The sequence below is a fragment of the Bradyrhizobium sp. GW821-FHT13H05 genome, from assembly GCF_058804065.1.
Window position 1 is genome coordinate 55,111 of record NZ_JBXAPO010000007.1, and the last position, 53,127, is coordinate 108,237.

The 53,127-nt window shown below is 64.7% G+C and carries 56 protein-coding genes, 1 tRNA gene and 2 pseudogenes (2 of these 59 cut by a window edge); 35 read left to right on the forward strand and 24 right to left on the reverse strand.

What is annotated here, in order from left to right:
- On the reverse strand, positions 1-388 hold the 5' portion of the coding sequence (locus AC1RR3_RS21915; RefSeq protein ID WP_492825194.1) for a hypothetical protein. 59 nt of this gene lie to the left of the window's left edge; 388 of the gene's 447 nt are visible here — the first part of the coding sequence; it begins with the start codon at positions 386-388; the stop codon falls past the left edge of the window.
- A gap of 75 nt (positions 389-463) precedes the next feature.
- Between AC1RR3_RS21915 and AC1RR3_RS21920 the strand changes: the two genes are divergently transcribed.
- The 5 genes from AC1RR3_RS21920 (at position 464) to AC1RR3_RS21940 (ending at position 4,814) form a co-directional block, all read left to right on the forward strand.
- Positions 464-1,258: an ATP12 family chaperone protein gene (locus tag AC1RR3_RS21920; RefSeq protein ID WP_492825195.1), complete on the forward strand. Its 795-nt coding sequence runs from the start codon at positions 464-466 to the stop codon at positions 1,256-1,258.
- A gap of 59 nt (positions 1,259-1,317) precedes the next feature.
- The gene (gene fliK, locus AC1RR3_RS21925) at positions 1,318-2,943 is read left to right on the forward strand and encodes a flagellar hook-length control protein FliK (RefSeq protein ID WP_492825196.1); all 1,626 of its coding nucleotides are present in this window, start codon (positions 1,318-1,320) and stop codon (positions 2,941-2,943) included.
- Complete coding sequence (locus AC1RR3_RS21930; protein ID WP_279662161.1) at positions 2,940-3,203, forward strand: EscU/YscU/HrcU family type III secretion system export apparatus switch protein; 264 nt, start codon at positions 2,940-2,942, stop codon at positions 3,201-3,203. Before fliK ends, AC1RR3_RS21930 begins: the two co-directional genes overlap by 4 nt.
- A gap of 34 nt (positions 3,204-3,237) precedes the next feature.
- Complete coding sequence (blaOXA, locus tag AC1RR3_RS21935) at positions 3,238-4,089, forward strand: class D beta-lactamase (protein ID WP_492825197.1); 852 nt, start codon at positions 3,238-3,240, stop codon at positions 4,087-4,089.
- 68 nt (positions 4,090-4,157) lie between these two features.
- On the forward strand, positions 4,158-4,814 hold the full coding sequence (locus AC1RR3_RS21940; RefSeq protein WP_492825198.1) for a carboxymuconolactone decarboxylase family protein: 657 nt from the start codon (positions 4,158-4,160) through the stop codon (positions 4,812-4,814).
- Between the two features lie 244 nt (positions 4,815-5,058).
- On the opposite strand, the gene AC1RR3_RS21945 is transcribed toward AC1RR3_RS21940, so the two are convergent.
- Complete coding sequence (locus AC1RR3_RS21945) at positions 5,059-5,655, reverse strand: hypothetical protein (protein WP_492825199.1); 597 nt, start codon at positions 5,653-5,655, stop codon at positions 5,059-5,061.
- A 207-nt stretch (positions 5,656-5,862) separates the two neighbouring features.
- The gene (locus AC1RR3_RS21950; RefSeq protein ID WP_492825200.1) at positions 5,863-6,267 is read right to left on the reverse strand and encodes a DUF4260 domain-containing protein; all 405 of its coding nucleotides are present in this window, start codon (positions 6,265-6,267) and stop codon (positions 5,863-5,865) included.
- A 149-nt stretch (positions 6,268-6,416) separates the two neighbouring features.
- On the opposite strand from AC1RR3_RS21950, the gene AC1RR3_RS21955 reads away from it, so the two are divergent.
- Together AC1RR3_RS21955 and AC1RR3_RS21960 are read left to right on the forward strand one after the other, a co-directional pair.
- Positions 6,417-7,949: an acyl-CoA carboxylase subunit beta gene (locus AC1RR3_RS21955; protein WP_211386629.1), complete on the forward strand. Its 1,533-nt coding sequence runs from the start codon at positions 6,417-6,419 to the stop codon at positions 7,947-7,949.
- Between the two features lie 118 nt (positions 7,950-8,067).
- On the forward strand, positions 8,068-8,415 hold the full coding sequence (locus tag AC1RR3_RS21960; RefSeq protein WP_492825201.1) for a hypothetical protein: 348 nt from the start codon (positions 8,068-8,070) through the stop codon (positions 8,413-8,415).
- A 111-nt stretch (positions 8,416-8,526) separates the two neighbouring features.
- On the opposite strand, the gene AC1RR3_RS21965 is transcribed toward AC1RR3_RS21960, so the two are convergent.
- Both AC1RR3_RS21965 and AC1RR3_RS21970 read right to left on the reverse strand, forming a co-directional pair.
- Positions 8,527-9,174, reverse strand: a complete 648-nt coding sequence (locus AC1RR3_RS21965; protein ID WP_492825202.1) for a glutathione S-transferase family protein — start codon at positions 9,172-9,174, stop codon at positions 8,527-8,529.
- A gap of 94 nt (positions 9,175-9,268) precedes the next feature.
- On the reverse strand, positions 9,269-9,736 hold the full coding sequence (locus AC1RR3_RS21970) for a hypothetical protein (RefSeq protein ID WP_492825203.1): 468 nt from the start codon (positions 9,734-9,736) through the stop codon (positions 9,269-9,271).
- Between the two features lie 425 nt (positions 9,737-10,161).
- Between AC1RR3_RS21970 and AC1RR3_RS21975 the strand changes: the two genes are divergently transcribed.
- Positions 10,162-10,434 (forward strand): twin-arginine translocation signal domain-containing protein, encoded by a 273-nt coding sequence (locus tag AC1RR3_RS21975; protein WP_492825204.1) that lies wholly within the window; start codon positions 10,162-10,164, stop codon positions 10,432-10,434.
- Positions 10,435-10,585: 151 nt separating this feature from the next.
- Here the strand turns inward: AC1RR3_RS21975 and AC1RR3_RS21980 are convergent, their stop codons facing one another.
- The 3 genes from AC1RR3_RS21980 to AC1RR3_RS21990 all read right to left on the reverse strand — a co-directional run bounded on the left by AC1RR3_RS21980 (position 10,586) and on the right by AC1RR3_RS21990 (position 12,871).
- Entirely contained in the window at positions 10,586-10,828 is a 243-nt protein-coding gene (locus tag AC1RR3_RS21980) for a GCG_CRPN prefix-to-repeats domain-containing protein (RefSeq protein ID WP_220010698.1), read from the reverse strand.
- Positions 10,829-11,025: 197 nt separating this feature from the next.
- A complete protein-coding gene (locus AC1RR3_RS21985; protein WP_492825205.1) occupies positions 11,026-12,033 on the reverse strand; it encodes an alpha/beta fold hydrolase in 1,008 nt (335 codons plus the stop codon).
- Between the two features lie 139 nt (positions 12,034-12,172).
- Positions 12,173-12,871, reverse strand: coding sequence for a metalloregulator ArsR/SmtB family transcription factor (locus AC1RR3_RS21990; protein ID WP_492825206.1), 699 nt, complete (start codon positions 12,869-12,871; stop codon positions 12,173-12,175).
- A 164-nt stretch (positions 12,872-13,035) separates the two neighbouring features.
- Here AC1RR3_RS21990 and AC1RR3_RS21995 point away from each other — a divergent pair, with 164 nt between their 5' ends.
- The 3 genes from AC1RR3_RS21995 to AC1RR3_RS22005 are packed head-to-tail and all read left to right on the forward strand — an operon-like array spanning position 13,036 to position 14,580.
- Positions 13,036-13,344: an NIPSNAP family protein gene (locus AC1RR3_RS21995; RefSeq protein WP_018647290.1), complete on the forward strand. Its 309-nt coding sequence runs from the start codon at positions 13,036-13,038 to the stop codon at positions 13,342-13,344.
- 24 nt (positions 13,345-13,368) lie between these two features.
- Positions 13,369-13,719: an antibiotic biosynthesis monooxygenase family protein gene (locus AC1RR3_RS22000; protein ID WP_492825207.1), complete on the forward strand. Its 351-nt coding sequence runs from the start codon at positions 13,369-13,371 to the stop codon at positions 13,717-13,719.
- 51 nt (positions 13,720-13,770) lie between these two features.
- Positions 13,771-14,580 (forward strand): isocitrate lyase/PEP mutase family protein, encoded by an 810-nt coding sequence (locus AC1RR3_RS22005; RefSeq protein WP_492825208.1) that lies wholly within the window; start codon positions 13,771-13,773, stop codon positions 14,578-14,580.
- Between the two features lie 56 nt (positions 14,581-14,636).
- Here AC1RR3_RS22005 and AC1RR3_RS22010 read toward each other — a convergent pair whose 3' ends face one another.
- Positions 14,637-15,029 carry a hypothetical protein gene (locus AC1RR3_RS22010; RefSeq protein WP_492825443.1) on the reverse strand — a complete coding sequence of 131 codons (393 nt, stop codon included), beginning with the start codon at positions 15,027-15,029 and terminating at the stop codon, positions 14,637-14,639.
- 188 nt (positions 15,030-15,217) lie between these two features.
- Here AC1RR3_RS22010 and AC1RR3_RS22015 point away from each other — a divergent pair, with 188 nt between their 5' ends.
- Positions 15,218-15,862, forward strand: coding sequence for a trimeric intracellular cation channel family protein (locus tag AC1RR3_RS22015; protein ID WP_492825209.1), 645 nt, complete (start codon positions 15,218-15,220; stop codon positions 15,860-15,862).
- A 112-nt stretch (positions 15,863-15,974) separates the two neighbouring features.
- On the opposite strand, the gene AC1RR3_RS22020 is transcribed toward AC1RR3_RS22015, so the two are convergent.
- Positions 15,975-17,183 (reverse strand): c-type cytochrome, encoded by a 1,209-nt coding sequence (locus AC1RR3_RS22020; RefSeq protein WP_492825210.1) that lies wholly within the window; start codon positions 17,181-17,183, stop codon positions 15,975-15,977.
- Between the two features lie 279 nt (positions 17,184-17,462).
- On the opposite strand from AC1RR3_RS22020, the gene AC1RR3_RS22025 reads away from it, so the two are divergent.
- The 9 genes from AC1RR3_RS22025 to AC1RR3_RS22065 all read left to right on the forward strand — a co-directional run bounded on the left by AC1RR3_RS22025 (position 17,463) and on the right by AC1RR3_RS22065 (position 31,500).
- Positions 17,463-20,954, forward strand: coding sequence for an indolepyruvate ferredoxin oxidoreductase family protein (locus AC1RR3_RS22025; protein ID WP_492825211.1), 3,492 nt, complete (start codon positions 17,463-17,465; stop codon positions 20,952-20,954).
- Between the two features lie 1,165 nt (positions 20,955-22,119).
- Entirely contained in the window at positions 22,120-23,277 is a 1,158-nt protein-coding gene (locus tag AC1RR3_RS22030; RefSeq protein WP_492825212.1) for a thiolase family protein, read from the forward strand.
- Entirely contained in the window at positions 23,277-23,666 is a 390-nt protein-coding gene (locus AC1RR3_RS22035; RefSeq protein WP_492825213.1) for a Zn-ribbon domain-containing OB-fold protein, read from the forward strand. The genes AC1RR3_RS22030 and AC1RR3_RS22035 overlap by 1 nt, the downstream gene beginning before the upstream one ends.
- A 205-nt stretch (positions 23,667-23,871) precedes the next feature.
- Complete coding sequence (locus AC1RR3_RS22040) at positions 23,872-24,732, forward strand: MaoC family dehydratase (RefSeq protein WP_492825214.1); 861 nt, start codon at positions 23,872-23,874, stop codon at positions 24,730-24,732.
- 194 nt (positions 24,733-24,926) lie between these two features.
- A complete protein-coding gene (locus AC1RR3_RS22045) occupies positions 24,927-25,805 on the forward strand; it encodes an SDR family oxidoreductase (RefSeq protein ID WP_492825215.1) in 879 nt (292 codons plus the stop codon).
- 109 nt (positions 25,806-25,914) lie between these two features.
- Positions 25,915-26,868 carry a dihydrodipicolinate synthase family protein gene (locus tag AC1RR3_RS22050; protein WP_492825216.1) on the forward strand — a complete coding sequence of 318 codons (954 nt, stop codon included), beginning with the start codon at positions 25,915-25,917 and terminating at the stop codon, positions 26,866-26,868.
- 4 nt (positions 26,869-26,872) lie between these two features.
- Positions 26,873-27,691: an NUDIX hydrolase gene (locus tag AC1RR3_RS22055; RefSeq protein WP_492825217.1), complete on the forward strand. Its 819-nt coding sequence runs from the start codon at positions 26,873-26,875 to the stop codon at positions 27,689-27,691.
- A 78-nt stretch (positions 27,692-27,769) separates the two neighbouring features.
- Entirely contained in the window at positions 27,770-28,684 is a 915-nt protein-coding gene (locus AC1RR3_RS22060; protein ID WP_492825218.1) for a DMT family transporter, read from the forward strand.
- Between the two features lie 125 nt (positions 28,685-28,809).
- Positions 28,810-31,500, forward strand: a complete 2,691-nt coding sequence (locus tag AC1RR3_RS22065) for a PAS domain S-box protein (RefSeq protein WP_492825219.1) — start codon at positions 28,810-28,812, stop codon at positions 31,498-31,500.
- A gap of 1 nt (position 31,501) precedes the next feature.
- Here the strand turns inward: AC1RR3_RS22065 and AC1RR3_RS22070 are convergent, their stop codons facing one another.
- Positions 31,502-31,855 (reverse strand): GrlR family regulatory protein, encoded by a 354-nt coding sequence (locus AC1RR3_RS22070; protein ID WP_008145034.1) that lies wholly within the window; start codon positions 31,853-31,855, stop codon positions 31,502-31,504.
- Positions 31,856-32,114: 259 nt separating this feature from the next.
- Between AC1RR3_RS22070 and AC1RR3_RS22075 the strand changes: the two genes are divergently transcribed.
- Complete coding sequence (locus AC1RR3_RS22075; protein WP_492825220.1) at positions 32,115-32,612, forward strand: hypothetical protein; 498 nt, start codon at positions 32,115-32,117, stop codon at positions 32,610-32,612.
- Positions 32,613-32,669: 57 nt separating this feature from the next.
- Here the strand turns inward: AC1RR3_RS22075 and AC1RR3_RS22080 are convergent, their stop codons facing one another.
- On the reverse strand, positions 32,670-33,056 hold the full coding sequence (locus AC1RR3_RS22080; RefSeq protein ID WP_492825221.1) for a VOC family protein: 387 nt from the start codon (positions 33,054-33,056) through the stop codon (positions 32,670-32,672).
- A gap of 181 nt (positions 33,057-33,237) precedes the next feature.
- On the opposite strand from AC1RR3_RS22080, the gene AC1RR3_RS22085 reads away from it, so the two are divergent.
- The 3 genes from AC1RR3_RS22085 (at position 33,238) to AC1RR3_RS22095 (ending at position 34,661) form a co-directional block, all read left to right on the forward strand.
- The gene (locus AC1RR3_RS22085; RefSeq protein ID WP_492825222.1) at positions 33,238-33,780 is read left to right on the forward strand and encodes a hypothetical protein; all 543 of its coding nucleotides are present in this window, start codon (positions 33,238-33,240) and stop codon (positions 33,778-33,780) included.
- Between the two features lie 160 nt (positions 33,781-33,940).
- Positions 33,941-34,432, forward strand: a complete 492-nt coding sequence (locus AC1RR3_RS22090) for a hypothetical protein (protein ID WP_492825223.1) — start codon at positions 33,941-33,943, stop codon at positions 34,430-34,432.
- Positions 34,433-34,584: 152 nt separating this feature from the next.
- A tRNA-Arg gene (locus AC1RR3_RS22095) sits at positions 34,585-34,661 on the forward strand.
- 51 nt (positions 34,662-34,712) lie between these two features.
- Here the strand turns inward: AC1RR3_RS22095 and AC1RR3_RS22100 are convergent.
- The 3 genes from AC1RR3_RS22100 to AC1RR3_RS22110 form a co-directional block, all read right to left on the reverse strand.
- Positions 34,713-34,865 carry a hypothetical protein gene (locus tag AC1RR3_RS22100; protein ID WP_492825224.1) on the reverse strand — a complete coding sequence of 51 codons (153 nt, stop codon included), beginning with the start codon at positions 34,863-34,865 and terminating at the stop codon, positions 34,713-34,715.
- A gap of 150 nt (positions 34,866-35,015) precedes the next feature.
- Positions 35,016-35,978: a helix-turn-helix domain-containing protein gene (locus AC1RR3_RS22105; RefSeq protein WP_492825225.1), complete on the reverse strand. Its 963-nt coding sequence runs from the start codon at positions 35,976-35,978 to the stop codon at positions 35,016-35,018.
- A 458-nt stretch (positions 35,979-36,436) separates the two neighbouring features.
- Positions 36,437-36,700, reverse strand: a complete 264-nt coding sequence (locus AC1RR3_RS22110; protein ID WP_492825226.1) for a hypothetical protein — start codon at positions 36,698-36,700, stop codon at positions 36,437-36,439.
- A 312-nt stretch (positions 36,701-37,012) separates the two neighbouring features.
- On the opposite strand from AC1RR3_RS22110, the gene AC1RR3_RS22115 reads away from it, so the two are divergent.
- A complete protein-coding gene (locus AC1RR3_RS22115) occupies positions 37,013-37,474 on the forward strand; it encodes a host attachment protein (protein ID WP_492825227.1) in 462 nt (153 codons plus the stop codon).
- 28 nt (positions 37,475-37,502) lie between these two features.
- Here AC1RR3_RS22115 and AC1RR3_RS22120 read toward each other — a convergent pair whose 3' ends face one another.
- On the reverse strand, positions 37,503-37,763 hold the full coding sequence (locus AC1RR3_RS22120) for a hypothetical protein (RefSeq protein WP_492825228.1): 261 nt from the start codon (positions 37,761-37,763) through the stop codon (positions 37,503-37,505).
- A 288-nt stretch (positions 37,764-38,051) separates the two neighbouring features.
- On the opposite strand from AC1RR3_RS22120, the gene AC1RR3_RS22125 reads away from it, so the two are divergent.
- From AC1RR3_RS22125 to AC1RR3_RS22140, 4 genes and pseudogenes are all read left to right on the forward strand, one after another.
- A complete protein-coding gene (locus AC1RR3_RS22125) occupies positions 38,052-38,498 on the forward strand; it encodes a hypothetical protein (RefSeq protein WP_492825229.1) in 447 nt (148 codons plus the stop codon).
- Between the two features lie 85 nt (positions 38,499-38,583).
- Positions 38,584-38,835 (forward strand): annotated as a pseudogene (locus AC1RR3_RS22130) (EamA family transporter); the annotation flags it as partial.
- Positions 38,836-38,938: 103 nt separating this feature from the next.
- Positions 38,939-39,306 (forward strand): annotated as a pseudogene (locus AC1RR3_RS22135) (EamA family transporter); the annotation flags it as partial.
- Positions 39,307-39,403: 97 nt separating this feature from the next.
- On the forward strand, positions 39,404-40,147 hold the full coding sequence (locus AC1RR3_RS22140; protein WP_492825230.1) for a hypothetical protein: 744 nt from the start codon (positions 39,404-39,406) through the stop codon (positions 40,145-40,147).
- Between the two features lie 55 nt (positions 40,148-40,202).
- Here the strand turns inward: AC1RR3_RS22140 and AC1RR3_RS22145 are convergent, their stop codons facing one another.
- The 3 genes from AC1RR3_RS22145 to AC1RR3_RS22155 all read right to left on the reverse strand — a co-directional run bounded on the left by AC1RR3_RS22145 (position 40,203) and on the right by AC1RR3_RS22155 (position 42,819).
- Positions 40,203-40,517, reverse strand: a complete 315-nt coding sequence (locus AC1RR3_RS22145; RefSeq protein ID WP_492825231.1) for a histone — start codon at positions 40,515-40,517, stop codon at positions 40,203-40,205.
- A 66-nt stretch (positions 40,518-40,583) separates the two neighbouring features.
- Positions 40,584-42,023, reverse strand: coding sequence for a cryptochrome/photolyase family protein (locus AC1RR3_RS22150; RefSeq protein ID WP_492825232.1), 1,440 nt, complete (start codon positions 42,021-42,023; stop codon positions 40,584-40,586).
- A gap of 136 nt (positions 42,024-42,159) precedes the next feature.
- Positions 42,160-42,819: a peroxiredoxin gene (locus AC1RR3_RS22155; protein WP_492825233.1), complete on the reverse strand. Its 660-nt coding sequence runs from the start codon at positions 42,817-42,819 to the stop codon at positions 42,160-42,162.
- A 392-nt stretch (positions 42,820-43,211) separates the two neighbouring features.
- On the opposite strand from AC1RR3_RS22155, the gene AC1RR3_RS22160 reads away from it, so the two are divergent.
- Entirely contained in the window at positions 43,212-43,784 is a 573-nt protein-coding gene (locus AC1RR3_RS22160) for a hypothetical protein (RefSeq protein WP_492825234.1), read from the forward strand.
- A 66-nt stretch (positions 43,785-43,850) separates the two neighbouring features.
- Here the strand turns inward: AC1RR3_RS22160 and AC1RR3_RS22165 are convergent, their stop codons facing one another.
- From AC1RR3_RS22165 to AC1RR3_RS22185, 5 genes are all read right to left on the reverse strand, one after another.
- Complete coding sequence (locus AC1RR3_RS22165; RefSeq protein WP_492825235.1) at positions 43,851-45,707, reverse strand: alkaline phosphatase family protein; 1,857 nt, start codon at positions 45,705-45,707, stop codon at positions 43,851-43,853.
- A 1,106-nt stretch (positions 45,708-46,813) separates the two neighbouring features.
- A complete protein-coding gene (locus tag AC1RR3_RS22170) occupies positions 46,814-47,131 on the reverse strand; it encodes a response regulator transcription factor (RefSeq protein ID WP_492825236.1) in 318 nt (105 codons plus the stop codon).
- A gap of 51 nt (positions 47,132-47,182) precedes the next feature.
- Positions 47,183-48,406, reverse strand: coding sequence for an ABC transporter permease (locus AC1RR3_RS22175; protein ID WP_492825237.1), 1,224 nt, complete (start codon positions 48,404-48,406; stop codon positions 47,183-47,185).
- Positions 48,403-49,128, reverse strand: coding sequence for an ABC transporter ATP-binding protein (locus AC1RR3_RS22180; protein WP_492825238.1), 726 nt, complete (start codon positions 49,126-49,128; stop codon positions 48,403-48,405). The genes AC1RR3_RS22175 and AC1RR3_RS22180 overlap by 4 nt, the downstream gene beginning before the upstream one ends.
- Complete coding sequence (locus tag AC1RR3_RS22185; protein WP_492825239.1) at positions 49,125-50,555, reverse strand: efflux RND transporter periplasmic adaptor subunit; 1,431 nt, start codon at positions 50,553-50,555, stop codon at positions 49,125-49,127. Before AC1RR3_RS22185 ends, AC1RR3_RS22180 begins: the two co-directional genes overlap by 4 nt.
- A 598-nt stretch (positions 50,556-51,153) precedes the next feature.
- Between AC1RR3_RS22185 and AC1RR3_RS22190 the strand changes: the two genes are divergently transcribed.
- The 4 genes from AC1RR3_RS22190 to AC1RR3_RS22205 form a co-directional block, all read left to right on the forward strand.
- Positions 51,154-51,813: a response regulator transcription factor gene (locus tag AC1RR3_RS22190; protein WP_492825240.1), complete on the forward strand. Its 660-nt coding sequence runs from the start codon at positions 51,154-51,156 to the stop codon at positions 51,811-51,813.
- A 166-nt stretch (positions 51,814-51,979) separates the two neighbouring features.
- Complete coding sequence (locus AC1RR3_RS22195; RefSeq protein WP_492825241.1) at positions 51,980-52,381, forward strand: curlin subunit CsgB; 402 nt, start codon at positions 51,980-51,982, stop codon at positions 52,379-52,381.
- Positions 52,382-52,446: 65 nt separating this feature from the next.
- Positions 52,447-52,839, forward strand: a complete 393-nt coding sequence (locus tag AC1RR3_RS22200; RefSeq protein WP_492825242.1) for a curlin — start codon at positions 52,447-52,449, stop codon at positions 52,837-52,839.
- A 26-nt stretch (positions 52,840-52,865) separates the two neighbouring features.
- A protein-coding gene (locus AC1RR3_RS22205) for a curlin (protein WP_492825243.1) crosses the window boundary here: on the forward strand, positions 52,866-53,127 show its 5' portion. 149 nt of this gene lie beyond the right edge of the window; only the first 262 of its 411 coding nucleotides appear in the window; its start codon is at positions 52,866-52,868; its stop codon lies beyond the right edge, outside the window.

Below are 53,127 nucleotides of genomic sequence, written 5' to 3' on the forward strand. Positions count from 1 at the left end.
CGATCAGCCAGCCCTCGGGCCCGTTGACCAGCACGAAGTTCAGCGTCACCCGGCGGCCGTGATTGTCGAAATTCGCCGCGACATAGGTCTTGTCGTATTGCCTGCGGACGACCGCGATCGCGACCGGGCCGAGCTTCCAGTTCGGGCTTTGCACCAGGAAGTCGTAGGGCTCCGCCCTTGGCGCGGACCACACCTTGCGCAGGCTGGAGTCGAAGAATTGCCGGGCGGTCACGGCATCGCGCGGCAGGCCTTTTGACAGTTCCGGCGCGCCCGTTCCGTAATAGGCGTAGACGTTGCGCACCAGCGATTCCGGGGTACGGAAGCCAGCCTCTGCCGCGGCCAGCCAAAGTCCCGCAAACAGGGCCACAATGCCCGCAAGTTCCCTCATGCCTGCCGCTCGCTTTATCGGGCGCCGGTCTTATCGTACAAGCCTAGCACCGAGCGAGTAGGGCCGAAAACTGACATGCGCGAATTGTTCGACGAGGCTGCGGGGCAACCCCCGCGCGATCCACGGGAATCGATCCGCCAGGCCGCGCGCGCACCGCTGCGCAAGCGCTTCTACAAGGAGGCGGGCGTCACCGAGGCCGAGGGCGGCTTTGCCATCACGCTCGACGGCAAGGCGATCCGTACGCCCTCCGGCCGCCAGGTGGTGATCCCTTCGCGCGCGCTGGCCGAAGCGGTCGCCGCCGAATGGGCGGCCCAGGGCGAGACCATCGATCCCGTGACCATGTCGCTGACGCGGATCGCCAACAGCGTGGTGGAGGGCGTCGTCGACCGTGTCGAGCTCGTAGTCGAGGATCTCGCAAAATACTTCGAGTCCGACCTGCTGTTCTATCGCGCCGGTCATCCCGAGGGGCTGGTCGCCCGCGAAGCCGCACATTGGGACCCCGTGCTGTTCTGGGCCGCGGAGACGCTGGGGGCGCATTTCATCCTGTCCGAAGGCGTCATGCATGTGAAGCAGCCGGACGAGGCGCTCCAGGCCGCCCGCGCTGCACTGCCCGGGGATGCCTGGTCGGTCGCGGCGCTCCATGTGGTGACGACCCTGACCGGCTCGGCGCTGCTGGCGCTGGCGCTGGCCCACGGCGTGCGTGATGCCGGCCAGGTCTGGGACGCCGCTCATGTCGACGAGGACTGGAACATCGAGAAATGGGGCGTGGACGAGGAGGCGGCCGCCCGCCGCGCCGCCCGCTTGAAGGATTTTCAGGCCGCCGTGGCGGTTTTAGCCGCGGTGAAGCCACAAGCGGCCAAAGGTCCTTAACGAGAGGTTTACGAGGGCGGCCTTAGGGTGGGGACCAGCGTTCCCAGGGCCCCCTTGAGATGCCGACGCCGATAAGCTCGATCGTTCCCGTCAGTGCTGCCAGCCCCGTGGCTGATGCGGTGACGCCCGATCTCGTGCTTCAGGCAGGCAGCGTCGTCGACGCCAGGGTCGTCAGCGTCCTCGCCGACAATCTGGTGCGGATCGCGATCGCCAATTTGTCGATGGACGTGATGTCTGAAGTGTCGCTGACGCCGGGGCAGAACCTCCAGCTCGCGGTGTCGCAGAACGACGGCACCATCCGCCTCGCGGTCATGAACGGGGCAGGCGAGGCATCGGCGGATCAGATCACGCTGACGCCGGCCGCAGCCTCGCTGGTGGATAGTCCATCACTTGCGCCGTCCGCGACCGCGGCACGTAACACGCTGACGCCTTTGGAGCAGGTCGCCGTCACCGTCGCCTCGGCCGAAGCCGTGACCAAGCAGGGCAGCCAGGCGCCGCTGTTCGCCAATCTGGCGTCCGTCGTCACCGGCAGCGATCTGCCGGCGGGACTGAAGCAGGCGGTGCTGGACGTGCTGGCGCAGCAGACGCCGCTCAACCCCGGGCTTGATGGTGGCGATATCGAGTCCGCCTTCCAGAAGTCCGGCCTGTTTCTCGAAGCCTCTTTGGCCGCGGGTGCTACGCCATCCTCTGGCACGACGCCCGATCTGAAGGCGGCGCTGTTGGTGTTGCGCCAGACATTGACCACGCTCGAGACCGGCTTGCCGCAGGCGCCGGCGCAAGGCGTCGCGCAGCCGGCAAGCGCCGCGGCGACCCCGCAGACCGCAGCTTCCGCACTTCAGGCAGCGGGCGAGGCCGCTCAGGCGGCGCTGCCGTCGCCCGATACGGAGCTCGCCCAACAGGCGCAACTGCCGCGCGGCGCTGCGCTCGCAGCCGCCGTGCTGGCAGAGATGGCGGGTGGCGCTCCGCAGACCGCGGTGCCGCGCACCATGTCCGCCGGCCTTGCCGCGAGCCTTTTGCAAGAGGTCACGCAAAACCTGCCGCGCATGATCGGCAATGTACCGGGCTCCAACAAGGCCGTGCCGGATGGCCACCTCCTCGAGGCCGCCGCGCGCACGACGCCACCGCCGTTCCGCGGCGCGCTGCCGTCGCCGCAGTCGATCGCCTCGCCGTCGCTCGCGCCGGATACGCCGCTGGCTGCGACGGTGCACCGTCTGCTCGACGACACTGATGCCGCGATTGCGCGGCAGACGCTGCTCCAGGTCGCTTCGCTCCCCGATCGCACCGATGCCTCCGGCCATCGCATCGACTCCACCGTGCCGCAGTGGAATTTCGAGATTCCGTTCGCGACGCCGCAGGGCACCGCGATGGCGCAGTTCGAGATCTCGCGCGACGGCGGCAATGAGTCCTCCGATCCCGCCAAGCGCGCCTGGCGCGCGCGCTTCACGCTCAATGTCGAGCCGGCCGGCCCCGTCCATGCGCTGATCACGCTCAACGGCGACAAGACCTTTGTCCGGATGTGGGCGGAGCGGCCGGCGACCGCGCAGCAGCTGCGCGCCGGCATCGGCGAGCTCAGCCAGGCGATGACCAGGGCCGAACTCAAGCCCGGCGATATCGTCGTACGCGACGGCACACCGCCGCAACCGGCACCGGCCCGCGCCGGCCATTTTCTGGATCGCGCCACATGAGCGATCCCTCCAAGCTCGCTATCGCGCTGCACTACGAGAAGGGCAGCAACGCGCCTGTCGTCGTCGCCAAGGGCCGCGGCACGATTGGCGAAAAGATCGTCGAGATCGCCAAGGCCAACGACATCCCGATCGAGGAGAACGAGATTTTGGCCGGCGCGCTCTCCAAGGTCGAGCTTGGCGAGGAGATCCCGCCGGATCTCTACAAGGCCGTGGCCGAGGTGCTGGTGTTCGTGCTGCGGCTGTCGGGTCGGGGGCGCTGACGCGCTGTCATCGTTTCACCACGATGGCGGCTGCATGGTCGGCGCCAATTCCATCGCTCAACGGACATCGCCCGTGCTGACCCGCCGTTCCACTCTCGGCCTTCTCGCCGCAGCCACGATCCTGCCGCAGCGCGCGCTCGCCCACGTCGCGCCGCCGCGTAACGAGATCCGCGGCAGCCTGGCAAAACGCTTCACCGACCTCGGCACGTCAGGCACCTTCGTCGGCTACAAGGTCGAGGACTATCTGATTGTCGCCAGCGACAAGGAACGCTCCGGCGAAGCGAAGCTGCCGGCCTCGACCTTCAAGATCCCGAACTCGCTGATCGCGCTCGAGACCGGCGTCGTCTCTGACCCTGACAAGGACGTGTTTCCCTGGGACGGCGTGAAGCGCCCGATCGAGGCCTGGAACAAGGATCACACGCTGCGCAGCGCGATCGCGGTGAGTGCGGTGCCGGTCTATCAGGAGATCGCGCGTCGCATCGGCCAGGAGCGCATGCAGAAATATGTCGACCTGCTCGACTACGGCAATCGCGACATCGGCGGCGGCATCGACCAGTTCTGGCTCACCGGTGCCTTGCGCATCGATCCGGTCGAGCAGATCGATTTCGTCGACCGGCTGCGCCGCCGGGCGCTGCCGATTTCCAAACGCAGCCAGGATCTCGTGGCTGACATTTTGCCGGTGACCAAGGTCGGCGACAGCGTCATTCGCGCCAAGTCGGGCTTGACCGGACGGGAGCAGGGCTCGCTCGGCTGGATGGTCGGCTGGGCCGAGAAGGGCGAGGCGCACACCGTGTTCGCGCTCAACATGGATTGCCCCGAGCAGCGCCACATCGAGGCCCGCATGACGCTGACGCAAGCCTGCCTTGCCGAGATCGGCGCGGTCTAGCTGGCGCGCGCGAACCCGCTCGATTAGCATCCTCCCGACCAAGCAAAGAAAAAGGTCGGGAGGACATAATGAACTCAACGCCGCTCTGGCTGTCGTCGCTTACGCTCGCCGCCGCGGGCGGCTGGCTTGCCGCCACGATGTTTGCTGCGCCCGCCACCAGCAAGGAGCCGCGCTTTCCGCAGCTCACCATGGATCAGCTAGATGCCAAGCAGAAGCCGCTCGGCGAGCAGATCATGAAGGTGTCGAGCGTCGGCATCGGCGGGCCCTACAATCCGATGATCCGCAGCCCCGTGCTCGGCCAGCGCCTGTTCGACCTGTTCTACTATCTGCGCTGGGAAACCTCGGTCCCGACAAAACTCAACGAGTTTGCGATCCTGATCATCGGCCGGCAGTGGCGCTCGCAGGTGGAATGGTTCGCCCACGCGCCGCTCGCGGCCAAGGCGGGCCTGTCCGCCGACATCATCGCGGAGCTGAAGGCCAACAAGCGGCCGTCGAAGATGGCCGAGGATGAAGCGCTGGTCTACGACTTCGTCACCGAGATCACCACGACCAAAAAGGTCACCGACGAGACTTACGCGCGGGCCAAGAAGGTCTTCAACGACCAGCAGATCGTCGACCTCACCGCGGTATCAGGCAATTACGTGATGGTCGCGATGCTGCTCGCCATGGCCGAGGAGACGGTGCCGCCGGACAAGCAGGAGCCGTTCAAGGCGGGTGAGCCGTAGGGTTTGTCCTCGTTGTTGGGAGCGCAACTCTCACCACGTCATTGCGAGCGCAGCGAAGCAATCCAGAGTCCCTCCGCGGAACGATTCTGGGTTGCTTCGCTGCGCTCGCAATGACGGAGTATGTGGAGCTGGCATCGACTCTCATGTGCTCCTCATGGTGAGCAGCTCGCGAAGCGGGCGTCTCGAACCATGAAAGTCGAGCAGGTTCACAGCTTCAATAATGTCAAATGGGACTACCCTGGCCTCAGGGCCTGTCGGCCGTCTTCTTCACCGTCAGCGCCTGGTCAATGGCAAAGCCGCCGATCTCGCTCATCGCCTGCGAGATCACGTCGCCCTTGCGGGCAAAACCTTCGGAAAGGACATCGAACTGGGTGCGCGCCAGCCGCAGCACCTCGATCGGCACGGAGACCACGGTCTCGTTGAAGCTGTCCACGGAGGCGCGCAAGCTGTCCAGCTCGGAGGTGAGCTTGCCGATATGGCTTTCGGCATCCTGCATCAGGCAGAGCAGCTTGCCGCGCTCGGCATTGAACGCAGCGCGCTCGGCGGCAGCGGCCGCAGTGACGTCGGCCAGCTGTGCCCGCAGCGCCTCGATCTGGCTGACCATCGCGTCGGAGGCGAGCTCTGCGGCCTCGCGCAGCTCGGTGCTGCGCGTGCTCTCTTCCTGCTGCTGGTGATAGAGCCGCTCGGCCGTCATCGCGCGCTGTGCCAGCGACTCGATCAGGCTCGCCGCGCGCAACAGCATCTCGCCGTTCCGCCCTGACACCATGCTGGCCATGCGCCGCAGGAAATCGACGGTTTCGGACGATGAGTTCGGCGGCAGTGGGACGACCGTCGCGGACATGAGGGTGATGCTTGCAGTCAGAAGAGATGGACCGCCGCCGTACCGACTGGGCTCACGCAACATTCGGCGCCTGATCGTAAGCCCCGAGCAAGCCTGAATCGGCTGGCCCGGTCAACTGGCTGGCGCGGTAAATGCGGCTTCGTAGCTCGGATGGAGCGGAGCGAAATCCGGGCTACGCGGTCAGCCGCAGCGGGGCTAAATTTGAGGTCAGGCGTCCTTCTGCCGCCCGATCCGGCCTAGATGGGTGAAGCCGAACCCGGCCGAATATTTCAGGCCATAGCCGAGCGCCCGGTCGATGCCGATATGGGCGAGCCAGATCAAGGCGATGGACAAGGTGAGCGGCGAAGTGAGGCCGAAACCCAGCGTCAGCAGCGCCACGGGAGCCATGTAGCTGTGGGCGGCATTGTAGGCCAGCGCGCCGAATTTGGCGCCTGACAGGTAGGCCAGGAAGCTTAGATCGGGGACGAAGAAGAGCAGGGCAAACACTGCCCAAGAGCCGTCCCAGGCCCAGTAGAGCATCACCATGCCCAAGAACAGGGTCAGGCCCTCCAGCCGCAGCAGGATGTTGACACCGCCGGTCACAGAGCCGGTTTCCGCCGTTCCTTGGTCCATCGTCGCCTCCCGGGCAAAACTTTGTAATTCCTTGCGCTTTGGCGCTGCTTCAAGGCAGCCCTGCGGCGCCGAAAGCGGCTTCCCGGCCCGCAAAATGCCGTGTTAGAACCCCCGCCAATCGCATTTAGGCTAAGAACTGGCGGGAGCAAATGAAGAATATTCTGGACGCCCTTGAAGATCGTCGTGCCGGCGCAAAGCTCGGCGGCGGGGAGAAGCGCATTGAGGCGCAGCACGCCCGCGGCAAGCTGACCGCCCGCGAGCGCATCGAGCTGCTGCTCGACAAGGGATCGTTCGAGGAGTTCGACATGTTCGTCGAGCACCGCTCCACCGAGTTCGGCATGGAGAAGAACAAGATCCCCGGCGACGGCGTCGTCACCGGCTGGGGCACCGTCAACGGCCGCAAGACGTTCGTCTTTGCCAAGGACTTCACCGTGTTCGGCGGCTCGCTGTCGGAAACGCACGCGCTGAAGATCACAAAACTCCAGGACATGGCGATGAAGGCGCGGGCGCCCATCATCGGCCTCTATGACGCGGGCGGCGCCCGCATCCAGGAAGGCGTCGCCGCGCTCGCCGGCTATTCCTACGTGTTCCGCCGCAACGTGCTCGCCTCCGGCGTGATCCCGCAGATCTCCGTCATCATGGGTCCCTGCGCCGGCGGCGACGTCTATTCGCCGGCCATGACCGACTTCATCTTCATGGTGAAGAACACCAGCTACATGTTCGTCACCGGCCCCGACGTGGTGAAGACCGTCACCAACGAGGTCGTGACCGCCGAAGAGCTCGGCGGCGCCTCGGTGCACGCCACGCGCTCCTCCATCGCGGACGGTGCCTTCGAGAACGACGTCGAGACGCTGCTGCAGATGCGTCGCCTGATCGACTTCCTGCCGTCCAACAACACCGACGGCGTGCCGGAATGGCCGAGCTTTGACGACATCGGCCGGGTCGACATGTCCCTGGACACGCTGATCCCCGACAATCCGAACAAGCCCTACGACATGAAGGAGCTGATCCTCAAGGTCGTGGACGAGGGCGACTTCTTCGAGATCGCGGACCTGTTCGCGAAAAACATCGTCACCGGCTTCGGCCGCATCGCCGGCCGCACCGTCGGCTTCGTCGCCAACCAGCCGATGGTGTTGGCCGGCGTGCTCGACTCTGACGCCTCCCGCAAGGCCGCGCGCTTCGTCCGCTTCTGCGATGCCTTCAACATTCCGATCGTCACCTTCGTCGACGTCCCGGGCTTCCTGCCGGGCACCGCGCAGGAATATGGCGGCCTGATCAAGCACGGCGCAAAACTGCTGTTCGCCTATTCGCAGTGCACCGTGCCGCTGGTCACGATCATCACCCGCAAGGCCTATGGCGGCGCCTTCGACGTCATGGCGTCGAAGGAAATCGGCGCCGACATGAACTACGCCTGGCCGACCGCCCAGATCGCGGTGATGGGCGCCAAGGGCGCGGTCGAGATCATCTTCCGCAGTGACATCGGCGACCCCGACAAGATCGCAGCAAGAACCAAGGAATACGAAGACCGCTTCCTGTCGCCGTTCATCGCAGCGGAGCGCGGCTACATCGACGACGTCATCATGCCGCACTCGACGCGCAAGCGGATCGCAAGGGCGCTGTCGATGCTGAAGGACAAGAAGGTGGAAACGCCGGCGAAGAAGCACGACAATTTGCCGTTGTGAGGACACGCAGCCCGGATGGAGCGTAGCGAAATCCGGGTTTCGCCTTGGTCCCGCATGTCGCTTCGCTCATGCGGGCTACTGGCTCCGTTTCTGATTTGGCATCCTCGACCTAACTCGAATGACCGAAGACGATTCCAGCGACGAGATTTCCGACATCGAAGCCCGGATCGAGGCACTGGCCGCGATCGCCGAACGGTGCCGGAAGTACATTCTGGCGTCCAAGATCGCCGTTGGCAGTGGAGTCGCGCTACTGCTGATCACGATCCTCGGCCTGTTAGGGACGGGGCAGACCGCCGCACTCGGATCGATCGCCCTGGTGCTCGGCGGAATTGTTTCGCTCGGCTCGAATGTCAGCACGTTGCGTCAGACGGACGAGGCTATCCAAGCCGCGGAGGCGCTTCGTGCACAATTGATCGGCAGGATCAACCTTCGGGTGGTTGAGGACACGCCGATGAAATTGGTGTGATGCACTGTATCGCGCAGTGTACGGTGCGTAGGGTGGATTAGCGAAGCGTAACCCACCATCTGTGTTGAGACATGCATTGGCGGATTACGCTTCGCTAATCCACCCTACGAGCTACGAGCGCGCCACATCCGCCGCTGCGAAATGCGCCATCTGGTCGGCATGCGCCTTGACGAATGCCGGCCGCCCGGTGGCGCGCGCGACGTAGGCGCGGCAGGCGGGGCTGTCCGCCAGTCCGCCCTGACTATCGACGACGCGCAGCACGTCCGACATCAGGATGTCTGCGACGGAGAAGGAGCCCGCGAGCCATTCGCGCTCCGCCAACACCGGTTCGAGATGCTTGAGGCGAAGCTTGAGGAAATCGTCGACGAATTTCCAGGCCGCCGTGTCGGTCGGATGTCCCATGAACTTCGACATCGTCCAGGGCAGGCTCGCCATCTCCACCGAATTGAGCGCCGCGAATACCCACTCCGTCGCATCGCTGCGGCCGCGCGGATCTGACGGCATCAGCTTGGTGCTGAGCTGTCCCAGATGCAGCAGGATCGCGCCGCTCTCGAAGATCGAGAGATCGCCGTCGGTCAGCCACGGCACCTGGCCGAACGGCTGGTGCGCGAGATGTGCGGGGCCCTTGTCGCCGGACACTCTCGCGACGCGATAGGGCAGGGCGGCTTCTTCGAGCGCCCAGCGGACGCGAAGGTCGCGGACGAAGCCGCGCGGGGGCGGGGGAACCCAGTCGAAGGTGGTGAGGGTGAGGTCGGGCATGCGGCGTCTCCTCGCTGTCTGGGCAGAGGACGGATGAGGAGCGGACGTTCCGACAGAGGGGAGATGTTTTTTGTGCGTAGCGTGCTCCGCCGGCTTACCGGCACGCCGGATAGCCGAAGCGCCTGACGATTTCGCTTCCCGAGATCGAATGGAAGGCGAAGGTGTCCATGAAATGGTTCTCGGTGACATATTGGCGCAATGCGGCGTTATATGTGCTGGCCATTTGTTGCGTGCGCGACGGGCTGATAATGCCCTTTTTCATGGATCCGCCCGCGTGAAACAACAAGGTGGCGCCCGGCATGACGCAGACATTGCGTATGGACAGGAACATCGTGCAGGCCGATTGACAATGGCCGTCGATGCGAAAGCGCTCACCCGACGCGTTGTACTGCTGGATCACTGCCAGGAAGTGATCAAATTCGGCTGGAGTGGCCGCGCCGTAGCCCATATGCAGGGACGACACGGAGCCGTCGGCGTAGGCCGATTGTCCGGCCAGACCGCAGAACACGAGAAGGTATCTGAGCGCTCGCAACGCCCGCGCCAATCGCTGCCATTTGTTCACGGTACTCTCCTGAATAGGTGGAGTGTTTGAAAGTGGTCATTCCAATGCGTCTTGCAGATAGGACTATACTGGTCTTTCATCGACGGAGGCGCGATCACTGCCGGGCTGGGTGATCTCTATCGTCACGGGATAGATGAGTTTTGCGGCGAGGTGACTGGCCCGACGTGAAACGCACGCGCGAGACGCTGGTGCTGGCGCAGGAGTTTGCGAAGTAGCCGCGGTCTTGTAGCCCGGATGGAGCACAGCGCAATCCGGGATTTTCGCGTGAGGCTTCGTCGGCCCCGGATTGCGCTTCGCTCCATCCGGGCTACGGACCCTTCCTGTCACCGTTGCAATGAATCTGAACGCGCGATTCAGCCGCAGTTCATGTCGCGAGCCCGACACTTCCTCCGCATCATGCAACGCTTGCCCGAGAGGAAGACATCATGGAACGCCGCAATTTTCTGAAGCTCGCATTCGGCGTCGCGGCCGGAGCCGCCGCGTTCACCGCCGCCGCACAGGCCGCGCCGCTGGCGCCGCAGCCGCTCGGCGATCCCCGCATGCCGCAAGGCAATCCGGATGCTCATCCGGCGGTCACCAGCAGCGAGGAAGCCGCCCAGCTCAAGCCGGAGCAGGTGCACTGGCATGGCCGTCACCGGGGCTGGGGCCGCAGGCACTGGGGCTGGCGCCGCCGGCGCTGGCATCGCCACCATTGGTAAGCTTCGCGCAAGCCAGGCTTTGAACGGGGACCGCGGGTCGCGGTCCCTGTTTTGATTCGGCGCTGTTGCAAGACGATGCGTTGCAGCCGCCCAAAGAAATGGCCGCGCAGGCTGATCCTGCGCGGCCATTTTGCAATGCGAAAAGAAGAGATCAGATCGGGCGGCAGCGGCCACCCCACCAGCGGAAGCCGTACGGGCACACGCGCGGGCGCACCACGACGACAGGCGCGGGAGCCGGCGCCACCACGACGACCGGCGGGCGTCCGGCCATCGGGCGGCAGCCACCATACGGGCCGCGATACCAGCCGGGGCCGCAGCCGCCAGCGGCGCTGGCCGCTTCGCTAAAACCGACGACCGCGCTCGCGAGCATCACGGCGGCGAAGAGATATTTCATTTGACCTTCCTTCTCGTCCTTGGGGCAGATTCTCAGGGGACAGCGCGCTTGCGGCGCACAATGAATCAAAAGACACGATTCGACACGTTAAATCTCGGAGATACGTGCCGACACGTCGCGATCCAAATCTGCCAATCATGACCTGAATGCGGCATGAACGTTCCCCGCATCCTGCCTTGGGGGACACGTACCTGTCGCTAGCGCCCGAGAAAACCCAGCACCAGCTCCCTGTACTTCTCCGGCGCTTCAAGGAAGACGAGATGGCCTGTGTTGGGGATCACCACGGCCCGCGCGTTCGGCATCTTCGCGGCGAGCGCCTTCGCGAGCTCGGCATTCTCGCCCATCTTGGCGCGCAGCGCCTCCGGCGCGAGGGGGCGGCCCGGCGCGTTGTGATCGTCGGCGCCCATGATGAACAGCGTCGGCTCGGTGATGAGTGCGACCTCGTGCGCCACAGGCTCGCGATAGATCATCTGGCCGGAGCTGACGAAGGCGCGCAGCCAGCGCGGGTAATCGGGGCTGCCCTTGATGTTGAAGCGGGCATCGATGAAGGGCGTGATCTGATCCGGCGGCAGCTTGATCGCGTAATTGGTCTGGAGCTGTTTTCGGTAGCCCTCGGCGGTGAGCTTGTCCTCGCTCTCGATGATCTTCTCGGTCGGCGTCGGCGGCACGTAGAGGCGGTAGTCCTCGAGCCCAATGGGGGCCGTCAGAACAAGGTGCGCGACACGGTCCGGATAGGCGCGGGCGATGCGTACGCCCAGCATGCCGCCGAGCGAATGCGCGACGACCTCCGCCTTGTCGATCTTGAGATGGTCGAGCAGCGCGATGGTGTTGCGCGCCAGCGTGTCGAAATGCAGTTCACCCAGGGGCTTGGAGGATTTGCCGAAACCGATCTGGTCCGGCACCACGACGCGGAAACCGGCCTCGCTCAGCATCTTGATCACGGGCGCCCAATAGCTCGACGGGAAATTGCGTCCGTGCAGCAGCACGACAGTACGGCCGTTCGGCTGCGCAGGCGCCACGTCCATATAGGCCATGCTGAGTTGCTCGCCGTCATTGACCACGGGGAGCAGTTGCACAGGGTAGGGATAGGCAAAGCCTTCGAGCGCGATGCCGTAGGGCTCGCGCGGGGCGGTGTCGGCGGCATGGGATGCAAACGAGCTAGCAAGGAGGGCGGCAGCGAGCGCGGCCGGGAGGAAGCGGTTCATGAAGGTCTCCGTCATGCCCGGGCCTGTCCCGGGCATCCACGTGCCAGCCGCAACAAAGGCGTGGATGGCCGGGTCAAGTCCGGCCATGACGACGGGGAGAGTTCACACGCAAATGTGCGGTCGCACGCATCTCGCGTGATCAGTCCTTCCCATTCCCGAACAGCGCGGCGAACTGCTTTTCGCCGGTGCGGGTGAAATTCACCACGCGGCTGCCGGGCGTGGCGTCGCGCGCGGCCCATTTCAGCTCGGCGAAGCGCTGCATCATGGCGGCCCCCAGCGTGCCGGCGAGATGGTGGCGCCGCTCGCTCCAGTCGAGGCAGGCCTTGCAGACAGGGCGGCGGGGATGGGCGAGCATCTCGGCCGAGATCTGCAGATGCTTTGCCAGGAAGCGCTCACCCTCGGCCGTCAGCTCGATGTCCTGCTTCTTCTGCCTGACCAGGTTTCGCTCGCGCATGGTGTCGAGCATCTGCACGCCGAGATCGCCGGCGAGATGGTCGTAGCAGATGCGCGCGCGCCGCAGCGCCGGATCCTTCGGCCCGGTGCGCACGCGCATATGGCCGGTGCGCGCGGCAAGGCCCGCAAGCCCCTCGAGCACGCCGGCGACGTCGTCGTCGGTGAGGCGGTAGTAGCGGTGGCGGCCCTGCTTCTCCGGCTCCACCAGCCCGCCGGCTTCGAGCTTGGCGAGATGCGAGCTCGCGGTCTGCGGCGTGATGCCGGCCTCCTGCGCCAGCTCGCTCGCGGTGAGCGCGCGTCCGTTCATCAGCGCCGTGAGCATGTTGGCGCGGGCGGGGTCGCCGACCAGCGCGGCGATCATGGCGATGTCGGGTCCTGATTTCATGCTTCGATGGTAGCCGAAGCATTGTGGTCGGGCAAGCCAGTAGTCTCTCAACACGTCGTCACTGCGAGGAGCGCAGCGACGAAGCAATCCAGACTGTCCCCGCGGGGGGATTCCTGGATTGCTTCGCTGCGCTCGCAATGACGGGAAAACCAGGAGAGCCCACCATGTCCGTCACCGTCTTCATCCGCTACCAGCTCGATCCCTTCAAGCGCGCGCAGTTCGAGGAGTATTCAAAACGCTGGCTCACCATCATCCCGAAATGCGGCGGCGACCTGATCGGCTATTTCATGCCGCACGAAGGCACCAACAACATCGCCTTCGCGCTGATCACCTTCGAAAGTCTGGCCGCCTATGAAGCCTATCGCGCCCGGCTGCGACAGGATGCGGAAGGCATGGCGAATTTCCATTTCGCCGAGGAGCACAAATTCATCCTCGCCGAAGAGCGCACGTTTTTGCGCAAGGTGGTATTGTAGGCCACCAACGATGAGGAGACGCCCATGATCGCCGTGATCTTCGAAGTCTGGCCCAAGCCGGAACACCGCCAGACCTATTTCGACCTCGCGGCCGATCTGAAGCCGATCCTGCAGACCATCGACGGCTTCATCTCGGTCGAGCGTTTCGAGAGCCTGACCGAGAAGGGCAAGATCCTGTCGGTGTCGTTCTGGCGGGACGAAGCAGCAGTCCAGGCCTGGCGCAATACGATGGAGCACCGCCGCACCCAGGCCAAGGGCAGGGCGCAGATCTTCGCCGATTATCACCTGCGCATCGCCAGCGTGGTCAGGGACTACAGCATGAACGATCGTGAGCAGGCCCCGAAGGACAGCCGCGCGGTGCACGACGTGCACTAGCGCGCTTCGAAGAGCGTGCCTATGTTCGCGCGGCCAACAAGGGAGAGAAACATGCATGTGACAACCGCTGACAAGCGCGCGGCGTTCAAGAAGATGCACGAGAGCGGCTGCTTCGTTCTGCCCAATCCGGTCGATGTCGGCAGCGCCAAGGCGTTGCAGCATCTCGGCTTCAAGGCGCTGGCGTCATCGAGCGCGGGCTTTGCCTGGACCATCGGCAAGGCCGACAATCGCGTCACCGTCGAGGACGTCTGTCAGCATCTGGCAGCATTGAGCACGGCTGTCGATATCCCCGTGAATGCGGATTTCGAAGGCGGTTTTGCGGTCGAGCCGGACAAGGTCGCCGACAATGTCGAGCGCTGCGTGCGCACCGGCGTTGCCGGTCTCTCGATCGAGGATTCCACCGGCGACAAGAACAACCCGATCTACGACCGCGCGCTGGCGGTCGAGCGCATCAAGGCCTCGCGCAAGGCGATCGGCGACAGCAACACGATGCTGGTCGGCCGCTGCGAGGCGTACCTCTGGGGCATCACCGACCTCAAGCTCGTCATCGACCGGCTCGCGGCTTACGCGGACGCGGGCGCCGATTGCCTCTACGCACCTGGCCTGAAGACCCGCGAGGACATCGCCGCGGTGGTGAAGGCGGTCGCACCAAAGCCGTTCAACCTGCTGATCGGCGGCTCCGGCCTGTCGCTCAAGGAGGCCGAGGATCTCGGCGTCCGGCGCATCAGCGTCGGCGGCTCGCTCGCCCGCGCCGCCTGGGGCGGTTTCATGCGCGCCGCGAAGGAGATGGCGGAGAAGGGCACGTTTACGGAGCTTGCCGGCGGCTATCCCGGCGGTGAGCTCAACAAGATGTTCAGTTAAACGAAAGGCGGCGGGACCTTTCGGGTCCCGCCGCCTTCACGCTTCATTGCAAATCGTTACTTCGCACCCTCGGACGGAGCGGCCGGATCAGGCGCCGCCGGCTTGCTCGGCGCAGCACCGGTGGTCACGCCCGGCGCGGTGTTGCCACGCGGCGTTACGTCACGCATGCCGGGAGGCGCGGCCGGATTGGCCGGCGTGGTCTGCGCGGTCTGCGACATCGGCGCGTTGCTGGCCTGGTTACCGGTGCTCGAATTGTTCAGGCCATAGAACACAGCGCCCAGCACCAGGGCGACGGCCACGGCGAACAACGCAACCTTGCCGCTGGAGGCGGGGCCTTCACCAAGCTCGGGATCGGCCTGGAGATCGGCATCCCGGCGCGCCGCACGAAGGTACTCATCGTCGGTGAAGTTGGGGCGATACGGATCGTTGGGAAAACGGTCGTCAGCCATCATGAGGTCTCCTCGTTTATTGCGGCCTGACAACCCGTAGATGCGAGATTCTGTTCCGCCCGCTCCAATGCTTTCGTCGCATGTTGCCCCCGCGCCGGGAATCGGGAACCTGTTCCACCGGATGAAACTCCCGATCATCCTGGGAACCCCCAGGGTAAGTTCCATCACAGGGAGGAGGGAACAAGGCGATGTGGAGCCTGCCACCGACCGATAGCGTGCTGCATTTCCTGTCGCTGATCGCCGTCGCCGCGCAAGGCATGTCCGCGGCGCTCGCGGCTGGCAGGCGCAGCATGGACTGGCTGGGCGTCTGCTTCCTCGGCTGCATCACCGCGCTCGGCGGCGGCACGCTGCGCGATCTCTTCCTCGGGCACTATCCGCTGGCCTGGGTGCAGAACCCGATCTATCTCGCGCTGGCCGGCGGCGCCGCCTTCCTCACCATCTTGATGGCGCGGCTCGTGCACAGGCTCAAGCTCGCCTTCATCGTGCTCGATGCGATCGGCCTCGTCGTCTTCACCATGACCGGCTGCGACATCGCCTGGCAGATGGATGCCACGCTGCCGATCGTGATCGTCTCGGGCATGGTGACGGGATGCGCCGGCGGCGTGTTGCGCGACGTGCTCTGCAACGACGTGCCGCTGCTGTTTCGCTCCGAGCTCTACGCCACCGTTTCGGTGGCGACCGGCCTGTTCTACGCCACCGCCTTCGGCCTCAATCTCAACGCCGAGCTCTGGACCATCTTGACCTTCATCCTCGGCATCAGCTTCCGCCTGCTCGCGGTGCGCTACAAATGGGAGATGCCGAAATTCGTGTTCACGGGGGACGAGGAAAAATAGCGCTTGTGTTGCCTCGCTCCATCCCCGTCGTCATTGCGAGCGGAGCGAAGCAATCCAGAGATGCATCCGCGGAGACAGTCTGGATTGCTTCGCTCCGCTCGCAATGACGGGACTATTGCCCCTTCCTTGCCTTCGCCACCTGCGCCGGCGTCACCAGCGGGCCGGCATTGCCCCAGGAATTGCGGATGTAGTTCGCAACTGCCGCGATCTCGTCGTCGGACAATTGCTTGGCATAGCCCGGCATCTCGCCGGTGTTCGGCGCGCGGGGCGTCGTCACGGTGTGGGCGCCGTCGAGGATGATGCGCAGGGTCGAGGACGGATTGACCGATTGCAACAGCGCATTGGCGGGCAGCGGCGGATAGATCCGCGGCGCGCCGGACCCATCGGCCTCATGGCAGGCGATGCAGAGCCTTGCGTAGACGGCCTGGCCCGTCTTCATCTCGGCCTCGTCAGGCGGTGTCACGATGGTCTCGCGCCGCGCCGGCGGCAGGCTCTTCAAGTAGATCGCGATCGCGCGCAAATCGGCATCGCTCATCTTCGCGGTCGAGTTGACGACGACCTCGGCCATCAGCCCGCCGGCATGGCTTTTGGCATTGCGCCCGCTTTGCAGATACTCGGTGATGTCCTCGGCGCTCCACGATTTCAGCCCGGTGCGGGGCGCGCCATCGAGTCTTGGCGCGTACCAGCCGCCGACCTCGTTGCCGGACAGCGCCTGCGCGGTCTTGTCGGCGCCAAAATAGTTCTTCGGCGTGTGGCAGGCGCCGCAATGGCCGAGCCCGGTGACGAGATAACCACCGCGATTCCACGCCGCGCTCTGGCTCTGGTCCGGCTCGAACAGGCCGGGCCTGAAGAACATGGCGTTCCAGACCCGCATCAGGCCGCGGTAGCCGAACGGCCAGCGCAGCTCCGGCGGCTTGTTGCGGCTCACGACGGGCGCGAGCGTGCCGAGATAGGCCCGGATCGCCAGCGTGTCGTCCTTCGTCATCCTGGTGAAGTAGGGGTAGGGGAACGCCGGATAATAGTAAGACCCGTCAGGCGCGATGCCGGTGCGCAGGGCGCGGGTGAAATCGGCATCCGCCCAGGCACCGATCCCGGTGCCGCGGTCCGGGGTCAGGTTCGGCGCATAGATCGCCCCGAACGGCGTGTCGATGCGCTTGCCGCCCGCGAATGGCTTGGCCGGATCGGCGGTGTGGCATCCTGCGCAATCGCCGGCCTCGACCAGCGTCTTGCCATAGGCGATCAGCTCCGGCGACGGATCGGCGGCGAGGGCGGTGCTTGCAACTGCACTGCACAAGAGCACAACAGCCAGAATCGTCCGCATCCCGAGGTCTCCTGCGACCAATCACCCCCGCCCTGCATGATACATGCGTCGATTCATTTCGCGACGGCGGGGGTAAGGTGACACAAATTGAAAATCGCCGATGCCTTGCAGCCACGAAATTGCGATTTTTACCCGACGCTCCCTTTGGTCCAGATTTGTGATGCGCCGCGTTAAATATCCGACATAGAGTGGCGGAGATGGTCGGCGCGCCCTAGCTAAAAACAACGGGCAGGCAACGGCTTAAGCAGCCAAACGCTCAAAAGGGCGGAAGAGGACATAATGGGTATCAACCAGGGTCCGATCAGTCTCGATCAAAAATACACGCAAGGCACCGGCCACATTTTTACGACCGGCATTCAGGCGCTGGTCCGTCTGCCCATGGCCCAGATCCGCCGCGACCGCGCCGCGGGCCTCAACACCGCCGGCTTCATCTCCGGTTATCGCGGCTCGCCGCTCGGCGGCTACGACCAGCAGCTGTTCGCGGCGCGAAAGCATCTTGAGCAGTACAACATCAAGTTCCAGCCCGGCGTGAACGAGGATCTGGCGGCCACCGCTGTCTGGGGCTCGCAGCAGCTCAACCTCTCGCCCGGCGCCAAGTACGATGGTGTGGTCGGCATCTGGTACGGCAAGGGCCCCGGCGTCGACCGCTGCGGCGACGTGTTCCGCCACGGCAATGCCGCAGGCTCGGCCAAGAACGGCGGCGTGCTGTGCCTTGCCGGCGACGATCATGGCGCAAAGTCCTCGACCGTCCCGCATCAGTCCGACCATGCGTTCATGTCGGCCTTGATGCCGTATCTCTACCCCTCGAGCATTCACGAGATGATCGAGATGGGCCTGCTCGGCATCGCGATGTCGCGCTATTCGGGCTGCTGGGTCGGCATGAAGGTGATCACCGAGACGGTGGAGACCACCGCCGAGATCGACCTCACCGACGAGATGAAGCCCTTCATCATCCCCACCGATTTCGAGCTGCCGCCCGGCGGCCTCAATCTGCGCTGGCCCGACGACCGCTTCGAGCAGGACCGCCGCCTCCAGGACTACAAGGGCTTTGCCGCGATCGCCTTTGCGCGCGCCAACAAGGTCAACCGCATCACCATGGATTCGCCGAACGCCCGCTTCGGCATCATGGCCTCGGGCAAGAGCTACGAGGACGTCCGCCAGGCGCTGCGCGAGCTCGGCATCACCGAGGAGGTCGCCGCCAAGATCGGCCTCAGGCTCTACAAGATCGGCATGCCCTGGCCGCTGGAGCCGGAAGGCGTGCGCCAGTTCGCGGTCGGGCTCGAAGAGATATTCATCATCGAGGAGCGGCGCGAGATCGTCGAGAACCAGGTCAAGCAGGAGCTGTTCAACTGGCGCGACGACGTCCGCCCCCGCATCGTCGGCAAGATGGACGAGCACGACAAGCGTTTTCTCACGTTCTCCGCCGAGCTCAGCGTTGCCTCGCTCGCGACCTCGCTCACCGAGCGGCTTCTCAAGCTCGATCTCAACCCCGAGATCAAGGAAATGCTCCGCGTCAAGGCCGACTGGTTCAACGGCCGCCAGGCCACGCAAATGCAGGCCGTCGCGCCTGTCTCCCGCACCCCGTATTTCTGTTCCGGCTGCCCCCACAACACCTCGACAAAGGTCCCCGAAGGCAGCCGCGCGCTTGCCGGCATCGGCTGCCACTTCATGGCGCTGTGGATGGACCGTTCGACCGAGACCTTCACGCATATGGGCGGCGAGGGCGTGCCGTGGGTCGGCATCGCGCCGTTCACCAACGAGAACCACATTTTCGCCAATCTCGGCGACGGCACTTACTTCCACTCCGGGCTTCTGGCGATCCGGCAGGCGGTCGCCTCCAAGACCAACATCACCTACAAGATCCTCTACAACGACGCGGTCGCCATGACCGGCGGCCAGCGTCATGACGGCGATCTCTCGCCGCAGCAGATCACCTTCCAGCTCCACGCCGAAGGCATCCGCGAGATTTACCTGGTTTCAGAAACCCCCGACGCCTATCCCGCCGACACCATCGCGCCTGGCGTGAAGCTGTATCACCGCGACGAGCTCGACAACGTCATGAAGATGTGCCGCGACACCAAGGGCACATCGGCGATCGTCTTCGTGCAGACCTGCGCCGCCGAGAAGCGCCGCCGCCGCAAGCGCGGCCTGATGGAGGATCCGGCGCGCCGCGTCATGATCAACCCGGCGGTCTGCGAAGGCTGCGGCGACTGCTCGGTGCAGTCGAACTGCATCTCGGTCGAGCCGCTGGAGACCGCGTTCGGCCGCAAGCGCGCCATCAACCAGTCGTCCTGCAACAAGGACTATTCCTGCGTGAAGGGTTTTTGCCCGTCCTTCGTCACCGTCGACGGCGGCAAGCCGCGCCATCGCGCACCGGCCGATCTCGGTGACATCGGCGCGCTGCCGGAGCCGGCTTCCCGCCCGACGCTCGACAAGCCCTACAACATCGCCGTCGGCGGTGTCGGCGGCACCGGCGTGCTCACCATCGGTGCGCTGCTCGGCATGGCCGCCCACATCGAGGGCAAGGCCTCGATGATCCTCGACATGTCCGGCCTCGCGCAGAAAGGTGGCGCGGTGCTCAGCCACGTTCGCCTGTCGGATCATCCGGCGGAAGTGACCTGCTCGCGCATCGTCACCGGCACGGCCGATCTCGTGCTCGCCGCCGACGAGGTGGTCGCCGTCGCGAAGGACACCATCTCGCTCTGCGACACCAGCCGCACCCGCGGCATCATCAACAGCCACGTCATTCCCACCGCCGACTTCGTCCTCAACCGCGACTTCAACTTCCAGACCCGCAAGCTGAACGGATTGCTGGAGACCGCGCTGCACAAGGACTCCGTCTTCTTCGATTTCACCAAGCCGGCCGAGCAGCTGCTGGGCGACAGCATCGCCACCAACATGATGATGATGGGCTACGCCTATCAGAAGGGGCTGTTCCCGCTGTCGGCGGAAGCGATCGAGCAGGCCATCGAGGTCAACGGCGTCTCGATCAAGATGAACAAGGAAGCCTTCCGCCTCGGCCGCCTCGCGGTCGCGGATCCCAAGCGGCTTGCCGACATGCTGAAGGGCACGGACGAGGTCGTTGTGCCCAAGACCCTCGATGCAATGACGCTGGACGAGGTGATCGCGCACCGCAGCAAGCATCTCACTGCCTATCAGAATGGGCGCCTCGCCAAGCGTTATCGCAAGCTGGTCGATCAGGTCAGCGATGCCGCCAGGCAGGGCGGCTACGATGAGGCGCTGCCGCGCGCGGTGGCGATCAACTACGCCAAGCTGCTCGCCTACAAGGACGAATACGAGGTCGCGCGCCTGTTCAGCGACGGCGCCTTCGAGCAGCAGCTCCGCGACCAGTTCGAGGGCGACTTCAAGTTCAACTTCAACCTGGCCCCGCCGATCCTCAGCCGCGGCGTTGACGCGCTCGGCCGCCCGAAGAAGCGCGCCTTCGGCCCGTGGATGCTGAAGGTGTTCGGCGTGCTGGCAAAGTTCAAGTTCCTGCGTGGCACCCCGTTCGACATCTTCGGCCGCAGCGCCGACCGCAAGCTCGAACGCGATCTGATCACCGGCTACGAGAAAGACGTCTCCACCGTGCTCGGCCTGTTGTCGCCGCTCACGATCGACACCGCAGTCGAGCTGCTCTCGCTCCCCGACCGCATCCGCGGCTACGGTCCGGTGAAGGAGAAGGCGGTCGCCGACGCCAAGGCCCGCTACGCCCAGCTCGCCGCGGACCTGGCGAGCCCGCCGCCGGCGCCGAGGCAGATCGCGGCGGAGTAGGACTCCCTGATGAGCGAGTGGCTGGCTCTCCACTGGATCGAATTGTCGTTCGGTTTCGTGTGAGGAGTCATCTGCTCGCCGACTCGGCTCTTTTGGGAAAGAGTCTTGTTCGCCGGCGGGCTTGCCCTGGTGGCCTACTTCCTTGTGGTTCGCGCGGTTGCCCATGCCGGATTCAGGTGGGACAACGAAATTGCCGCCTTTTGCCTGCTGGGTGCGTTTCCCGGGTGCTTTGTGCGCCCCGTGCTGGGTTTACTCCATCGGCGAATGCAGTCCCGTAGCCCGGATGGAGCAAAGCGCAATCCGGGATGAACGCATGTGCTGTGACGTCACAGCTGGCTCGCGGACCGACGGCACCATCCGTTGTGCTGCCTGTCGGGCAAAACACCCAATTGACGGGTCAATCCCCCGGCGCAAAAACATTCCGCTTTACCGAAATTCGGAATTGTCGTATCTGTCCGTCACCTCATCCCTCTCAGAGGGGCGTATCGCGATCGTCACGAAACGCGGGGTGAGCGGCGGTGGACGCGGGCTGCGTCGCACGAGCGCTTGTCGCGCGTGCACGACGGGCGCGGTCTCGCGTACGGCAAAATCGTGTGGTCCTGACGCCCGGGGTCTGTGCGTCAAGTCTTGCGGGTAGCTCGCAAGGCGACGGGGGCAATAGTGCAACGCTCCCCGGGGAGAGCACGACATAAGCCGTAAAGCCACTGCGCAGGGAAGGCCGGATGTCTGGCCACACCTGTATGCCGCTGTGCAGCCTCTTGTAGCGCAACTTTCGCACAGTGGACCGTGGGTGCCCGGCCGGCACCCGGTCTTCCCTGCGCCCTCTGTTCCGACAGGGGAGCAAGACGGAAGCAAGGCTCGGGCAGGATGCGCCGCGAGGATGCGGCGCTGTGTCTGCAAGGTAAGGTCTCGTGCCCCGGACGCTGCGCAGCACGAAGTGGTGCGCTGCTGAGCCGGGGCCCATCTCGCACCGAGTCCGCGGCCTCATGGGTCCCGGCTCTGCGCAGCAGCGTTGCACGCTGCAGCGCGTCCGGGACACGAGAGCATCCCTATTTGCGCCAACCCGCTGCCCTCTCGCAGGGCGGAATATTTCCGCGCTTGCCAATCAGCCCACTGCGGTTCAGAAAAAAGAGCCAAGAAGAAACGCGAGCGGAGACCTGAAGTTTTGACCATCAAGGGCAAGGCCTACATTGCCGGGATCTACGAACACCCGACCCGGCATGCGCCGGACAAATCCACCGCCCAGCTCCACGCCGAGGTCGCCAAGGGCGCGATCGAGGATGCCGGGATCAGCAAGGACGATGTCGACGGCTATTTCTGCGCGGGCGACGCACCCGGCGGCGCCTGGCCGATGGTCGACTATCTCGGGCTGAACACCAAAAAGCTCCGCCACGTCGATTCCACCGAGACTGGCGGCTGTTCCTACATCATCCATCTCGGCCATGCCGCTGAAGCCATCGCGGCGGGCAAATGCTCGATCGCGCTGATCACGCTCGCCGGCAAGCCGCGCACCGGCGTGATGCCGCCGCGCGCGGCCGGCGCGGAAGCCGATTTCGAGTCCGCTTACGGCGCGACCACGCACAATGCCTATGGCATGTGTGCCATGCGCCACATGCACGACTACGGCACCACCAGCGAGCAGCTCGCCTGGATCAAGGTCGCCGCCTCGCATCATGCGCAATACAATCCGCATGCGATGCTCAAGGATGTCGTCACCGTCGAGGACGTCCTGAACTCGCCGATGATTTCCGATCCGCTGCATCGGATGGATTGCTGCGTTGTCTCCGACGGCGGCGGCGCGCTGATCGTGACCACGCCCGAGATCGCCAGGAGCCTGAAGAAGCCGCTGGTCAAGCTGATCGGCCATGGCGAGGCGATGAAGGGCCCGCGCGGCGGCAAGGACCTCGACCTCACATACTCCGCCGGCATCTGGTCCGGTCCGCGCGCGTTCGAGGAAGCCGGCATCACACCGAAGGATATCAAGTACGCCTCGATCTATGACAGCTTCACCATCACCGTGCTGATGCAGCTCGAGGATCTCGGCTTCTGTAGGAAGGGCGAGGGCGGCAAGTTCGTCGCCGACGGCAATTTGATCTCGGGCGTCGGCAAGCTGCCGTTCAACACCGATGGCGGTGGGCTCTGCAGCAACCATCCCGTCAACCGCGGCGGCATGACCAAGATCATCGAGGCCGTGCGGCAGCTGCGCGGCGAGGCGCATCCGAAGGTGCAGGTTCCGAATTGCGATCTCGCCATCGCCCACGGCACCGGCGGCCTCCTGGGCGTTCGCCACGCCGCCTCGACCGCCATTCTGGAGCGCGTGTGATGAGCGAAGCGAAAAAATATCCGGCCCCGGTCACGAGCCCCGAGACCGCGGCGTTCTGGGACGCGGCCAAGCAGGGCAAGTTCATGATCAAGCGCTGCACCGCCTGCGGCGAAGCGCATTACTTCCCGCGCTCGATCTGTCCGTTCTGCTACTCCGACAAGACGGTGTGGGAGGAGAGCTCGGGCGAGGGCACGATCTACACCTGGAGCCTGATGCGGAAGTCGCCGACCGGCCCCTATGCGATCGCCTATGTCACGCTGAAAGAAGGTCCGTCGGTGCAGACCAACATCGTCGACTGCGATCTCGAGAAGTTGAAGATCGGCCAGAAGGTGAAGGTGGTGTTCAAGCCGACGGATGGCGCGCCGCTGCCGTTCTTCACGGTGGCCTGATTTTTTTCTTCCCCCCTTGTGGGGGAAGGTGGCGCGAAGCGCCGGATGAGGGGTATCGCTCCACGCAGAGACTTTCGATGCGGAGCCAACCCCTCACCCAAATGAGTTTGCCGCACGGCTCTCGCAGCCCTCTCCCACAAGGGAGAGGGCACATTGACGGGCGCCGGTGCTCGCTGAGACGAATACCGGGAGGAAAACAAACAAAATGTCCGCCAGATACGAAGAACTCAAAGGCCTGAAAAACCTCGGCCAGAAATACGCCTACAGCGATCGTGAAGTCATGCTCTACGCCTATGGCATCGGGCTCGGCGCCGATCCCATGGACGAGAACGAGCTCGCCTTCGTCAACGAGGGCACGTTCACGCCGCGGCCGCTCAAGGTGGTGCCGACGTTTGCCTCCGTCGCGGCGTGGGGCTCGGGGCCCGGCGAGATGAACCTCAACCGCGTGATGGTGGTCGACGGCGAGCGCGACATCACCTTCCATCAGCCGCTGCCGGTGGCCGCGCACATCACCGCCGACTCCTCCGTGGTCGAGGTCTACGACAAGGGCAAGGACAAGGGCGTCGTCATCGCGCATCAGACCGTGCTGAAGAACGAAAAGGGCGAGAAGCTCGCAACGCTGGTCGCCTCGCGTTTCGCCCGCGGCGATGGCGGCTTCGGCGGGCCGAACCTGACCCAGCCCGATCCGCACAAGATCCCGTCGCGTTCGCCTGACAAGACCATCGACATCGTCACGCGCCCCGACCAGGCGCTGGTCTATCGCCTCTGCGGCGACCGCAATCCGCTGCACAGCGATCCCGAGTTTGCCAAGAAGGCGGGCTTCCCGCGCCCGATCCTGCACGGCATGTGCACCTACGGCATCACCTGCCGCGGCGTGCTGCAGACCTATGCCGACTACGACGCCTCCGCCTTCCGCCAGCACGTCGCGCGGTTTTCCTCGCCGGTCTATCCCGGCGAAACCGTGACCATGGACCTCTGGAAGGACGGCAACACGATCTCGTTCGAAGCCAAGGTGAACGCGCGCGGGGTCACGGTGATCAAGAACGGGAAGACGGTGCTGGGTTAGGCGGGCACGGTGTTTCACTCCCTCGCCCCGCTTGCGGGGAGAGGGTGGGGTGAGGGGGAGTCTCCGCAGGGACGGTGACAGTCGAGTTCGCGGAGGCTCCCCCTCACCCTGAAATCAAGCTGCGCTTGATTTCAGGCCTCTCCCCGCACGCGGGGAGAGGCGAAGCAAGAAAACAAAACCAGGGAGAAGCCACCATGGGACTACTCGACGGCAAGGTCGCGCTGATCACCGGCGCGGGCGGCGGGCTCGGTGAGGCCTACGCAAAGCTGTTCGCGCGGGAAGGGGCCTCAATCGTCGTCAACGATCTCGGCGGGCCCCGCGATGGCTCCGGCGCCGACAAGTCTATGGCGCAGCTGGTGGTGGATGCGATCAAGGCCGAGGGCGGCAAGGCGGTCGCCAACGGCGCCGACATCTCCACCATGGAAGGCGGCCAGTCGGTGTTCGACGACGCCATCAAGCATTTCGGCCGCGCCGACATCCTCGTCAACAATGCAGGCATTTTGCGCGACCAGACCTTCGCCAAGGCCACCGAATCCGACTGGGACAAGGTCATCAAGGTGCATCTGAAGGGTACCTTTTGTTGCACCATGCCGGTGTTTCGCTGGATGCGGGAAAACGGCGGCGGCGTCATCGTCAATACGTCCTCGACCTCGGGCCTGATCGGCAATTTCGGCCAGACCAATTACGGCGCGGCCAAAGGCGGCATCTGGGGCCTGTCCAACGTGCTGGCGATCGAGGGCCGCAAGTACAACATCCGGATCTGGACGCTGGCCCCGGGCGCGCTGACCCGCATGACCGCAGACCTGCCCCGCTATAAGGAGAACCCGGGGGCGGCGCTGGGGCCGGACGGCATCGCGCCGGCCGTGCTATACATGGTCAGCGACTTGTCGGGCGATCAGACCGGCAAGGTGCTGGGCGTGTCCGGGCCCCGCGGCGTGCGCGAAATGCGGATGATGGAAATGGAAGGCTGGAAACCGCCGCACTCGGGCTGGAAGGCCCAGGACATCGCCGATCATGCCAGGGAGATCTTCTTCTCCGAGGAGCAGATCAAGATGGGGGCGCGGAGGTTTTAGTCTTTTCCGTCATTCCGGGGCGTGCGAAGCACGAACCCGGAATCTCGAGATTCCGGGTTCGGCTCTGCGAGCCGCCCCGGAATGACGAACAATGAGATAGGGAAAGACGATGAAACTGACCGCCGACGCCAAGGGCACCTTCGCAATCGCGCCGACGCCGTTCCACGATGACGGCCGGATCGACGAGCGCTCGATCGACCGCCTGACCGATTTCTACGAGGAGGTCGGCTGCGACGGCGTCACGGTGCTGGGCATCCTCGGCGAAGCGCCCAAGCTCGACGCCGCCGAGGCCGAGCAGGTCGCGGTGCGCTACGTCAAGCGAGCCAAGAAGATGCAGGTGATCGTCGGCGTCTCCGCGCCGGGCTTTGCCACCATGCGCTCGCTGGCCAGGGCTTCGATGGACGCAGGCGCGGCCGGCGTGATGATCGCGCCGCCGCCCTCGCTCCGGACTGACGACCAGATCGTCGGCTATTTCAAGCAGGCGGCCGAGGCGATCGGGCCCGACGTGCCCTGGGTGCTCCAGGACTATCCGCTGACGCTCACGGTGGTGTTCACCCCCGTCGTGATCCGCAAGATCGTCATGGACAATCCGAACTGCGTCATGCTCAAGCACGAGGACTGGCCGGGTCTGGAGAAGATTTCGACCTTGCGCGGCTTCCAGAAGGACGGCTCGCTTCGTCCGCTCTCGATCCTCTGCGGCAATGGCGGCACGTTCCTCGATTTCGAGATGGAGCGCGGCGCCGACGGCGCCATGACCGGCTATGCCTTCCCCGAGCTTCTGATCGACGTCGTGAACCTCTCCAAGGCCGGCAAGCGCGATGCCGCGCATGATCTGTTCGACGCGCATCTGCCGCTGATCCGTTACGAGCAGCAGCCGGGTGCGGGCCTTGCCGTGCGCAAATACGTGCTGCAGAAGCGCGGCATCATCGCCTCCAGCGCGCAGCGCAAGCCCGGCGCGACGATCACGCCGGCGGCGAAGGCCGAGGTCGAGTACCTGTTGTCGCGCGTCGCTCGGTTCGACAAGCGCGCCAATCTCGGCCCGCAATCCAGCGCCGCTGGTTAGTTGAATGGCCGAGACATCAGCATCACGCCCGGCGTCGACCATCCTCCTGCTGCGCGATGGCGCAGCGAAGGTCGACGGCAAGAGCCGCGACGAAGTCGAGGTCTTCATGATGGTCCGCCATCATCAGATCGAGTTCAACTCGGGCGCGCTGGTGTTTCCCGGTGGCAGCGTCGATGCCGGCGACAAGGAGATCGTCGCCCGGTCTGACCTCTATTCGGGTGGCGAAGCCTTAAGCGAATCGGATCGCGGTTTTCGGATCGCCGCGATCCGCGAGACCTTTGAGGAGAGCGGAATCCTGCTGGCGCGCGCGAAGGACTCGGGCACGCCTGTTGATGCCAAGCGTGCCGGCGAGATCGCCGACAAGCATCGCGTCGCGCTCAACGAGCACAAGATCAGCTTCCTCAGCATCCTCGCCGACAACGGCCTACAGCTCGCGCTCGACACGCTCGTGCCCTACGCGCACTGGATCACGCCGGAAGGCATGCCGAAGCGTTTTGACACCTGGTTCTTCCTTGCCGCCGCACCGCCCGATCAGCTCGGCGCGCATGACGGCCGCGAGTCCACCGACTCGATCTGGGTCTCGCCGCGCGAGGCGGTGGAGGGCGGCGAGAGCGGCCGCTTCAAGCTGCCGTTCCCGACCACGCGCAATCTGATCCGGCTCGCCAAGCAGGGCAGCGTGAGCGCTGCACTCGACCATGCCAAGGGCATGTCCATCGTCACGGTGATGCCTGTCATGACCAAGACCGAAACCGGCCGTCAGCTCCGCATCCCCCGCGAGGCCGGCTATGACGGCGAGGTCTTCGAGGTCGGCGCGGTCGGCTAGGACACTTCGACACGCAACGAACTATTGCGCCAATGGCCGCTGTATGTTCCGTCCGCTGACACAGGGACGGAACGCGCCATGGACAACCGGCAGGACACCACCATCGCCGTCGAGCTGGCGCTGCTCGTCGCGCTCGCGACGCTGTGGGGCGGCTCCTACACCTTCATCAAGCTCGGCGTTGCCACCATTCCACCGATCACGCTGATCGCGGCGCGTACTGCGATCGCGGGCCTGCTGCTGCTCGTCGTCATGTGGGCGCGCGGCATCCAAATGCCCACGGATGCTGCGACCTGGCAGCGCTTCGCCTTCCAGGCGGTGCTCAACAGCGTCATCCCCTGGACGCTGATCGCCTGGGGTGAGCGCCATGTCGATGCGGCGCTTGCCACCATCCTCAACTCGGCCGGACCGATCTTCACCTTCCTGCTCACGGCGGTGGTCACCCGCCACGAGGCGACGACGCCGCGAAAGCTGTTCGGCGTCGTCGCCGGCATGGCCGGGATCCTGCTGATCGTCGGCACCGATGCCCTTCTCGACACCGGCAGCGGCCTCGTCGCGGAAGCCGCCATCGTCGCTGCCACGATCTGCTACGCCTGCGCCGCGATCTTCGGCCGCAATTTCAAGGGGCTCGATCCGATGGCGCCTGCGGCCGGCTCGCTGCTGGTGGGCGCAGCCGCGCTGATCCCGGCCTCACTGGTGTTCGAGCAGCCCTGGACGCTGTCGCCCTCGCTGAGTTCCGTGCTGGCGCTGCTCGCGCTCGCGATATTCTCGACCGCGGCGGCGTTCGCGATCTATTTCCGCCTGATCCAGACCCTCGGCTCGGTCGGCACCACCGCGCAAGCCTATCTACGCGTTCCGATCGGGGTCGCCATCAGCGTTGCCTTCCTCGGCGAAAGCCTGAGCCGGACCGCCTGGATCGGGCTTGCCTGCGTCGTCCTCGGCGTTGCCGCCATGACGATCCCGGCCCGGAGGCAGGCACGCGTCGAAACGTCATAACCGGGGCGGATGAAGGGCGGCGGGTCTGTAATATTAAGGATATTCGGCCGCCCAAGGCATGTTCCCCCCGGGCCGCAATACGTCGTATATTGGGCTTCCAGTAGCCCGGTCCCTAAAACGCCCTCATGTCTGCCGAATTGACGCCGCCGCCCCCCGAGAAGAAGCGAACCTTTTCGCTCTCCATCGGCCAGCTGACGTTTGGCAGCTTCCTCCTGGTGCTGGCGGTGATCATCGTCACCTCGACCGCCAGCGTGATCGCGATCCGGCACATCGACACGACCTTTGCCGAGCTGCAGCGGCTCCAGAGCGTCGGCGACCTCGCCGAGGACATCGACCGCCGCATGAACGAGTTGCGGCTCGCCGCGCGCGACTTCGTGACCGACCCCGGCGCCGGCATCCAGTTCAAGCAGGTGGGGGAAGCGGCCTCGACGCTCAGCGACATCCTGAAGAAGACCCGCATCGAGCTCGCGCCCGAGCAGCAGGACATGATCGACGGGGTCAGCGAGCGGCTCGCGACCTATCGCAGTGGGCTGGAGCGGATCTCCACCCTGATCGATCGCCGCGCCCAGCTGCTCGCCGGCCTGCCGCCGCTGCGCGACCAGTTCGACGCGGCGGTCTCCGGCACCGCGGACCGCGAGCTGGCGTCTCGCCTGTCCGAGGCGCAGAGCCGGATCGCACTCGGATTGCTGGCGCGCAACCCGTCCGCGGCCGAGCAGGCTGCGCAGAACATGCGGACGATGGATATCGCCGACGCCAAGCTCAGGGCGGCCGTCAACGACTATGCCGAGGCCATCATCGCGGTGGCGGTTCGTGAGCGGCAGATCGCCGACATCGACCGCGAGGTGCTGGGCACCGAGGGCCGGCTGATCGGCCGCGTCACCGAGTTGCTGCGCGAGGTCAGCGCCCGGCGCGGCCACGTGCTGTCGCGCGACTTCGCCCGCACGCTCACGGAGGCGCGGTGGCAGAGCATCGTGCTTGGCAGCATCGGCGTGCTGATCGGCATCGTCGCTGCCGCCTTCGTGGTGCGGCGGACGGTGCGTCCGCTCGCCCAGATCGCACGCTCCATTCGCGCGCTTGCGGCCGGCCAGAAAGACACCTTGATCCCGTCTGCCGATCTCGACAATGAGATCGGCGACATCGCACGTGCCGCCGAAGTGTTCCGCCGCGCGCTCGAGGAGGCCGACACCGCGCGCGAGGCGGCGGTGCGCGCGCTCACTGAGCAGCGTCTCGCCGAAGAGAGCTACCGGAAGCTGTTCGAAGGCTCGGTCGATGGCATCTATGTGACGACGCCGGCCGGCGACCTTCTCAACGCCAACCCGGCGCTGGCGCGGATGATGGGCTATGACAGCCCGCAGCAGCTGATCGACAGCATCAACGACATCGCCCACACCATCTACGTCCATCCCGAGGCGCGCGTGGAGTATCAGCGGCTGATGACGCGTGACGGCATCGTGCGCGAGTTCGAGTATCAGGTGCGCCAGCGCAGCGGCAACATTCTGTGGCTCTCCGACAGCGCCACCGGCGTGCGAGACGAGGCGGGCAAGATCGTCCGCTACGAGGGCACGCTGCGCGACATCACCGACCAGAAGCGGGCGGAAGACGCCATCGCCGAAGGAAGGCGCCTGCTCCAGCAGGTCATCGACACTGTGCCTGCGGTCATCAACGTCAAGGACCGCGACCTGCGCTACGTGCTGATGAACCGCTACATGGCGGGCATCTTCGGCATCGAGCCCGGCGATGCGCTCGGCCGCACCACCGCGGATCTGATGTCGCGCTACGGCGCGGCCAAGACCGACGAGAACGACAAGCGCGTGCTCAAGCTCCGCAAGGGGCTCGGCTTCTACGAGGAAGAGTACAAGGACGCCTCCGGCAATATGCGGCAATGGCTGGTCAACAAGCTGCCGCTGCTCGATGCCGAGGGCGAGATCGAGCGGATCGTCACCGTGGCGCTTGACATCGGCGAGCGCAAGCGCGGCGAGCAGGAGATGCGGAAAGCCAAGGAATCTGCCGAGACCGCGCTGCGCAATCTGCGCGAGACTCAGGCCTCGCTGATCGAGGCTGAGAAGCTCGCCGCGCTCGGACGGCTGGTCGCCGGCGTTGCGCACGAGGTCAATAATCCCGTCGGCATCAGCCTCACGGTCGCCTCCGCGCTGGAGCGCAAGACCGCGATGTTCACCTCCGAGGTCGAGCGCGGCGAGCTTCGCCGCTCCACGCTCAACGACTATCTTCACACCAGTCGCGACGCATCTTCGCAGCTCGTCTCCAATCTCAACCGTGCCGCCGAGCTGATCCAGTCGTTCAAGCAGGTCGCGGCCGACCGCAATTATTCGGACCAGCGCAGCTTCGATCTCGGCGACCTCACCGAGCAGGTGGTGATGAGTCTGCGGCCGGGCCTGCGCAAGCACAATCTGACGCTCAACGTCGAGTGCCAGCCGGACCTGACCATGAACAGCTATCCCGGCCCGTACGGACAGGTGCTGACCAATCTGTTTCTCAATTCGGTGGCGCACGCCTTCCCGGACGGCCGTCCCGGGACCATCGACATCCAGGTGCGCGAATCCGGCAAGGACAATGTCGAGATCATCTTTTCCGACAATGGCTGCGGCATGTCGCTCGACGTCCGCCGTCGCGCATTTGATCCGTTCTTCACCACAAGACGCGACCAGGGCGGCACCGGCCTTGGCCTGCACATCGTCTACAGCATCGTCACCAACAGGCTCGGTGGCCGGCTCGATCTCGATTCCGAGCCGGGCAGCGGCACGCGCATCCAGATGATCCTGCCGCGCACGGCGCCGCTGGAACAGGCTGCGGAGTAAGCTAGTCGGCCTCTGCGAGCTTGTGCAGGGTGGCACCGAAAATCAGGCTCGCCTTGCCGACGAGCGCCGTTCCCGTCATCTCTGCGCGGTCGTCCGTGTAGGTCCCGCTGACGCCGATGCCGACCGGGGCAGGGCCGCCGAACAGCGGATTGTCATCGCCCCGCGGCGAGGTGTGGCGCTGCACCAGCACCTCGCCTTTGAAGGTGTGGTCGTCCTTCACCACGTAGCTGCCGGTGTAATAGAGGTAGGCATCGCCGCCAAGGATCTTGCCGTCGCGAAAAAGAATCACGCCGCTGCCCTTGCCGACTCGACCATCGAGCAGGTTGACGTGGATCGAATAGAGGCCGTTCTTCATAACGTCCCGTGGCCGGCCGCCATCGCCCAATGGCGTAGCCGGTGGAGCTTTTATGCCAAAGCGCATCCGCTCGCGCAACGCGGCAGTTTGCCGGCCGGCCATGAGAGCCGGCCGCCGTAAGCCGTAGTTGTCCCGGCTTGTCTGTGACAGCGCTATGACTGTCTCATTGCGGGGCGAGGCCAGTCGTTGCGAATCAAGTTGGCCCGCGAAATGCATAACCATTGTTGCACTGGCCGCGGGGTGCTGGAGCAGGACAAACGTGAGCAACTGGATCGTTTCCGGCGGCGGTGAGCCGCGTCTGTACAGTGTGCGTCCCACGATTTGCAAAAACGAACGACGGCGGATTGGCAGCGCGATACGCTGGCGAAGCGTGACGAGGCTGGCTTGTGCCACGGCCCTGATCGCGCTCGCGGCCCCCTTCGGGCACGCCCGCGACCGCGGCCAGTTCGTCAACACCAATGCCGATTTGAAGGCCTGGTTCGACGGTCTGCGAAGCGGCAAGGGCCCGTGCTGCTCCGATGCCGACGGCTCGGCGCTTTCGGACACCGATTGGGAGAGCAAGGACGGGCACTATCGTGTCCGCGTCCCGCGCCTGGGTTACGTGCTCGACGGCCAGCAGCAGGAGCTCGTCTGGGTCGACGTGCCCGAGGAGGCCGTGATCTCGGAGCCGAACCGGGTGGGGCGCACCATGGTGTGGCCGATCTACGGCTACATGGGCGTCACCATCCGCTGCTTCATGCCCGGTAGCATGACATAAGCGCGCCAGGCGGAATTCCGCCTGGCTTCGCTGCTGTCCGATGCGACTTGCGTCGCGTCAGGTGTATTTCTTGTCGCGCTCGAGCAGCTCGATGGAGATGCCTTCGGGACCGCGGATGAAGCAGATGCGCACGCCGGGCCGGATCGTCGTCGGCTCGCGCGTGAACGTCACGCCCTTGGCCTTGATCTCGGCGGCTACGGCGTCGATGTCCTTTACCGTGAGTCCGAAATGGTCGAGGCCCTGATGCGGATGCGGCGGCGGCGGATTGACGGCGCTGTCGCCCTCGAGCGGCGCGATGAAGATTTTTGCGCCGCCGAGGTTCACGTCGATCCGTCCCGGCGCGTGCACGATCTCGCCGCCGAGGATGTCCCGCAGCCAGGCCGCCGTGGCCTCCGGATCGGGGCTGCGCAGATGGACGTGATCCCAGGTGACGGCGATTGGCATTTCATGTTCTCCCAACGGGTCTTTCGATGTTGCGGCGCATGTTAGCCGCCCCGGCCGGTGATCGCCACCGTCCTGGCCGACTCGCGCGAAGCGCGGGAACCTTAGTTCGTCTGCGCGATTAAGGTAAGCAGTGGCCGAGTCCGTTGTCGAACCTGTTTCGGCCAGCATCGGTGATACAGCCATGAGCGCAGGGTTTGAGCGGGTCGGGTTCGGTGAGCGCCTGGCGCGCGCCGTGACGGTCTTGAGCGTCTCGTTTGGCCGAAGCCTGCTGTGGCTGCTGGCCGCGATCATCGTCGGAGGCGGCGCCTGGATGCTGCTGCCGCTCTCCAAGGGCAACGGCACCGAGCCGGTGAATCCGGAGCTGGCCTCCGTCGAGACGGTGCCTTCGGGCGATGCGGCGCGCGCTTCCGAAGTCCAGGCGCGCGTAACGGCAGAGCTCGACCGTCTCAGGATTTCATCCCAGACCTGGCGTCGCGGCGGCCTTGGCTCAAAGGCGCTGGTGACGTTCACGCTGCGAAACGACAATGACTATGCCGTAAAGGATGTCGAGATCGTTTGCGCCTTCGCACGACGCGATGGCAGCCATCTCACCGACCGTAGCCGCGTTCTGGCTGACACGGTCAGCATGAAGAGCCGCAAGACCTTCGCGCGTATCCCCGTGGGCTTCATCAACGTCAATGCCGATCAGGCGAGATGTTCGCTGGTTGCTGCACGGCGCGCGTAAAGACCGGCATTTTCGGGTAGCGGAAAAGTTACCGTCATTGCCCCTTGGTCAAATTCTTGGCGTTGCCATTTGAACCAAAGGCTGGGCGCAGGAACCAATTAGAGTATCGCCTGTTAAGGCGAAGAGCCCACGCGGGGATGCGGGGGGCGGAGCGCGGCCAATGCCCATCTTTCGGTATTTCGTCTTTGTCGGTGGAGCCTTGCTCACACTGCTGTTCGCGGTGAACTACATCGTGCCGGCGTCGCCCGTCGTGAAGGCGGTCGCGACCGCGGGCAATGATCAGCCGCTGATCCGGATCCGGTCCGATCGCCAACTGCCCGAACGGGTCGTGCTGGATACCACCCAGCCGACGCTTGTCCCGCCTGCGGTGAAGACCGCCGCCGCCGTTGCGCCCCAGCCGCCTGTGCATGACGCTGCGTCGCCGTCGCTTGCCGAGATGTCGGCCAAGGCGCGGGTGCGCGAGACGTTCGCTCAGTTCACGCCGGACCCGAAGGCCGATACCGCCGCAGCCAGGAAGGCTGAGGCGAAGCCGCAGGCTCAGGCGCAGCCCAAGCGCAAGGTTGTGAGGGCGCATCCGGCGCCGCAGCCCGGCCGGCCCATGATGCTGGTGGCGCAGCAGCCGCATTTCGGCCTGTTCAACACGACCTGGTGAGAGCTTCCCGTGACTCGCCTCGATCGAGGCGGGAAGGGCTTTTTATTCGCCAGCCTCTCTGCTAATTCGAACCCATCCGAACGCCGACCGGCAGACTGGCTTGCCAGCAGCGGTCCGGCGCTTTTCGGTCGTGGCCCAATCCCGGGGCCAGGGCGCTCGTAGCTCAGCTGGATAGAGCATCGGATTTCGATTCCGAGGGTCGGAGGTTCGAATCCTTCCGAGCGCGCCAGTCATCTGGTCAAGGTCTTGAGGCTTGTCGGAGCAATCCGCGAGACTTGCTTTATTTGCCTTGGATCTTCAGCCCATTGGGACCGACATTGATCTGCACGCCGTCGGGCTGCTTTTTCGCCTGATAAAGATTGTAGCCGAGCACGCTTGCCGTGACGATCAAAGCGCCGATGATCAAAAACAGGACGTTGCGGCTGATAGACATTCTTTTCCTTGAACCACTGGTTGACGGCGAGAAAAACCCCGCGCGTGGGATGCGCGGGGCGCTTGAGGATCAAACGCGGTTTGAAGGAACTGGTTCCACGGCGGGCCGTCGCGGGTCTGGGCCGGGCGACTGCCGCCGCGGCCCGTAATCTCAGCCTGCCCGAAGACCGGTCTGCCGGCCGCGTGCCAGCGTGTCCGAGGGCGCCTCGTGGAAGGTCGCGCGGTAAGCTGCGGCGAACTCGCCCAGATGGTGGAATCCCTGGGCACGTGCGCAGGTGGCCACGGTGGCGCCGCCTCCCCTGAGGAGCCGGGCGCGGGTCGCCCACAGCCGCTTCAGGCGGATGTACTGGTGCAGGCTCATGCCGCGCACTTTGCTGACGGCGCCGCTGAGCGTCCGGACCGAGACGCCGCACTGGTCGGCGAGATCGGCCGTATAGATCGGAGAGGTCGGATAGGCTGCGACGTAGTCGTCGACTCGCTGCACGAGCCTGGCCGATCGCTCGCCATGGACCGAATTGCTTCGGTCCGCGAGCAGATCGAGCCGAAACAAATCGTCGAGTGCGAGCAGCAAGCCTTCCTGGAGATGGGCGGCGGCCTCGGTGGTTTCGAACAGGAACGGCTGTACCGATGCGGTGCGCAGAATGTCGAACAGGAGTTGCCGTGTGTGGAGCAGGGCGGGGCGGTTGGCAATATAGGCCCGCAGATCATCGGCGGAATCGAACCAGCCCCGGTCTTTCAGAGTGGGCGAGAAGATGATCATCGCGTGATGATTGGTCTGGGGCTCGACGAAATGGCATTCATCGTTGCCGCGGAGCGCAACGAAGAAGCGCGCGTCGAGATCCATTCCCTTGGAATTGACTCGAAGATCGTCGGTCATCGACACGATCACCATCCCGCCCGGCATGCGATAGGCGGTGTCGAGGATGCGGGCGAAGGACCGCATCACGATGATGCGGCACGCCGGCAGCGAAACGACGGCGCGGGCTGCCGCGAAGTTCGAGATGTCGAGCGGAATGCTTCTCGCATCCTCCATCGACTCGATCGGCCGAAATGCATCGACATCGGCAAAGCCGACCAGTTGAAGCGCGGAGGACGGAGCGAGGGCGTCGAACATGTCTTAGGCCGGTTGCTGCAATGTGACAATCAAATGAACGTCAGTACATCGACATCAATGACGAAACAGCACGCGTTCGTAAACCGGATTCCGGGCCGTAGTATTGCGGACATCATGCCATGAGGTCCGTCAGATCATTGTCACCGTCAACGGTCTCGGCTCATCGGCTGACCGGACGCGAGGTCGATGAAGTGGAGGCGGGTGCAGGCGGGACAGGCAAAGGATTCGAAGCTACGCCCCTCCGGTCTCTGCTGCTTCTCCAGATGCGTCTGCACATTCATGCCCGTCTGCGGGCATCGAAAAACAATCAAATCGGCCATCACCGTAGAATGCCGGCGTGGCGAATTTTCTCTTTGATCTAGATCAGTTTTGGAATTGCTCCAGGCGGACTGAACGGGGGTACATGGGCAATCCGTCATCTCGCAAAAGCGAAGGGGCCCCGGAGGGCCCCCTCAAAATCACCAGCGGCGATAGCGTGGCCCATAGTAGCGGGGGCCATACCCATAATATCGGGGCCCGTAATACGGCCGCGGCCCGTAATATCCATAATAGTTCGGACGCCAGAAACAGCGCCCCCAGGCGTCGCAGACCATACGGACCTGCTCGACGTTGGAGACCTGCGGTGTTGCAGGCGCGGGTGCGATGGGCATGGCGGACGCCGCCGGCGATGCCATGATGGCACCGAACAGGGATACGGCGACGAGGCCAATCTTAAGCTTCATGATGTCTTCCTCCGCTTACGCAGTACAGGATATCGAAGTTGTTCTGATCAAATTGTGGCGGGACCGAAATGTAATGCTGATGAACAAATCTTCAGCCAGCCCGCCGCAGGCCTGACCTTTAGCGCCGCCAGACTACCCCAGGTTCAAGCGCGTGACCAATGCTGCGCCTGCGCTGTGGTTGCCCCGCAGGACATCGCCGCCATCCTTGATCCTGCGCAATTCGCCGGCGCGGCTTCGTCCCTAGTCTTGTCGTCGTGGCCAGCCTTTCGAGGAATTCGAAGAGCAGGCTCACAGGTTGCTTGGAGCTGTGCAATGGACAAGATGAGAATAGACAAGGGCGACTGGCTGGTCGTGTGTGACGGGCGCAAGGCGCTCATTCTGGAGAACCTCGGCGACGGGATGTTTCCGAACCTCCACACCAGGGAGGTGCACGAGCAGCCCAATCCCGCGACCAGCGCGCAAGGGAGTGACGCGCCGGGCCGATTGCATGGCGCAGCCGGCGGTGCGCGCAGCTCGGTTGAGCAGACCGATTGGCATGATGAGGCCGAGCGCGCCTTCCTGCGGAGCCTCGCCGGCCGGCTCGATGCCGCGGTCAGCGCGGGCGAGACCTCCGCCTTGACCATGGTGGCCTCACCGCGCGCACTCGGGATGATCCGGGCCGACTATTCGGACGTGGTCCGCAAGGCGCTGCAGGGCGAGGTCGGCAAGGACCTTGTCAAGCTGCCGGTCTACGAGATCGAGAAGCAATTGCTGCTGTCGGGCGCCGCCAGATAGGCCCGCCCGCAGCGGTCGCCGGCGTGCCTCAGTAGCAGGGATGCCGGCGGCGGTCCTGGCCGACATAGGCGGCTGCGCTCTGGTAGCAATGGTTGGTCGAGGGGCCGTCGTAGAAGGCGAAGGTGCCGGGGGTCATGCCGGGGCCGTAATTGTGCAAATAGCTGATCTGGTAGGGCAGCGGGTTGACGTAGCGGTGGTACCGGTGATGTCCCCGGGCCTCCGCAAGGGTGGGGGCTAGGATTGCGGCCGACAGGGCTGCAACTGCGGCTACAAGCTTCAACTTGCTCATCTCGATTCTCCGGAACCCGCGAATATCTCAGCCATCTATAGCCATTTCGTGCCGGCAGGGCACCCGTCCGGCGCCCCGAAAACGGGGCTAATCCCGCAGATTCCCGGGTGGGTGTGACAGAATTGCCGGCAGGGCCGTCCAGGCTTGCCCATTTTTGGCCTTTTCGGGATGCTTAACGAATTACCCACACAAGTATGACCAAGAAGAATTCGGTTAGAGCTTCCCGTCGGCCGCTTGGGGTGCTTTGAGGCCGGCCCGTTCCTGCAAGGTTTTCACCGTCCCTTTGCCATGCGCATCACGCCTTTGAGCCTGCTGTTGCTCTGCCTCGCCGCCGCGACGCCGGCGCGCGCCGAGCTGCACATTACCCGCGACCACGGCGGCTATGTCGAGGAGTACAAGGCCAAGTACAAGCGCATCCGCGAGAAGGGCGAGCGGGTCATCATCGACGGCATCTGCAACTCGGCCTGCACGCTCGTGCTCGGCATGGTGCCAATGAACAAGATCTGCGTGACCCCGCGCGCCAGCCTCGGTTTCCACCAGGCCTATTACGACAAGGCCTTCACCTTCGGCATCAAGGTCACCAGCGCGGAGGGGACGTCCGACCTGATGTCCTACTATCCCGACACCGTGAAGGACTGGATCCGCCGCAATGGCGGACTCACCACCGACATGAAGAAGATCAAGAACGGCGTCGACCTCTGGAAGATCATCGACCCCTGTCCGGAAGAATGGTGAGCGGCTGAGCTGAGGCCGTCCGTCGCAGCGCAGCATCGCCTGGCGAGAAATTCGCATTGCCGCATGGCCCCCGTGGCGCAAGGAGGGCGGCACCGCAATCGCGATCGCGCATTCGATCCCGGCCGGGCTCTCCGCGCTGATTCCGGGCCTGCAGCCGATCCTGACCTCGACCATCGCCAACCGCTGGCTCGGCGAGAAGGTGACGCCGGTGCCATGGGCGGGGCTTGTGCTCGGCCTCGGCGGCGTGGTGCTGATCCTGCACAACCGCCCCATGACCGGCGATGCCGGGCTCGGCTGGCTCGCTTCGGTGGTCTTGCTGATCTCCATCACGCTCGGCACGCTCTTGAGCATTATCGGTTCTGATTGAATCAGAACCGAAGCTCTAGATTCTTGTTTTGACGCGTTTTCTTCACGCGAACCGGTATCCACTTCGCTCGAAAACGCTTTATCAGCGCCGCTACTGCAACCACATCGACTGGCGCGCCGGCAATCTCGTGCAATACGTCGCCGTCACCATCTTCTTCGCGATCGGGGCCTCCCTGTTCGAGGACCGCGTGGTGCACTGGACGCGGGAGTTCGTGCTCGCGCTGGCCTGGCTCGCGGTGGCGCTGTCGATCGGATCGATCGGGCTGCTGTACTGGCTGATCCGCCACGCCGCGGCGACCTCGGTCGCGAGCCTGTTCTACCTGGTGCCAGCAGTCACGTCGCTGATGGCTTATCTGCTGTTCGACGAGATGCTCGATGCACTGGCGATTGCCGGATGACGATGTGCGCGGCCGCGGTGTTCGTGGTCAACCGGCGGGTCTAGGCGGACACGGTGGTGCGTCGGAATACATCCCTGACGTGCGCGGCACGGTCGTGTTAGGCTCAGCGTATTTCAGCTTCCCTTTCACACGGTGATTTCCATGAAGAAGGCGCGGCGTGCACTGCTCGGCAGATCCTTGAGGCCGGTCCGGATTGCCTGCATCAATTATGCGGAGGAGACGATCAGCGGACGCGTGATGAGCAAGCTCACCGCGGCGCTCCAGGAATGCTACGACAAGCATTTCCTGCCGGTGTGGGGCTATCCGGTCGACCTCTATGTGACGAAGAAGCCGAGGCCGACGGATTGGCAGCTGGTCTATTTCGACGATGCCTCGCACGAAGGGCTGCTCGGGCGCCACGAACTGACCCATCGCGGCCAGCCGATCTCGAAGATCTTCGTGAAGGCGCTGGGCGACGAGCCCGTCAGCGTCGCGGCTTCGCACGAGCTGTTCGAGATGGTGCTCGACCCCATGGCCAATCTCTGGGCCGACAAGAACAGGAACACCCAATACGCCTACGAGGTCTGCGACGCCGTGGAGGAGGATTCCTTCCGCGTCGGGGACTTCGAGATGTCGAATTTCGTCTACCCGTCCTGGTTCGAGCCCTTCGAGCATCCTCGCGGCACCAAGTTCGACCACAAGGGCACGCTGAAGGAACCGTTCTCGATGACCGAGGGCGGCTATGTCATCAAGAAGGTCAACGGCAGGCGGGTGGTCAAGCAGTTCGGCTCGCCTGAAAAGCGGCGGCGTTTTGCCAAGGAGGACCGGCGCGGCCATCGCAGCGAATTCCGCGATCCCAGGGGCGAGCACCACCCGGGCCGGCGCGCCGCCAAAAAGCGGGGATAGGGTATCGTTGGCGAAGTCTCCGGGCGCACCCGGAGACTTGCTTGAGGCGGTGCGATCAGCGCTTGGCCTTCTTTGCCTTTTTCTTCTTGGTGGCTTTCTTCGCAGTTTTCTTCACGGCCTTCTTTGCGCTCTTCTTGGCCGCTTTCTTCGACGGCTTCTTTGCAGCCTTCTTCGAAGATTTCTTGGAGGCTTTCTTGGAAGCCTTCTTGGCCTTCTTCTTGGCGGCCTTCTTCGGCGCCACTTTCTTCGCGACCTTCTTGGCGGCTTTCTTCACCTTCTTGACGGCGGTGACTGCGGCGTCCTTGGTCGCTTCCACGGCGGTGGTCATCGTCTCCACCACCTGCTCGGTGATCGGCTTCTCGTCGTCCATATCGTCCCCCACGGTTTGTATGGAGTGATGACGATAGCGGGTTTCATAATTGTGTCAAAGCAGCGCTCAACCTTTGCGGATCTTTGCGTAGGCGGCCAGCGCGCGCTCGCGTCCTTTGGCGTGATCGACGATCGGCTGCGGATAGGTCTTGCCGAGCGTGATGCCGGCGCTCGCAAGCTCGATCGGCGTCGCCTGCCAGGGCTGGTGGATTAGCTTGGCCGGCAACTCTTTCAGCTCCGGCACCCAGCGCCGGACATAGGTTCCGTCAGGGTCGAACTTCTCGCCCTGGAGAATCGGATTGAACACGCGGAAATAGGGCGCAGCATCGGCGCCGCAGCCTGCGACCCATTGCCAGTTGGCGGGGTTGCTGCCGGCATCGGCATCGACCAGCGCGTCCCAGAACCAGGCCTCGCCGTCGCGCCAGTCGATCAGGAGGTGCTTGACCAGGAAGGACGCCACCACCATCCGCACCCGGTTGTGCATCACGCCGGTGTGCCAGAGTTCGCGCAGGCCGGCATCGACGATGGGGTAGCCTGTCGCCCCGCGCTGCCAGGCGGCGAGCGCCTTCTTGTCGCCCTTCCAGGGGAAGCCGTCGAAATTGGATTGCAGGTTTTCGGTGGCAAGACCCGGGTGATCGTGGAGCAGGTGGCGGCAGAATTCGCGCCAGCCGAGCTCGCTCAGAAATTTTTCGATGCCGGGTCCGATCGCGGGATCCTCGGCCGCGGCGAACCGCGCGGCGTGGAAGACCTGGCGCGGGCTGAGCTCGCCGAACCGCAAATGCGGCGACAGGTGTGATGTGCCCTCGCGGTCTGGGCGGTCGCGATCACCGACATAGCTGCGTGCGACGGTCTTGAGGAAGTCGCGCAGGCGCGCGCGGGCGGAGGCTTCGCCCGGCGTCCAGCTCTCGCGCAGGCCGCCGGCCCAATCGGGCTTGCTTGGCTCGAGCGCCCAGCTCTCCAGGGTGTCGCTCGTGATCTTCGGACCCGGGTGCAGCTCCTTTGGTGCGGGCAGGGGCTTTGGCGGATCGCCGAGCGCCAGCACCCGCCGCCAGAACGGCGTGAACACGCGCAGGCCCCGGCCTTCCTTGTTGCGGATCGCCGAAGGCGGGACCAGCAGGTCGCCGGGGAAGCTTTGCGAGTCGACGCCGAGCTTTGCCAGCGCAGCTTCGAGCTGTCTCTCGACGGCCTGATGCGGGGCCTGCGCGATCCCGTTCCAGTAGACGGCGCGGGCGCCGCTCTCGCGCGCCACGTCGGGGATCACCCTGGCCGCCGGTCCCTTGCGCAGGATCAGCGATCCGCCGCGCGCGGCGATGTCGGCTCCGAGCGCCCGCAGCGACTGGGCCAGCCACCAGCGCGCTGCGCCGCCGGGCGGACGCCCTGCCACGTCGTCGAGCACGTAGAGGCAGACCACGGGCGCGCCGGTTTTGGCGGCGGCGTGGAGGGCGGGATGGTCAGACAGGCGAAGGTCATCGCGGAACCAGACGATGATGGGCGGCGCGCTTGGCATTATCGAGGATGTGTCTCGTTGAGTGGGTTCTCAATATACGGGACACGGAGGCAGAGTTTCATCTGCAGGCCATTATCCCGGGGATACGCCTCCCCGGGATAATTGCTTGGCTGTCGCCGCGTGCGACCGCCAAAAGTCACTTCGGCTGCGGCACGATGCGGATGTAGGGCTTCGGCTCTTTCCAGCCCTGCGGGTAGATCGTCTTGGCCTCGTCGTTGGAGACCGAGCCCGCGATGATCACGTCCTCGCCCTGCGACCAGTCGGCCGGGGTGGCGACGCGGTGCTTGGCGGTGAGCTGGAGCGAGTCGATCACGCGCAGGATTTCCTGAAAATTCCGGCCGGTGGTCATCGGATAGACCAGCACCAGCTTGATCTTCTTGTCCGGCCCGATGATGAAGACGTTGCGGACGGTCTGGTTGTCGGCCGGCGTGCGGGTGAGGGGGTCGCCCGAGGTCGAGGCCGGCAGCATCTCGTAGAGTTTTGAGACGTTGAAATCGGTGTCGCCGATCAAGGGATAGTTCGGAGCTGCGCCCTGCGTCTCCTTGATGTCTTCCGCCCATTTGGCGTGGCGGTCGATCGGATCGACCGAGAGGCCGAGCAGCTTGACGCCGCGCTTGTCGAATTCCGGCTTCAGCCGGGCGAGCGCGCCGAGCTCGGTCGTACAAACCGGCGTGAAGTCCTTCGGGTGCGAAAACAAGAGCGCCCAACTGTTGCCGATCCAGTCGTGGAACTTGATCTTCCCTTCGGTGGTCTCGGCTTCGAAGTCGGGGGCGGTGGTGCCGATCGGAAGTGTCATGGTTCTACCTCATCGCATTGAATTTGCTTGGGAATTGAACTCTAGCCGTCGCCGTCAATATAGGGGCTCAGCGAGGCCAAGTGAACGTTGACTGAACCGCTTCAAGTAAAATGTGAATTCCTTCTCTGAAGAGCCGATTTCCTAGCACTTTTCTGTTACAGCGGCGCCTGCGGCGAAACATCTCGACCGGGGCCACACGGTCTCGATTGCCCCGATAAAGCCTTGTATGACCCGCATCACGCTCGCTCGACGTTTGATGGAACCGAAACGGTCCAGATAGCGACCAATTGGCAACCATTGAGAAAAGTCGCGATCCCCGTATCGAATCATTAACCACCCCTTTACGTCCGCATGAAAATGCTGGTCGATCAGAAGAAATCTGGAAGTGAACTATGTCTGCCGCTGCCCATAAGCCTGTTGAGTCGCCGTCCCTCGAACCGTCCTGCCGCGATACCTCGGCCCATGCACTGACCATCGTGCGCGACGGCGTGATCACGGGCGAAGGCCCGACCACCAAGGGCCGGGTCCACTTTTCCCGCTCGCTCGATGCCGATGACACCGCCTGGTGCACCCGCATCCTGACCGCCACCGCCGTCAACGACCAGCCGGTCAGCCGCGCGGAAGCCGAAGCCCTGTTCGAGATCAACGAAGCGGCGACCGAGCGCACCGATGGTGGCCGGTTCGACGACCTGCTCGCCAAGGCCGTGGCCCATTACGCCGCGAGCGCCTCGGGCCTGAAGGTGCCGCCGCGCAGCGTCGCGCTGTCGGCGGAATCCGAGATCGAGAGCTGGGCGCCGTCCTATGCCTCCAAGGTCAACAGCGAGATGCTGGAGTGGATCGCCGGCCAGATGCGCGGAAAGCGCCAGAACAACCGCCGCCTGATGGCGATGGTGGCGACCTTCCTGGGCGCCACCGCTTTGCCTCTGGCGGGCCAATTGCCGAACGTGTTCGACATCGGCATGTAAAAGATCTGGGCATGTAAGAATTAGAGATTGTCGCGCCCCTTGCGGGGCGCGAGCGAAGCGGCGGGGTTATTTCCCCGCCGTTTTTTGTTTGCCGGCGTCCGGCTCCAGGCCCAGCGTGCGGCCGGGGAAGCCGGCGGCGTCGAAATAGCGCTGGCTGCCGACGCGCTGCACGTTGAGCACGGTCTCCAGACCGTTCTCGGACTTCTTCTTCGACCGCTCCACGGTCTTGTACGCCTTCGGCACGATGCCGTTGGGCAGGGCCTCCGACATCACCCGGCCGACGAGGCCGCCGTTGCCCGAGCTGCGCAGGCCCATGAGCTGGGCGGCCGTCATGCCGACGTCGGCATTGCTGACCGGAATCTCGCTGACATAGCCGGCTTTGAAGTCCGGACCGATGGCGGCCATGAAGTTCATGGTGTCGCCGCGGCTGAAGCTGCCATGCATGCCCTGACCCTGGCGCAGCACGGTGTCGGCGACCTGCACCGAGCAGTTGGTCGGCGCCTCGCCGCAATCGCTGGCATAGGAGCGGAAGTTGACGACGATCGCCGGGGTCGGCGTCGCCGACTTGCCGCGCAGATTGATGCTCGACAGCGGCAGCGTGCCGGGGAAGCGGCCGAGCGAGTCCTCGACGAACAGGCCGGAGACGTAGTCCTGCTCGAGCAGCGCCTTGATCGTTTTCGCGGCGAGCGTCTTGTCCTTGTTGGGCAGGTAGATCAGGTCCGAGCCGCCATTGGTGGCGACGACGAGATCGGGCTTTTCCGGATCCTTGCCGAGCACGCCGTTGCCGGCCTTGGGATGCTTGTTGCCTTCGACCTTCGCGTTCTTGTCGTTGGGGTCGAACAGCGGCAGGTCGAGCGCTTTCGCAAGGTCGATCGCCAAAAAGCCCATCGGCAGGAAGTCCTTCGGCGTGTCGTCATAGCTCAGCTTGGCCGAGGGGCTGGTCTTGCTCTCCTTGGAGATGGTCGAGAAGCCGTGATCGGCCTGAACCATGATGTTGGTGGTGGCGGTGAGGCCGAGCTCGTCGAGCGCCTTGCGGAGCTGGGCGAGGTTGTTGTCGGCGTTCTTGATGCCGGCCATCGAGGTCGGCCCGTTGATGCCGGGCAGGATCTGGTTGAGGCTGTCGCCGGTGTTGTGCTGGCTGCCGTCGGGGTCACGCGACCAGAACACCAGCACGAACGGCTTGTTGCGCGCCTTGAACATCGGCAGCACGACCTTGGCGGCGACATCGGCGAAATAGGCCTGCTGCGCGACGTTGGCGACAATGGTGCCGGGCGTCTTGGCATCGCCCGCCTTGGAGTTGTCGCCGCGTGGCGGGGTGGCAAGGGGCAGGCCGGCCTTGGTCAGCGCCGCCTTCACCTCGTCCGACAGCGCCACGCCGTTCTTGGCGCCGGTGGAGTCGTCGAACACGACCGAATGCAGGCCGGGTTTTTCGGGCTTGTCGGTGTGGTCGAACTGGTAGGTCGGGCCGACCTTGCCGATTGCCGCGGTGCTGAGCCCCTTGTCGCGGGCCATCTTCAGAATGGTCTCTTCGTTGAGATAGTCGCCCTTGAAGTGCTCGTCGATGTCGCCGAGCACGGCGTCGTTCTCGATGAAGGGGACCACGGTGTCGCCGGCCGGGACCGAAGTGTAGTTGGTCCAGATCGTGTTGGAGAACACGCCGGTGTCGCCGAGATAATGGCCGGTCGACATCGCCGAGCCGTTGGCCATGGTGAAGGTCGGGAACAGCGAGTGCGAGTTCTTGAAATTGACGCCCTTGTCGCGGACCTCGGCCATCGCCGGCGCGGTTTCAGGGGTGACCTTCAGCGCCCGCAGCCCGTCCGGAATGAACAGGATCAGGTTGCGAGGGGTATTGTTCTGGGCGGAAGCAAGTCCGGTGGACAACACTGTCAGTCCGGCGGACAGCAACACCAGTGAACGGCGCATCAAGGTCTCCTAGCGTGAGGCGGCATGGCCGCAACCCGCGGCCCCCGCCATCGTTTAGTTTTGCTGTGTGACGGTTTTGTTACAAGACCCGATCGGCATGCAGAAGTGACGGGGAGGTGACCGCCGTCCACGGATTCGCCACTGTGCGGATGCTGAAGGGGAGGTCGGGCGTCTCTCTCGTGTCCCGGACGCGGTGCGGCACGCAGTGACGCTCCGCAGAGCCGGGACCCAGCAGGTCACGGCGCGCTGCAACATGGGCCCCGGCTCTGCAGCGCATCACCACAGCGCGTCGAAGACGCGCGTAAACGCGCTCTTGGTGCTGCGCAGCGTCCGGGGCACGAGACCCGAGTTTGTCGCGCATCTGTATCGACGTCGTCATTGCGAGCGCAGCGAAGCAATCCAGAATCCCACCGCGGAAAGACTCTGGATTGCTTCGCTGCGCTCGCAATGACGTGGTGAAGGCATCGCTCTTTCGGCTCGCATCTTCATTGCAGACACACCTTCGCATCCTCGCGGCTTGTTCGCCCGAGCTTTGCTTCATCGTATCACCCTCGAATGAAAGAGGGCGCAGGGAAGGCCGGGAGCCGGCTGGCTCCCATTGACCGCCATGCCATGAGCAGATTGCGCATGCTTCATGCACAGCGGGTAACAGGGCAACCGGAGCATCCCGGCCTTCCCTGCGCAGTGGTTTTACGGCTTATGTCGTGCTCTCCCCGGGGAGCGTTGCACTATTGCCCCCGTCACCTTGCGGATGACTGATGCGCGGGCCCGGTCGGGCCGCCACATCACCGCAAGACTTGACGCACAGACCCCGGGCGTCAGGACCACACGATTTTGCCGTACGCTGATGGCACCGGTCGTGTGCGCGACACCTTCGCTCACGGTTGCCCGCCCTGCGAAGCCATTCGCGCCGACGCCATCTGCGTCCACCGCCGCCCGGCCCGCGTTCGTGACGATCGCGATACGCCCCTCTTCCTTGGGCCGGAGTGAGCAATATCTAACAAAAATCCGAATTCTAATAAAGAGAATTATTTTGGCGCTATCGCTTGACCCGGGGCTTGGGTGTTTTGCCCGGCGGGCTGCACAAGGGCTTGTGGCCGGCCCCGCTATTCCGGCGCGGTCGGCACCCGCGGATTCTGCGCGAGGGCCTGGGCCGGCTTGACCGCCGCCGGGCTCGCTCCGCTCCTGGTCAGATCGCGCCGTAGTGAAAGCGGGGCTGATCTGAGCGCATAGATGATCGCGATCTGGGTCCGGTTCTGGAGGCGGTATTTGCGCATGATGTTGCCGATATGCGCCCGCACCGTATTCTCCGAGATCTTGAGCTCATAGGCGATGTTCTTGTTCTGCATGCCGCGCGCGATCAGCATCATCAGCTCACGCTCGCGCGGTGTCGGTGTAATCGAATCCTTCGGATCCGGGCTCATGACTGGCTCCTCCCTGGTCTTCCGGTTGACGTGGCCGCCGCCTGCATCTTCTCACTCCGTCTTGAGCGCCTCGATCGGGCTGAGCCGGGATGCCTTGTGGGCGGGATAGAACCCGAAGATCAGGCCGGTCGCGATCGAGAAGACGAGGGCAAGGCCGATCGCCTCGCCGTCGATCGAGGTGATCCATCCGGCCATGCGGGCGACCGTCATCGAAAGCGTGATGCCGCCGGCAACGCCGATGGCGCCGCCGAGCAGGCAGAGCACGAGCGCCTCGCAGAGAAACTGCAGACGAATATCCCGCATCCGTCCACCAAGCGCGCGGCGGATGCCGATCTCCCGCGTGCGCTCGGTGACCGACACGATCATCACATTCATGATGCTGATGCCGCCGACGAGCAGCGAAACCGAGGCGATCGCGACGAGCAGCAGCGCCACGGTGCGGATTGCGCCCTGCTGCGCTTCCATCGCCGCGGCCGGATCCTGGACCTTGAAATCGTCCTCCTGGCCGGCGGGGACACGGTGGCGCTGCCGCAGCAGGCTTTCGATCTCCGATCGGGCACCCTCCATCTGGCCGTCGGCGGCCACCTTGGCGATGATGTAGGCGACCGAATCCCGGTTGATGTTGCTGGCGCTGCCGAGGAAGCGCAGCTTGGCCGTGCTGAGCGGCACGAACGCGACGTCATCTTGCGCCGGGCCCTTGCGATCGAGCACGCCGACCACTTCGAGCGGCACCTTCATGATCCTGATCTGCGCGCCGATCGGATCGTCGCCGGGGGCGAACAGCTCGTGCGCCACGGTGCTGCCGAGGATCACGACCTTGCCGGCGCTGGCCTCTTCGGTGCCAGTGAAATAGCGCCCGATCGCGAGCTGCCAGTCGCGCACCATGAAGTGGCCGGTCGTCGTGCCGTTGATGGTCGTGTTCCAGTTCTTGCTCTCGTGGATGATTTGCGCCGTTCCGGCGATCGAGCCGGCGGCTGCCTGGATCTCCGGTATCTGCTCGAGGATGGCCTGCACGTCGCTCTCGGTCATCGTCAGCTTGCTGCCGTCCTTGAGGCGCACGCCGCCCTGATAGACCGCGCCCGGCGTGATCATCAGCACGTTGGCGCCGATCGAGCGGATCTGTTCCTGCAGGCGTAGCTGCGCGCCTGATCCGATCGCAAACACCGTCACGATGGAGGCGACGCCGATCACGATGCCGAGCATGGTGAGGAAGCTGCGCAGCGGATTGAGGCGCAAAGCGTGCAGGGCGATCTGAAAACCCTGGAACATCGTCATGACACAGCGCTCCGTTTCGGCAGCAGCCCGGCCATTGTCTCGTCGCTGACGAGCTCGCCGTCGTGCAGGCGGATCGTGCGCCGGCACTGCGTCGCGATGCCGGGATCATGCGTGATCATCACGATGGTCTGGCCGGTCCGGTTGAGCGCGGCGAACAACGCCAGGATCTCGGCGCCGGTGCGGCTGTCGAGCGCGCCGGTCGGCTCGTCGGCGAGCACGATCAGCGGGGAGGCGATCAGCGCACGCGCGATCGCGACGCGCTGTTGTTCGCCGCCCGAGAGCTGCCGCGGAAAGTGATGGGCCCGGTGCAGCATGCCGACGGCCTGGAGGCTCGCTTCGGCACGCGCCAGGCGCGCCTTGCGGCCGACGCCGCAATAGACCAGCGGCAGCGCGACGTTCTCGATCGCATTGTGGCGCGCGAGCAGATTGTAGGATTGGAACACGAAGCCGATGCTGCGGGCACGCAAGGACGACCGGCGATCTTCCGAGAGCTCGGCGACATTGGCGCCCTCGAGATGCACGGCGCCCTCGCTCGGCAGGTCGAGCAGCCCGATCATGTTCATCAGCGTCGATTTGCCGGAGCCCGACGGTCCCATCACGGCGACGATCTCGCCTTGCGCGATGTCGAAGCTGACGTTGCGCACCGCTGTGACCGCGACCCCGTCGGTGCGATAGGTCCTGGAGACGGACCGGAGACTGATGAGGGGCAGAGGGGCGCTCATGATCCGAACCTGATTCCGAAGAATTCCATGCCCGCCGGCCGGATCGCCTGGCCGACGGCGACCTGGCTGCCCTCGGCGAGGTCTCCGCTCTTGAGGGCGACCTGTTCGGTGCCGGCCGCCCCGACCGTCACCGCAATGCGCTGGAGCGCGCCGCTGGCCGTGCGTACCCAAACGCCGCTGTTCGCGGGAGTTGCGTCCGGCCGCGTGCCGGATGGCTGGAACCGCAGCGCGGCGAGCGGCACTTTCAGCACGTCGTCCTGCCGCTCGATCACGATCTTCACCAGGGCCGTCATGCCGGGCAGCAACGCACCGTCGAGGTTGGAGGTGGCCAAGACGACGGTGTAGGTGACGACGTGCTGCTGGTTCTGCGGCGCCTTGCGCACCTGCCGTATCACGGCCTCGAAGCGGCGGTCGGGATAGGCATCCACGGTGAAATAGGCGTGCTGGCCGGAGGCAATGCGCCCGATATCGGCTTCGTCGACCTGGGCGTGGATCTCCATGTCCTCCAGGCGGTGGGCGACCACGAAGGTGGTGCGCGACTCTAGGCCGACCGCGAGGGTCTGGCCCTCGTTGACGAACCGGCCGACGACGACGCCGTCGATCGGCGAGCGGATCACGGTGCGGTCGAGATCGGCCTGGGCCGCGGCGAGGACGGCGGCTTTCTCCGGCACCGCCATGCGGGCCTGCTGCAGTTCGGCTTCGATCCGGCGGACATCGGCCTGCGCGCCGTCGACGGAATAGGTGTTGAGGGACATCAGGACCTCGGCCTCGCGCTCCTGGGAGAGGCGCGCGGTGTATTCCGTCTGCGCGTCGTCGACCGTCGTCGATGCCACGACGTTTTGCGACTGAAGCGCCAGCTTGCGCTGCAAGGTCTTCTGCGCCGAAGCCTTGACCGCCTGCGCGCTCTCGAGCTTGGCGGCGAGCACGTCGCGGCTGCCTTTGGCGTTCTGCAGGTCGATCCGGGCGCGATCGAGCTTGGCGCGCGCGATGTCGACCAGCGAATTGGCGACGGCCATGGAGGCCCTGGCTTCGTCGACCTTGGCCGCGAAGCTGCGCGGATCGATCAAAGCGAGCGGCTGGTCCTTGGCGACGGTGTCGTTGAAGTCGACATAGACCCGGGCGAGCTGTCCGGACAGCTGGGAACCGACCTCGATCGTCTTGACCGGCTGGAGCGCGCCGGTGACGGTGATGGTCTGCTCGATGCTGCCGCGCTGGATTGCGGCATAGCGGAACAATGGCGCATCCGATCCGAAGGTCGGGGCTTGGCGCCCGCCGGGCACGAGCAGCCGCTTCGTCGAGTCATAGGCGCGAGCCGCCGTGTCTGCCGCGCTGCCGGCGGCGCCGGCGATGACGGCCGGCCCCGCGGCATAGACCGCGGCGAGGCCGCATGCAGTTCCGAGCAAGGCCACAATTGGCACAAATCGCATATCAAAAACCCGCCTGCTTGAAATGGCTTCGTTGGCGGCACGTCCTAATATCGCGCTATGGTTGCAAATCGTCCGAAGCGATATCGATCGTCAATATGTCGTGGCTGCGAGGGCGACGGTCGGGCGCGCTGAATGATCCAGAAGTAAAGGACGCGGCTGCGACTTTTCGTGATTTGCTGGGAATGCATACGGGGCGTATCGATATAACGCGCGCGGTATCGAACTCGATAGGTTGACTGAACGTCCCGTATGATCCGGCCAGTGCGGCCGACGATCGGCGTTCAAGTCGGCACATGGGTGGCGACGCCATGACGCAATCGGCGATACCGCGGCCAGGATGCCGGATTGCCGCAGTCCCGATGCCGCATCTCGCCGCGATGCCGCCGGCGGCGGGATCGAATCCCTGTCATCACGAAGCCCGATATGTGAACGCCTTCACTCGTCTTCACGGAGTGATGGTCCTAAGACGTCGAGCCGGTGGATCGATTCTATTCGTTCGATCCCCGCGACATTCAATCAAGCACCTTGTTATCGCTTGCAAGAAGAATGGATGGTTCGTTGCTTGCTCATCGAGCCCCAAGCCGGGGAGTCCGTTGCCATGAGTTCGGCTCAAGCCACAGTTTATGTCGTTGACGACGAAGTCCAGATTCGAACTGCGATTGGAAGTCTTTGCGAGGAGACCGGGCACCAGGTGAAGTTATTTGCCTCGACCGACGAGTTCCTCGCGGAGAGTTTGTCCGGCGGACCTTCGTGCCTCGTGCTCGACGTTCGCTTTCCCGGGACCTCACCGACCGGTCTCGAGCTGCAGCGCCGGCTCGCCGAAACGGGCGTGGCCATTCCGATCGTCTTCATCAGCGGCCATTCCGACGTCCGTGTCTCGGTCGAGGCGATGAAGCGCGGCGCGGTCGAGTTTCTGCCAAAACCGTTTCGCGAGCAGGAGATCCTCGACGCGATCAGGCACGGCATCGAGCGCGACCGCAGGCGCATGGAACGCGAAGACGCGGTGCGCGATGCAAGGCAGCGCGTCGAGACGCTGACGACGCGGGAGCGCGAGATCATGCTGCTGATGGCCGAGGGGCTTGTTGCCAAGCAGATCGCGGCACGGCTTGGCGTGAGCGAAGTGACGGTGAAGGTCCATCGCGCCAGGATGATGCGAAAGCTGGAGCTGCGTTCGCCGATCGAAGTGGTGCGGCTGGTCGACGGCATGGAGCGCGACGCGGCAGCGGCGCGCGCCGGTGCGGGACAGCCGCAAATCTAGCGCTGCGCGTGGCCACGTGCCGCGCGGCGTCTAGTCCGTACCAACTAGCATGAACTGCAGTCTATCGCACCGAGCACCATCGGTTCAGAGTCATCCCACGATGTCGGCCGCATTAGAGACCGCCATCCGAAACCCGTCAGACAACTTGGCTAGAAAGGGATACTCCATGCGCAAATTGTTTTTTGCTTCCGTTGCCGTGTTCGCCCTGTCTTCCGCTGCCCACGCCGCCAATACTTCGACGACCGTGCAGGTCGGCGTCGTGAACGGTTCGAGCGTTTCGCAGCAGGGCCTCACCAATGACTCTTCGTCGACGACCCAGATCGGCATCCTGAATGGTGCGTCCACCATGCAGGGCACCAGCTCGCCGTCGCTCAACAACGCCAGCACCGTGAACCAGGCCGGCGTGCAGAACTCGGCGACCACGGGCCAGGTGGCCTTCGGCAACAACAACAGCGGGATCACCCAGAACTCGTTCGGGCCGCCCGCGCTCCAGAACAACTCCGCCGCCGTCGGCCAGCTCAGCGGCCTCGGCATCAACACGAGCACCGTCTCGCAGACGGCGCACTGAACCACCTCGTCGGCCGGACGCGCCACAGCGCGGCGCGTCCGGCCCATTCTCGCGGAGGACATCACATGCGGATCACCTATCTCGTTGCGACGGCCATTGCGCTCAGCGCGTTAAGCGCCGTCGATGCGCAGGCCGGCAACTCGGCCAGCGTGCTGCAGTTCGGGGCGACCAACAGCTCCTTCATCTCGCAGACGGGCTCAACCAGCAACAGCGCCACGACGATGCAGTTCGGCGCGACCAATACGGCCACCACCTTGCAGACCGGCTCGCTCCTCACCGTCAACACCGCGGTGACCGGGCAGGGCGGCACCACCGCGACGGCGTCCAACACGGCGCTGACCGGCCAAATCGGCGGCTCCAATTCGAGCCTGATCGGCCAGATCGGCGCCAACAACACGGCCGGCGTCGGGCAGCTCGGAATCCTGAACGGCTCGACGATTCTCCAGCAGACCCCGTGAGCCATCCTGAAGTGGTGAGGCACGTCATGAAACCTCTCTTGAGAAGCGCGGGTGCCGCAATGCTCGCTTTGTGCTCCGCCGGCGCCGGATCGGCCGGCGCCCAGACCGCCGACATCAAGACCATCGTGTCGGTCGGCGGACCGCCGGTCGTGCTGAACCAGAACAGTCAGCTCAACATGGCGGGCGTGTTCATGATCGGCGGCAGCACCAGCGCAACGGTGACGCAGAACGGCACCAACAATGCCACCGGCGTCCTGCAATTCGGCGGAACGAATTCGGCATCGATCG

Excerpts from the sequence above, each read along its gene's own strand:
- AC1RR3_RS21920 (WP_492825195.1), top strand. The coding sequence starts at position 464 with ATGCGCGAATTGTTCGACGAGGCTGCGGGGCAACCCCCGCGCGATCCA.
- fliK (WP_492825196.1), top strand. The coding sequence starts at position 1,318 with ATGCCGACGCCGATAAGCTCGATCGTTCCCGTCAGTGCTGCCAGCCCC.
- AC1RR3_RS21930 (WP_279662161.1), top strand. The coding sequence starts at position 2,940 with ATGAGCGATCCCTCCAAGCTCGCTATCGCGCTGCACTACGAGAAGGGC.
- blaOXA (WP_492825197.1), top strand. The coding sequence starts at position 3,238 with ATGGTCGGCGCCAATTCCATCGCTCAACGGACATCGCCCGTGCTGACC.
- AC1RR3_RS21940 (WP_492825198.1), top strand. The coding sequence starts at position 4,158 with ATGAACTCAACGCCGCTCTGGCTGTCGTCGCTTACGCTCGCCGCCGCG.
- AC1RR3_RS21945 (WP_492825199.1), bottom strand. The coding sequence starts at position 5,655 with ATGTCCGCGACGGTCGTCCCACTGCCGCCGAACTCATCGTCCGAAACC.
- AC1RR3_RS21950 (WP_492825200.1), bottom strand. The coding sequence starts at position 6,267 with ATGGACCAAGGAACGGCGGAAACCGGCTCTGTGACCGGCGGTGTCAAC.
- AC1RR3_RS21955 (WP_211386629.1), top strand. The coding sequence starts at position 6,417 with ATGAAGAATATTCTGGACGCCCTTGAAGATCGTCGTGCCGGCGCAAAG.
- AC1RR3_RS21960 (WP_492825201.1), top strand. The coding sequence starts at position 8,068 with ATGACCGAAGACGATTCCAGCGACGAGATTTCCGACATCGAAGCCCGG.
- AC1RR3_RS21965 (WP_492825202.1), bottom strand. The coding sequence starts at position 9,174 with ATGCCCGACCTCACCCTCACCACCTTCGACTGGGTTCCCCCGCCCCCG.
- AC1RR3_RS21975 (WP_492825204.1), top strand. The coding sequence starts at position 10,162 with ATGGAACGCCGCAATTTTCTGAAGCTCGCATTCGGCGTCGCGGCCGGA.
- AC1RR3_RS21980 (WP_220010698.1), bottom strand. The coding sequence starts at position 10,828 with ATGAAATATCTCTTCGCCGCCGTGATGCTCGCGAGCGCGGTCGTCGGT.
- AC1RR3_RS21985 (WP_492825205.1), bottom strand. The coding sequence starts at position 12,033 with ATGAACCGCTTCCTCCCGGCCGCGCTCGCTGCCGCCCTCCTTGCTAGC.
- AC1RR3_RS21990 (WP_492825206.1), bottom strand. The coding sequence starts at position 12,871 with ATGAAATCAGGACCCGACATCGCCATGATCGCCGCGCTGGTCGGCGAC.
- AC1RR3_RS21995 (WP_018647290.1), top strand. The coding sequence starts at position 13,036 with ATGTCCGTCACCGTCTTCATCCGCTACCAGCTCGATCCCTTCAAGCGC.
- AC1RR3_RS22000 (WP_492825207.1), top strand. The coding sequence starts at position 13,369 with ATGATCGCCGTGATCTTCGAAGTCTGGCCCAAGCCGGAACACCGCCAG.
- AC1RR3_RS22005 (WP_492825208.1), top strand. The coding sequence starts at position 13,771 with ATGCATGTGACAACCGCTGACAAGCGCGCGGCGTTCAAGAAGATGCAC.
- AC1RR3_RS22010 (WP_492825443.1), bottom strand. The coding sequence starts at position 15,029 with ATGGCTGACGACCGTTTTCCCAACGATCCGTATCGCCCCAACTTCACC.
- AC1RR3_RS22015 (WP_492825209.1), top strand. The coding sequence starts at position 15,218 with ATGTGGAGCCTGCCACCGACCGATAGCGTGCTGCATTTCCTGTCGCTG.
- AC1RR3_RS22020 (WP_492825210.1), bottom strand. The coding sequence starts at position 17,183 with ATGCGGACGATTCTGGCTGTTGTGCTCTTGTGCAGTGCAGTTGCAAGC.
- AC1RR3_RS22025 (WP_492825211.1), top strand. The coding sequence starts at position 17,463 with ATGGGTATCAACCAGGGTCCGATCAGTCTCGATCAAAAATACACGCAA.
- AC1RR3_RS22035 (WP_492825213.1), top strand. The coding sequence starts at position 23,277 with ATGAGCGAAGCGAAAAAATATCCGGCCCCGGTCACGAGCCCCGAGACC.
- AC1RR3_RS22040 (WP_492825214.1), top strand. The coding sequence starts at position 23,872 with ATGTCCGCCAGATACGAAGAACTCAAAGGCCTGAAAAACCTCGGCCAG.
- AC1RR3_RS22045 (WP_492825215.1), top strand. The coding sequence starts at position 24,927 with ATGGGACTACTCGACGGCAAGGTCGCGCTGATCACCGGCGCGGGCGGC.
- AC1RR3_RS22050 (WP_492825216.1), top strand. The coding sequence starts at position 25,915 with ATGAAACTGACCGCCGACGCCAAGGGCACCTTCGCAATCGCGCCGACG.
- AC1RR3_RS22055 (WP_492825217.1), top strand. The coding sequence starts at position 26,873 with ATGGCCGAGACATCAGCATCACGCCCGGCGTCGACCATCCTCCTGCTG.
- AC1RR3_RS22060 (WP_492825218.1), top strand. The coding sequence starts at position 27,770 with ATGGACAACCGGCAGGACACCACCATCGCCGTCGAGCTGGCGCTGCTC.
- AC1RR3_RS22065 (WP_492825219.1), top strand. The coding sequence starts at position 28,810 with ATGTCTGCCGAATTGACGCCGCCGCCCCCCGAGAAGAAGCGAACCTTT.
- AC1RR3_RS22070 (WP_008145034.1), bottom strand. The coding sequence starts at position 31,855 with ATGAAGAACGGCCTCTATTCGATCCACGTCAACCTGCTCGATGGTCGA.
- AC1RR3_RS22080 (WP_492825221.1), bottom strand. The coding sequence starts at position 33,056 with ATGCCAATCGCCGTCACCTGGGATCACGTCCATCTGCGCAGCCCCGAT.
- AC1RR3_RS22085 (WP_492825222.1), top strand. The coding sequence starts at position 33,238 with ATGAGCGCAGGGTTTGAGCGGGTCGGGTTCGGTGAGCGCCTGGCGCGC.
- AC1RR3_RS22090 (WP_492825223.1), top strand. The coding sequence starts at position 33,941 with ATGCCCATCTTTCGGTATTTCGTCTTTGTCGGTGGAGCCTTGCTCACA.
- AC1RR3_RS22100 (WP_492825224.1), bottom strand. The coding sequence starts at position 34,865 with ATGTCTATCAGCCGCAACGTCCTGTTTTTGATCATCGGCGCTTTGATC.
- AC1RR3_RS22105 (WP_492825225.1), bottom strand. The coding sequence starts at position 35,978 with ATGTTCGACGCCCTCGCTCCGTCCTCCGCGCTTCAACTGGTCGGCTTT.
- AC1RR3_RS22110 (WP_492825226.1), bottom strand. The coding sequence starts at position 36,700 with ATGAAGCTTAAGATTGGCCTCGTCGCCGTATCCCTGTTCGGTGCCATC.
- AC1RR3_RS22115 (WP_492825227.1), top strand. The coding sequence starts at position 37,013 with ATGGACAAGATGAGAATAGACAAGGGCGACTGGCTGGTCGTGTGTGAC.
- AC1RR3_RS22120 (WP_492825228.1), bottom strand. The coding sequence starts at position 37,763 with ATGAGCAAGTTGAAGCTTGTAGCCGCAGTTGCAGCCCTGTCGGCCGCA.
- AC1RR3_RS22125 (WP_492825229.1), top strand. The coding sequence starts at position 38,052 with ATGCGCATCACGCCTTTGAGCCTGCTGTTGCTCTGCCTCGCCGCCGCG.
- AC1RR3_RS22140 (WP_492825230.1), top strand. The coding sequence starts at position 39,404 with ATGAAGAAGGCGCGGCGTGCACTGCTCGGCAGATCCTTGAGGCCGGTC.
- AC1RR3_RS22145 (WP_492825231.1), bottom strand. The coding sequence starts at position 40,517 with ATGGACGACGAGAAGCCGATCACCGAGCAGGTGGTGGAGACGATGACC.
- AC1RR3_RS22150 (WP_492825232.1), bottom strand. The coding sequence starts at position 42,023 with ATGCCAAGCGCGCCGCCCATCATCGTCTGGTTCCGCGATGACCTTCGC.
- AC1RR3_RS22155 (WP_492825233.1), bottom strand. The coding sequence starts at position 42,819 with ATGACACTTCCGATCGGCACCACCGCCCCCGACTTCGAAGCCGAGACC.
- AC1RR3_RS22160 (WP_492825234.1), top strand. The coding sequence starts at position 43,212 with ATGTCTGCCGCTGCCCATAAGCCTGTTGAGTCGCCGTCCCTCGAACCG.
- AC1RR3_RS22165 (WP_492825235.1), bottom strand. The coding sequence starts at position 45,707 with ATGCGCCGTTCACTGGTGTTGCTGTCCGCCGGACTGACAGTGTTGTCC.
- AC1RR3_RS22170 (WP_492825236.1), bottom strand. The coding sequence starts at position 47,131 with ATGAGCCCGGATCCGAAGGATTCGATTACACCGACACCGCGCGAGCGT.
- AC1RR3_RS22175 (WP_492825237.1), bottom strand. The coding sequence starts at position 48,406 with ATGACGATGTTCCAGGGTTTTCAGATCGCCCTGCACGCTTTGCGCCTC.
- AC1RR3_RS22180 (WP_492825238.1), bottom strand. The coding sequence starts at position 49,128 with ATGAGCGCCCCTCTGCCCCTCATCAGTCTCCGGTCCGTCTCCAGGACC.
- AC1RR3_RS22185 (WP_492825239.1), bottom strand. The coding sequence starts at position 50,555 with ATGCGATTTGTGCCAATTGTGGCCTTGCTCGGAACTGCATGCGGCCTC.
- AC1RR3_RS22190 (WP_492825240.1), top strand. The coding sequence starts at position 51,154 with ATGAGTTCGGCTCAAGCCACAGTTTATGTCGTTGACGACGAAGTCCAG.
- AC1RR3_RS22195 (WP_492825241.1), top strand. The coding sequence starts at position 51,980 with ATGCGCAAATTGTTTTTTGCTTCCGTTGCCGTGTTCGCCCTGTCTTCC.
- AC1RR3_RS22200 (WP_492825242.1), top strand. The coding sequence starts at position 52,447 with ATGCGGATCACCTATCTCGTTGCGACGGCCATTGCGCTCAGCGCGTTA.